General features: G+C 59.3%; 52 protein-coding genes, 4 tRNA genes and 1 pseudogene (2 of these 57 running past the window's edge). 37 read left to right on the plus strand and 20 right to left on the minus strand.

Annotated elements, in window-relative coordinates:
• From KW849_RS27170 to KW849_RS27180, 3 genes are all read right to left on the minus strand, one after another.
• Nucleotides 1–560 carry the 5' portion of a C4-dicarboxylate transporter DctA gene (locus tag KW849_RS27170; RefSeq protein ID WP_108216408.1) on the minus strand. Its footprint begins 754 nt before the window's first position, so the window shows 560 of its 1,314 coding nt (coding positions 1–560); it begins with the start codon at nucleotides 558–560; the stop codon falls past the left edge of the window.
• Nucleotides 561–898: 338 nt separating this feature from the next.
• Nucleotides 899–2,152 (minus strand): serine hydroxymethyltransferase, encoded by a 1,254-nt coding sequence (glyA, locus tag KW849_RS27175; protein WP_218432469.1) that lies wholly within the window; start codon nucleotides 2,150–2,152, stop codon nucleotides 899–901.
• A 253-nt stretch (nucleotides 2,153–2,405) separates the two neighbouring features.
• Nucleotides 2,406–6,254 (minus strand): bifunctional diguanylate cyclase/phosphodiesterase, encoded by a 3,849-nt coding sequence (locus KW849_RS27180; RefSeq protein ID WP_218432471.1) that lies wholly within the window; start codon nucleotides 6,252–6,254, stop codon nucleotides 2,406–2,408.
• A gap of 289 nt (nucleotides 6,255–6,543) precedes the next feature.
• Between KW849_RS27180 and ettA the strand changes: the two genes are divergently transcribed.
• Together ettA and gdhA are read left to right on the plus strand one after the other, a co-directional pair.
• On the plus strand, nucleotides 6,544–8,208 hold the full coding sequence (gene ettA, locus KW849_RS27185; RefSeq protein ID WP_108216411.1) for an energy-dependent translational throttle protein EttA: 1,665 nt from the start codon (nucleotides 6,544–6,546) through the stop codon (nucleotides 8,206–8,208).
• A gap of 350 nt (nucleotides 8,209–8,558) precedes the next feature.
• A complete protein-coding gene (gene gdhA / locus KW849_RS27190; RefSeq protein ID WP_218432472.1) occupies nucleotides 8,559–9,896 on the plus strand; it encodes an NADP-specific glutamate dehydrogenase in 1,338 nt (445 codons plus the stop codon).
• Here gdhA and KW849_RS27195 read toward each other — a convergent pair.
• The 3 genes from KW849_RS27195 to KW849_RS27205 all read right to left on the minus strand — a co-directional run bounded on the left by KW849_RS27195 (nucleotide 9,893) and on the right by KW849_RS27205 (nucleotide 13,162).
• Complete coding sequence (locus KW849_RS27195; RefSeq protein WP_218432474.1) at nucleotides 9,893–10,387, minus strand: GreA/GreB family elongation factor; 495 nt, start codon at nucleotides 10,385–10,387, stop codon at nucleotides 9,893–9,895. The two genes, gdhA and KW849_RS27195, sit on opposite strands and share 4 nt — an antisense overlap.
• Nucleotides 10,388–10,678: 291 nt before the next feature.
• The gene (locus KW849_RS27200) at nucleotides 10,679–12,532 is read right to left on the minus strand and encodes a DUF4105 domain-containing protein (RefSeq protein WP_218432476.1); all 1,854 of its coding nucleotides are present in this window, start codon (nucleotides 12,530–12,532) and stop codon (nucleotides 10,679–10,681) included.
• 141 nt (nucleotides 12,533–12,673) lie between these two features.
• Nucleotides 12,674–13,162, minus strand: coding sequence for a DUF3015 domain-containing protein (locus KW849_RS27205; RefSeq protein ID WP_007970900.1), 489 nt, complete (start codon nucleotides 13,160–13,162; stop codon nucleotides 12,674–12,676).
• Between the two features lie 278 nt (nucleotides 13,163–13,440).
• Here KW849_RS27205 and KW849_RS27210 point away from each other — a divergent pair, with 278 nt between their 5' ends.
• Nucleotides 13,441–15,879 carry a Lon protease family protein gene (locus KW849_RS27210; protein ID WP_218432478.1) on the plus strand — a complete coding sequence of 813 codons (2,439 nt, stop codon included), beginning with the start codon at nucleotides 13,441–13,443 and terminating at the stop codon, nucleotides 15,877–15,879.
• 385 nt (nucleotides 15,880–16,264) lie between these two features.
• On the plus strand, nucleotides 16,265–16,606 hold the full coding sequence (locus tag KW849_RS27215) for a hypothetical protein (protein WP_218432480.1): 342 nt from the start codon (nucleotides 16,265–16,267) through the stop codon (nucleotides 16,604–16,606).
• 6 nt (nucleotides 16,607–16,612) lie between these two features.
• Here KW849_RS27215 and KW849_RS27220 read toward each other — a convergent pair whose 3' ends face one another.
• Complete coding sequence (locus KW849_RS27220) at nucleotides 16,613–18,442, minus strand: hypothetical protein (protein WP_218432482.1); 1,830 nt, start codon at nucleotides 18,440–18,442, stop codon at nucleotides 16,613–16,615.
• A 170-nt stretch (nucleotides 18,443–18,612) separates the two neighbouring features.
• Between KW849_RS27220 and KW849_RS27225 the strand changes: the two genes are divergently transcribed.
• The 3 genes from KW849_RS27225 (at nucleotide 18,613) to KW849_RS27235 (ending at nucleotide 20,347) form a co-directional block, all read left to right on the plus strand.
• Nucleotides 18,613–19,101 (plus strand): TIGR00645 family protein, encoded by a 489-nt coding sequence (locus tag KW849_RS27225; RefSeq protein WP_108216418.1) that lies wholly within the window; start codon nucleotides 18,613–18,615, stop codon nucleotides 19,099–19,101.
• Between the two features lie 216 nt (nucleotides 19,102–19,317).
• Entirely contained in the window at nucleotides 19,318–19,608 is a 291-nt protein-coding gene (locus KW849_RS27230) for a DUF6482 family protein (protein ID WP_108216419.1), read from the plus strand.
• Between the two features lie 121 nt (nucleotides 19,609–19,729).
• On the plus strand, nucleotides 19,730–20,347 hold the full coding sequence (locus tag KW849_RS27235) for an FKBP-type peptidyl-prolyl cis-trans isomerase (protein WP_108216420.1): 618 nt from the start codon (nucleotides 19,730–19,732) through the stop codon (nucleotides 20,345–20,347).
• Between the two features lie 138 nt (nucleotides 20,348–20,485).
• Here KW849_RS27235 and KW849_RS27240 read toward each other — a convergent pair whose 3' ends face one another.
• The 3 genes from KW849_RS27240 to KW849_RS27250 all read right to left on the minus strand — a co-directional run bounded on the left by KW849_RS27240 (nucleotide 20,486) and on the right by KW849_RS27250 (nucleotide 22,444).
• On the minus strand, nucleotides 20,486–20,743 hold the full coding sequence (locus tag KW849_RS27240; RefSeq protein ID WP_217836406.1) for a hypothetical protein: 258 nt from the start codon (nucleotides 20,741–20,743) through the stop codon (nucleotides 20,486–20,488).
• Nucleotides 20,744–20,948: 205 nt separating this feature from the next.
• Nucleotides 20,949–21,290, minus strand: a complete 342-nt coding sequence (locus tag KW849_RS27245; protein ID WP_108216423.1) for a zinc ribbon domain-containing protein YjdM — start codon at nucleotides 21,288–21,290, stop codon at nucleotides 20,949–20,951.
• Nucleotides 21,291–21,475: 185 nt separating this feature from the next.
• The gene (locus tag KW849_RS27250; protein ID WP_108216424.1) at nucleotides 21,476–22,444 is read right to left on the minus strand and encodes a polyprenyl synthetase family protein; all 969 of its coding nucleotides are present in this window, start codon (nucleotides 22,442–22,444) and stop codon (nucleotides 21,476–21,478) included.
• Nucleotides 22,445–22,683: 239 nt separating this feature from the next.
• Between KW849_RS27250 and rplU the strand changes: the two genes are divergently transcribed.
• From rplU to KW849_RS27275, 5 genes are all read left to right on the plus strand, one after another.
• Nucleotides 22,684–22,998, plus strand: coding sequence for a 50S ribosomal protein L21 (gene rplU / locus KW849_RS27255; RefSeq protein ID WP_003176051.1), 315 nt, complete (start codon nucleotides 22,684–22,686; stop codon nucleotides 22,996–22,998).
• Between the two features lie 35 nt (nucleotides 22,999–23,033).
• Nucleotides 23,034–23,291 carry a 50S ribosomal protein L27 gene (rpmA, locus tag KW849_RS27260; protein WP_003281574.1) on the plus strand — a complete coding sequence of 86 codons (258 nt, stop codon included), beginning with the start codon at nucleotides 23,034–23,036 and terminating at the stop codon, nucleotides 23,289–23,291.
• A 195-nt stretch (nucleotides 23,292–23,486) separates the two neighbouring features.
• Complete coding sequence (gene cgtA, locus KW849_RS27265) at nucleotides 23,487–24,710, plus strand: Obg family GTPase CgtA (RefSeq protein WP_008052064.1); 1,224 nt, start codon at nucleotides 23,487–23,489, stop codon at nucleotides 24,708–24,710.
• Between the two features lie 137 nt (nucleotides 24,711–24,847).
• A complete protein-coding gene (gene proB / locus KW849_RS27270; RefSeq protein WP_108216425.1) occupies nucleotides 24,848–25,966 on the plus strand; it encodes a glutamate 5-kinase in 1,119 nt (372 codons plus the stop codon).
• A gap of 12 nt (nucleotides 25,967–25,978) precedes the next feature.
• Nucleotides 25,979–26,443 (plus strand): CreA family protein, encoded by a 465-nt coding sequence (locus KW849_RS27275; RefSeq protein WP_218432484.1) that lies wholly within the window; start codon nucleotides 25,979–25,981, stop codon nucleotides 26,441–26,443.
• Nucleotides 26,444–26,630: 187 nt separating this feature from the next.
• On the opposite strand, the gene rpsT is transcribed toward KW849_RS27275, so the two are convergent.
• Nucleotides 26,631–26,909, minus strand: a complete 279-nt coding sequence (gene rpsT / locus KW849_RS27280) for a 30S ribosomal protein S20 (protein WP_007970922.1) — start codon at nucleotides 26,907–26,909, stop codon at nucleotides 26,631–26,633.
• Between the two features lie 252 nt (nucleotides 26,910–27,161).
• Here rpsT and murJ point away from each other — a divergent pair, with 252 nt between their 5' ends.
• From murJ to ispH, 6 genes are all read left to right on the plus strand, one after another.
• Entirely contained in the window at nucleotides 27,162–28,700 is a 1,539-nt protein-coding gene (murJ, locus tag KW849_RS27285; RefSeq protein WP_218432494.1) for a murein biosynthesis integral membrane protein MurJ, read from the plus strand.
• Between the two features lie 130 nt (nucleotides 28,701–28,830).
• Entirely contained in the window at nucleotides 28,831–29,769 is a 939-nt protein-coding gene (gene ribF / locus KW849_RS27290) for a bifunctional riboflavin kinase/FAD synthetase (RefSeq protein WP_218432496.1), read from the plus strand.
• Between the two features lie 13 nt (nucleotides 29,770–29,782).
• Nucleotides 29,783–32,614: an isoleucine--tRNA ligase gene (gene ileS / locus KW849_RS27295; protein WP_218432502.1), complete on the plus strand. Its 2,832-nt coding sequence runs from the start codon at nucleotides 29,783–29,785 to the stop codon at nucleotides 32,612–32,614.
• The gene (lspA, locus tag KW849_RS27300) at nucleotides 32,607–33,119 is read left to right on the plus strand and encodes a signal peptidase II (RefSeq protein WP_218432503.1); all 513 of its coding nucleotides are present in this window, start codon (nucleotides 32,607–32,609) and stop codon (nucleotides 33,117–33,119) included. Before ileS ends, lspA begins: the two co-directional genes overlap by 8 nt.
• A gap of 7 nt (nucleotides 33,120–33,126) precedes the next feature.
• Nucleotides 33,127–33,564 (plus strand): FKBP-type peptidyl-prolyl cis-trans isomerase, encoded by a 438-nt coding sequence (gene fkpB / locus KW849_RS27305; protein ID WP_172435403.1) that lies wholly within the window; start codon nucleotides 33,127–33,129, stop codon nucleotides 33,562–33,564.
• A 211-nt stretch (nucleotides 33,565–33,775) separates the two neighbouring features.
• Nucleotides 33,776–34,723, plus strand: coding sequence for a 4-hydroxy-3-methylbut-2-enyl diphosphate reductase (gene ispH / locus KW849_RS27310; RefSeq protein WP_218432504.1), 948 nt, complete (start codon nucleotides 33,776–33,778; stop codon nucleotides 34,721–34,723).
• Here ispH and KW849_RS27315 read toward each other — a convergent pair.
• The gene (locus tag KW849_RS27315) at nucleotides 34,692–35,231 is read right to left on the minus strand and encodes a GspH/FimT family pseudopilin (protein WP_218432505.1); all 540 of its coding nucleotides are present in this window, start codon (nucleotides 35,229–35,231) and stop codon (nucleotides 34,692–34,694) included. The genes ispH and KW849_RS27315 overlap by 32 nt on opposite strands.
• A 130-nt stretch (nucleotides 35,232–35,361) precedes the next feature.
• On the opposite strand from KW849_RS27315, the gene KW849_RS27320 reads away from it, so the two are divergent.
• From KW849_RS27320 to thiO, 7 genes are read left to right on the plus strand one after another with little or no spacing between them, the layout of a single operon-like run.
• Nucleotides 35,362–35,835, plus strand: a complete 474-nt coding sequence (locus tag KW849_RS27320; protein ID WP_218432506.1) for a GspH/FimT family protein — start codon at nucleotides 35,362–35,364, stop codon at nucleotides 35,833–35,835.
• The gene (gene pilV / locus KW849_RS27325; protein ID WP_218432507.1) at nucleotides 35,832–36,281 is read left to right on the plus strand and encodes a type IV pilus modification protein PilV; all 450 of its coding nucleotides are present in this window, start codon (nucleotides 35,832–35,834) and stop codon (nucleotides 36,279–36,281) included. Before KW849_RS27320 ends, pilV begins: the two co-directional genes overlap by 4 nt.
• Nucleotides 36,278–36,985: a prepilin-type N-terminal cleavage/methylation domain-containing protein gene (locus KW849_RS27330; protein ID WP_218432509.1), complete on the plus strand. Its 708-nt coding sequence runs from the start codon at nucleotides 36,278–36,280 to the stop codon at nucleotides 36,983–36,985. The genes pilV and KW849_RS27330 overlap by 4 nt, the downstream gene beginning before the upstream one ends.
• A 10-nt stretch (nucleotides 36,986–36,995) precedes the next feature.
• Nucleotides 36,996–37,475, plus strand: coding sequence for a PilX N-terminal domain-containing pilus assembly protein (locus KW849_RS27335; RefSeq protein ID WP_218432511.1), 480 nt, complete (start codon nucleotides 36,996–36,998; stop codon nucleotides 37,473–37,475).
• 58 nt (nucleotides 37,476–37,533) lie between these two features.
• A complete protein-coding gene (locus KW849_RS27340) occupies nucleotides 37,534–37,875 on the plus strand; it encodes a hypothetical protein (protein WP_256357398.1) in 342 nt (113 codons plus the stop codon).
• Nucleotides 37,876–37,889: 14 nt separating this feature from the next.
• The gene (locus KW849_RS27345) at nucleotides 37,890–38,291 is read left to right on the plus strand and encodes a type IV pilin protein (RefSeq protein WP_218432515.1); all 402 of its coding nucleotides are present in this window, start codon (nucleotides 37,890–37,892) and stop codon (nucleotides 38,289–38,291) included.
• Nucleotides 38,292–38,345: 54 nt separating this feature from the next.
• The gene (gene thiO, locus KW849_RS27350) at nucleotides 38,346–39,446 is read left to right on the plus strand and encodes a glycine oxidase ThiO (protein WP_218432516.1); all 1,101 of its coding nucleotides are present in this window, start codon (nucleotides 38,346–38,348) and stop codon (nucleotides 39,444–39,446) included.
• Nucleotides 39,447–39,527: 81 nt separating this feature from the next.
• Here thiO and KW849_RS27355 read toward each other — a convergent pair whose 3' ends face one another.
• From KW849_RS27355 to KW849_RS27365, 4 genes and pseudogenes are all read right to left on the minus strand, one after another.
• Nucleotides 39,528–40,865, minus strand: coding sequence for a sigma-54 dependent transcriptional regulator (locus KW849_RS27355; protein ID WP_218432517.1), 1,338 nt, complete (start codon nucleotides 40,863–40,865; stop codon nucleotides 39,528–39,530).
• Nucleotides 40,862–41,140 (minus strand): annotated as a pseudogene (locus tag KW849_RS31550) (hypothetical protein); the annotation flags it as partial. The pseudogene KW849_RS31550 and the gene KW849_RS27355, both read right to left, overlap by 4 nt.
• A gap of 70 nt (nucleotides 41,141–41,210) precedes the next feature.
• Nucleotides 41,211–41,444, minus strand: coding sequence for a PP0621 family protein (locus tag KW849_RS27360; protein WP_218432519.1), 234 nt, complete (start codon nucleotides 41,442–41,444; stop codon nucleotides 41,211–41,213).
• A gap of 127 nt (nucleotides 41,445–41,571) precedes the next feature.
• Nucleotides 41,572–42,594, minus strand: a complete 1,023-nt coding sequence (locus KW849_RS27365) for an outer membrane protein assembly factor BamD (RefSeq protein ID WP_218432523.1) — start codon at nucleotides 42,592–42,594, stop codon at nucleotides 41,572–41,574.
• 151 nt (nucleotides 42,595–42,745) lie between these two features.
• Between KW849_RS27365 and rluD the strand changes: the two genes are divergently transcribed.
• The 7 genes from rluD to KW849_RS27400 all read left to right on the plus strand — a co-directional run bounded on the left by rluD (nucleotide 42,746) and on the right by KW849_RS27400 (nucleotide 47,839).
• A complete protein-coding gene (gene rluD / locus KW849_RS27370) occupies nucleotides 42,746–43,708 on the plus strand; it encodes a 23S rRNA pseudouridine(1911/1915/1917) synthase RluD (RefSeq protein ID WP_108216443.1) in 963 nt (320 codons plus the stop codon).
• Nucleotides 43,705–44,430, plus strand: coding sequence for a peptidoglycan editing factor PgeF (pgeF, locus tag KW849_RS27375; protein ID WP_218432524.1), 726 nt, complete (start codon nucleotides 43,705–43,707; stop codon nucleotides 44,428–44,430). The genes rluD and pgeF overlap by 4 nt, the downstream gene beginning before the upstream one ends.
• A gap of 129 nt (nucleotides 44,431–44,559) precedes the next feature.
• Entirely contained in the window at nucleotides 44,560–47,124 is a 2,565-nt protein-coding gene (gene clpB / locus KW849_RS27380) for an ATP-dependent chaperone ClpB (protein ID WP_218432526.1), read from the plus strand.
• 300 nt (nucleotides 47,125–47,424) lie between these two features.
• Nucleotides 47,425–47,500: transfer RNA gene (locus KW849_RS27385), tRNA-Asn, on the plus strand.
• A 9-nt stretch (nucleotides 47,501–47,509) separates the two neighbouring features.
• A tRNA-Pro gene (locus tag KW849_RS27390) sits at nucleotides 47,510–47,586 on the plus strand.
• Nucleotides 47,587–47,591: 5 nt separating this feature from the next.
• Nucleotides 47,592–47,667 (plus strand) — tRNA-Lys (locus tag KW849_RS27395).
• Between the two features lie 95 nt (nucleotides 47,668–47,762).
• Nucleotides 47,763–47,839 (plus strand) — tRNA-Pro (locus tag KW849_RS27400).
• A gap of 186 nt (nucleotides 47,840–48,025) precedes the next feature.
• On the opposite strand, the gene KW849_RS27405 is transcribed toward KW849_RS27400, so the two are convergent.
• The 3 genes from KW849_RS27405 to KW849_RS27415 form a co-directional block, all read right to left on the minus strand.
• Nucleotides 48,026–49,324, minus strand: a complete 1,299-nt coding sequence (locus tag KW849_RS27405; RefSeq protein ID WP_218432528.1) for an NAD(P)/FAD-dependent oxidoreductase — start codon at nucleotides 49,322–49,324, stop codon at nucleotides 48,026–48,028.
• A gap of 60 nt (nucleotides 49,325–49,384) precedes the next feature.
• On the minus strand, nucleotides 49,385–49,558 hold the full coding sequence (locus KW849_RS27410) for a DUF3094 domain-containing protein (protein ID WP_007970531.1): 174 nt from the start codon (nucleotides 49,556–49,558) through the stop codon (nucleotides 49,385–49,387).
• 104 nt (nucleotides 49,559–49,662) lie between these two features.
• The gene (locus KW849_RS27415; RefSeq protein WP_007970534.1) at nucleotides 49,663–50,289 is read right to left on the minus strand and encodes a DUF1780 domain-containing protein; all 627 of its coding nucleotides are present in this window, start codon (nucleotides 50,287–50,289) and stop codon (nucleotides 49,663–49,665) included.
• A gap of 220 nt (nucleotides 50,290–50,509) precedes the next feature.
• Here KW849_RS27415 and KW849_RS27420 point away from each other — a divergent pair, with 220 nt between their 5' ends.
• The 3 genes from KW849_RS27420 to KW849_RS27430 are packed head-to-tail and all read left to right on the plus strand — an operon-like array spanning nucleotide 50,510 to nucleotide 54,362.
• A complete protein-coding gene (locus KW849_RS27420; RefSeq protein WP_218432534.1) occupies nucleotides 50,510–51,853 on the plus strand; it encodes an aromatic acid/H+ symport family MFS transporter in 1,344 nt (447 codons plus the stop codon).
• Between the two features lie 3 nt (nucleotides 51,854–51,856).
• A complete protein-coding gene (locus tag KW849_RS27425) occupies nucleotides 51,857–53,077 on the plus strand; it encodes a benzoate/H(+) symporter BenE family transporter (RefSeq protein ID WP_218432535.1) in 1,221 nt (406 codons plus the stop codon).
• Nucleotides 53,078–53,093: 16 nt separating this feature from the next.
• Nucleotides 53,094–54,362, plus strand: a complete 1,269-nt coding sequence (locus KW849_RS27430; protein WP_218432536.1) for an OprD family porin — start codon at nucleotides 53,094–53,096, stop codon at nucleotides 54,360–54,362.
• An 8-nt stretch (nucleotides 54,363–54,370) separates the two neighbouring features.
• Here the strand turns inward: KW849_RS27430 and KW849_RS27435 are convergent, their stop codons facing one another.
• Nucleotides 54,371–54,613: a DUF2790 domain-containing protein gene (locus tag KW849_RS27435; protein WP_218432537.1), complete on the minus strand. Its 243-nt coding sequence runs from the start codon at nucleotides 54,611–54,613 to the stop codon at nucleotides 54,371–54,373.
• Nucleotides 54,614–54,734: 121 nt separating this feature from the next.
• On the opposite strand from KW849_RS27435, the gene KW849_RS27440 reads away from it, so the two are divergent.
• Complete coding sequence (locus KW849_RS27440) at nucleotides 54,735–55,667, plus strand: LysR family transcriptional regulator (protein WP_218432539.1); 933 nt, start codon at nucleotides 54,735–54,737, stop codon at nucleotides 55,665–55,667.
• Nucleotides 55,668–55,738: 71 nt separating this feature from the next.
• On the plus strand, nucleotides 55,739–55,969 hold the 5' end (the start) of the coding sequence (locus KW849_RS27445) for an energy-coupling factor ABC transporter permease (protein WP_218432582.1). 459 nt of this gene lie beyond the right edge of the window; only the first 231 of its 690 coding nucleotides appear in the window; its start codon is at nucleotides 55,739–55,741; its stop codon lies off the right edge, out of view.

Here is a 55,969-nt window from a genome sequence, read left to right on the forward strand (position 1 = left end):
AAAATTACATGGCTGAGTTCATTGATCAGCCGCGAAATACCCGATGCCGCTTCTCCCACCAGATTCAGTGCACTGCCGAACAACACTGAAAACAGCAGGACCTGCAGGATATTGTTATCTGCAAAGGCACCGATCACCGATGTCGGAATCAGGTCCATCAGGAACTGTGTGGTTGTGTGCATGTGCTGACCGCGCTGGGCAATGTCGCCCATGTCGGCTGCGGAAAGCTGCTCCAGGTGAATGTTCGCACCGCTACCGATGCCGGTGCTGAAGGCGAACACCAGGCCGATCACCAGGGCGATGGTGGTCAGCACTTCAAAGTAGATCACCGATTTGAGGCCGATACGGCCTACCTTCTTCAGGTCGCCGGCGCCGCTGATGCCGCTGACCACTACGCAAAACACAATCAGGCCAATGAGCATTTTGATCAGCTTGATAAAACCGTCACCGAGCGGTTTGAGCTGAGCGGAGTATTCGGGAAGGGTCAGCCCGCAGACGATGCCGAGCACCAGTCCGAGAACCACTTGGAGGAAGATTGAACGCGAGCACCATCTGAGCATGGGAGGAATCCTGGTCGGTGTCCTGGCTGCCGTGTGCGGGGCACATCAGATTCAGGACTTAATTATTGTGGTCTTACCGGTATGTCCAGTGCAGGCGCAGTGTAGGCGCTGTTTTTGGGTGTTCGCAAGCAAAAATTAGAAAATTGGCATTACCGGTCTGACCAGTGGCCAAAGCCACGTAGGAGCTGCCGAAGGCTGCGATCTTTTGATTTTGCTTTTTTGAGGATCAAAAGATCGCAGCCTTCGGCAGCTCCTACAGGTAAGCGGTGTCAATTTGCGGGCGAAAAAAAACCGGCCATCTCTGGCCGGTTTTTTATTGCTGCGGTTTAGCGGGCTGATTAAGCGCCGTACACCGGCAGCTTCTTGCAGATGGCCTTGACCTTCTCACGAACGGCGTCGATCACCGCTTCGTTGTTCAGGTCGGCCAGGATGTCGCAGATCCAGCCGGCCAGTTCCTTGCACTCTGCTTCCTTGAAGCCGCGAGTAGTCACAGCCGGAGTGCCGAAGCGCAGGCCGGAGGTGACGAACGGGGAGCGTGGGTCGTTTGGCACGGAGTTCTTGTTCACGGTGATGAACGCTTTGCCCAGAGCGGCGTCGGCGTCTTTACCGGAGATTTCCTGCTTGATCAGCGACAGCAGGAACAGGTGGTTCTGAGTACCGCCCGACACCACGTCGAAACCGCGCTCGATGAACACGCCGGCCATGGCCTGGGCGTTTTTCACCACTTGTTGCTGGTAGGCCTTGAACACAGGCTGCAGCGCTTCCTTGAAGCAGATCGCCTTGGCAGCGATCACGTGCTCCAGCGGGCCACCCTGGGCGCCCGGGAATACCGCGGAGTTCAGCTTCTTCTCGATGTCGGCGTTGGCGCGAGCCAGAATCAGGCCGCCACGTGGACCGCGCAGGGTCTTGTGGGTGGTGGTGGTCACGACGTCAGCGAACGGAACCGGGTTCGGGTAGACGCCAGCAGCGACCAGACCAGCCACGTGAGCCATGTCGACGAACAGGTAGGCACCGACTTTGTCAGCGATTGCACGGAAACGCGGGAAGTCGAGGATCTGCGAGTAGGCAGAGAAACCGGCCACGATCATTTTTGGCTTGTGCTCGACAGCCAGGCGCTCGACTTCGTCGTAGTCGATCAGGCCGTTGGCATCGATGCCGTACTGGATGGCGTTGTACAGCTTGCCGGAAGACGAAACGCTGGCACCGTGGGTCAGGTGACCACCGTGGGCCAGGCTCATGCCCAGGATGGTGTCGCCAGCCGACAGCAGGGCCAGGTAAACGGCGCTGTTGGCTTGCGAACCGGCGTGCGGCTGAACGTTGGCGTAGTCGGCGCCGAACAGCTCTTTTGCTCGATCAATTGCAAGCTGCTCGACGATGTCGACGTACTCGCAACCGCCGTAGTAGCGCTTGCCCGGGTAGCCTTCGGCGTACTTGTTGGTCAGTACCGAGCCTTGAGCTTCCATCACCGCTGGGCTGGTGTAGTTTTCCGAAGCGATCAGCTCGATGTGTTCTTCCTGGCGCTGAGCTTCTTGCTCCATGGCGGCAAAAAGGTCGGCGTCGTACTTGGCAATAGTCAAATCACGGCTGAACATGGCGGTCCTCAAGGATCGGGGGCGGAAAAGGGGGGCATTCTAACCCAATGGGTTTTAGATGGCATATGAAACGGCATCATGTCGCAGACAAGTGGTGTTCATGCATGGATAGATGGTGTTTGTGCCGTCCTCAAAAGATCGCAGCCTGCGGCAGCTCCTACAGGGATTGATGTCGGTCACAGAATCTGGCGGCTACCCCGATCAGGGTAGGAGCTGCCGCAGGCTGCGATCTTTTCGGCAACACCACAAAACTTCAGTCGAACATGAAGAGGGTGTCGTTGCTGAACTGCGCCTCAAACCGGCTCGCCGGCATCGGCCGTCCGAACAGATAGCCCTGCACTTCATCGCAACCATGCTCACGCAGGAAGTCCAACTGCTCATGGGTCTCCACACCTTCGGCGATCACCGCCAGGTTCAGGCTGTGGGCCATGGCGATGATCGCCCGGGCGATCTGCGCATCCTGTTCACCCGACGGCAAGCCGTCGACGAAGGTGCGGTCGATCTTCAGTACGTCGATCGGGAACTGTTTGAGGTAGTTGAGCGATGAGTAACCGGTGCCAAAGTCATCCACCGCGATGCTCAGCCCAAGGTTTTTCAGCCCGGCGAGGATCTGCATCGCTTCACTGACTTCGCGCATCAGGATACTTTCGGTCAGTTCCAGCTCCAGGCACGCCGGCGGCAGGCCGGTTTCCTTGAGGATGGTGGCGATTCGCGTGCCGAGCTGGCCATCGGAAAACTGTCGCGCCGAGATGTTCACCGACACCTTCGGCACCCGTACCCTGGCCTGATGCCAGGCCTTGAGTTGGCGGCAGGCTTCGCTGATCACCCAGTCGCCGACATCCACCACCAGCCCGAGCTCTTCGAGCACCGGAATGAAATCCCCCGGCGGCACCAGCCCGCGGCGTGGATGGCGCCAGCGCAGTAGCGCCTCGGCACCGGTCAGGCGCTTGCCGTCACCGCTGAATTGCGGCTGGTAATACAGCACGAATTCGTTCTGTTCCAGGGCATGGCGCAAGTCGCTTTCCAGTTCCAGTCGCTCCAGGGCGCTGGCATTCATGTCCGCCTGATAGAACTGGAAGTTGTTCTTGCCGCGCTCCTTGGCGTGGTACATCGCCGTGTCGGCATTCTTCATCAGCTGGCTGAGTTCGTTGCCATCCTGCGGGCTCAGGGCGATGCCGATACTGGCCGTGACGAAGAATTCGCGGCCTTCGAGCACGAACGGTTTCACCAGGCTGGCGAGAATCTGCTCGGCCACATGAATCGCCCGGTTCAGGGCGATTTCACGGTTGGCTCGCGGTTGCAGGAGCAGGGTGAATTCGTCGCCGCCCATGCGTGCCACGGTGTCATCATCGTCGACGCAACCGAGCAGGCGCGTGGCCATTTCCTTGAGCATGCGGTCGCCGGCGGCGTGGCCCAGGGAGTCGTTGATCGGCTTGAAACGGTCGAGATCGAGGAACATCAGCACCACCCACGACTTCTGCCGATCGGCCGATTGCAGCGCCGTGTGCAGGCGATCCTGGAACAGCGATCGGTTGGGCAGATGGGTCAGGGCGTCGTAGTAGGCAAGGCGGTGAATCCGCTGTTCGCTGGCCTTGCGCTCGCTGATGTCGCTGAAGAAACACACATAGCTGGCCAGGTCGCCTTCGTCGTCAAGTACGGCGGTGATTCCGACCCAGGCCGGGTAGTGCTCGCCGTTGCGACGCTTGAGCCAGACTTCGCCTTCCCAGGTGCTGTGCTGGCCCAATTGCTTGAGGACGTAACGCAGATGGGATTCCTGTTGCTCGTCGACGGTCAGCATGTTCGGCAGCTGGTCGAGGACCTGCTCCACGGCATAACCGCTGACACGGCTGAAGGCCTCGTTGGCCTGGACGATGTAGCCGGCCGGGTCGGTGATCAGGATCGCCGAGGTCGAGTGCTCGAATACCGTGGCGGCCATGCGCAAGTCTTTTTCGGCCCGGCGTTGCTGGCTGATGTCGCGGCCGACGCCGAGCACGCCTTCGAACGTACCGTGTTCGTCCCAGACCAATACCAGGCGCAGTTCGATCGGGATCTTGCGCCCGTCGGCCCGCAGGCAATCGAACAGGAACAGTTGGGTTTGCACCTGGCTGCGCAGCAGCGCCAGTTGGTCCGGCTGATCCAGCGCTTTGCTGACCCGGTCCATCAGCTGGTAGATGCCGGTCAGTTGTTGCGGGTTGGCGATAGTCGATTGCCAGCCGTTCTGGAAAATCCACTCGGTGTCGTAACCCAGCACCGCTTGCACCGAAGGGCTGACGTAATTGAGGTTGAGGCGGCTGTCGGTGGAGAAAATCACGTCGCTGATGCTTTCGGCGAGCATCCGGTAGCGCTGTTCGCTGTCGCGCAGGGATTCACTGGCTTCAAGCTGGTCGGTGATGTCCTTGGCCACGCCGATGATCCGCGTGACCTGATCGTCCTTGTCCCGCGCCAGTGCCTGCTCGCGAATCTCGAAGCGTCGCCACTGGCCGTCCCGATGACGGAAGCGTAACTGGCACTGCATCAATTGGCGATAACCGGCCTGGCGCTGGACCTGGCGGGATCGATGGTAATAGTCGGCGTCTTCGGGGTGCAGGAGGATTTCCCAGAAGTATTCGCCCATCTGGTGCAGTTCGGTGCGGTTGTAACCCAGTGTCTGGCCCAGATGATGGTTGCTGTAGATCATGCGCTGGCTGAAAACATGCTGCACATACAGGTGATCCGGTACGGTGCGCACCACGTCCGACCAAAACCCTTCGCGCTCCTGCAGTGACAATTCGATGAGCTTGCGGCTGGTGATGTCGGTGATGCTCAGGATCACCGCGTTATAGTCGTCCTGGGTTTGCGGCAGGCGCAGCACCAGCCATAGATGCTGGTCACGACCGCTGGCATCCTGCAGTTTGATTTCCAGCTCAAGCAGTTGCTGCTGGTTGAGCATCGCGTCGAGCACCTGATTGCCGATGGCGGTGCCGTCCTGCGGATGGCCGTCGATCAGCAGTTTCCAGGCTTTGTCGGCGCTATCGACATTAAGCAGTTGCAGCGCGACCTGGTTGACCTCGGTGATCTGCAGTTCCTTGAGCAGTTGCCGGCGTTGTTCCGGGATCGCCAGCCACGCTTGCAGTTGCTCGCGGCCCTGCAGTTGTGCCTTGTCGAAAAAGACCTTGAGCCCGGACATGTCGAGGACACACAAAGCCACGCCGGTGCCTTCGAAAATATCCTGATAACGCCGGCGGCCTTCACTCAATTGGCGCTGACGTCGACGCATGTTCAGCAAGGCGATGAACGGCAGCATGGAAAACGCCAGGCCCAGCAGACATTTGCCGATGAACGCCGGTAGCAGCTCTTCCAGCGCGCGCTGACGGTCGAACAAGCCGCGCAGTTGCCAATCGCTGCTGCTCAGTGCAACGGTCAGCACGCTATTGGCGACATCGTCCTCGGTCAGCGTGCCCGGATTGGCCGAGGGCAGCGCATCGTCGCGGCTGATGATCTGCTGATTGATGCGGTTCTCCACCAGCCACAATGGGCGGCTGCCGGCCTCGCTTTGCTTGGTCAAGGACGAAAAGAAGGTGGGGGGCAGGCGCAAGACCCAATAGCCTCGGGAACTGCCGCTGGCCTGATGCAACAATAAATGCACTACGGAGCCGTCGGTGGCGTTGCTGAAGAAGTGCGCCTGGGCGTGGCTGCGGCGTACCAGTTCACCCAGGTAGTCGCTGTCATCGCTGTCGGGAGCGCTGTCACTGATAACTCTTCCCGAGGGGCTGAGCAATGCCAGGCTGCGCAGATCAGGCAGCGACTTTTGCAGCTTGCGCAGCAGCGCCTGCAGCTCATCGGCGTCCTGCGGCTGCTCGACGATCGGCAGCAGGTTGAGGGCGATCTGCGCGTTGAGCGCCATGTTCAGGCTGACCTGCGCGGCCAGATCGGCGGTGTAATCGATGGTGTATTGACGCTGGTTTTTCTGGGTTTCGCGCAACTGATCGAGCAATTGCCAGAACAACAGGGCCAGCAGCAATAGTGCAAGTGTCGCCAAGGTGCCCTTCAAGGTCCCGCGCAGGGGGGAGCCGGGCGCTGTGGCCGGCTCAGTGGAAGTCAGACGCGGAGGGTCATTGGACAAGCTGTAATCCTGCGGTTTGGCTGGACTGGCGCGACGTGCACTATAAGCCGGACGCCCGAAGGGCGGCTAGCATGCCTTGAGTTGTGGCGAAGTGCCAGCCCCTGCCCGTCGGCTGGACTGCCATCTGTCATTAAGGTAGCTTTGTCGGTTACGCGGGAGCGTTCCAGCTCCTAAAATCAGGCTTTTTCAGCGCGCATATATTGAAAGCTCTCAATCGGGCGACGCGCACAGCCTGACCAGGCATCGCCTGAGCCCTAATCATTCATCAGTCACTGACCCTAGGTTCTCCATGGCTCAATACGTATTCACCATGCATCGGCTGGGTAAAGTTGTTCCGCCGAAGCGGGAAATCCTGAAAAACATTTCTCTGTCTTTCTTCCCTGGCGCCAAGATCGGCGTGCTCGGTCTCAACGGTTCGGGTAAGTCCACGCTGCTGAAAATCATGGCCGGCGTCGACACCGAGTTCGAGGGCGAAGCCCGTCCGATGCCGGAGCTGAACATCGGTTATCTGCCGCAAGAACCGATCCTGGACCCGACCAAAACCGTGCGTGAAGTGGTCGAGGAAGCGGTCAGCGTGATCAAGAATGCCCAGGCTCGCCTGGATGAGGTCTACGCGGCTTACGCTGAAGAAGACGCCGACTTCGACAAACTGGCTGCCGAACAGGCCAAGCTCGAAGCGATCCTGCAAGCCAGCGACGGTCACAACCTGGAGCGCCAGCTGGAAGTCGCTGCCGACGCGTTGCGTCTGCCGGCCTGGGATGCCAAGGTCGAAGTGCTGTCCGGTGGTGAAAAGCGTCGTGTAGCCCTGTGCCGCCTGCTGCTGTCCGCACCGGACATGCTGCTGCTCGACGAACCGACCAACCACCTGGACGCCGATTCCGTCGCCTGGCTTGAGCACTTCCTGCACGACTTCCCGGGCACCGTGGTAGCGATCACGCACGACCGTTACTTCCTGGACAACGTTGCCGGCTGGATTCTGGAACTGGACCGCGGCGCGGGCATTCCTTACGAGGGCAACTATTCGGGTTGGCTGGAAGCCAAGTCCGATCGTCTGGCTGCAGAATCCAAGCAGCAGTCGGCCCACGAAAAAGCCATGAAGGAAGAACTGGAGTGGGTGCGCAAAGGCGCCAAGGCCCGCCAGTCGAAATCCAAGGCACGTCTGCAACGCTTCGAAGAAATGCAATCCCAGGAATTCCAGAAGCGCAGCGAAACCAACGAGATCTACATCCCGGCCGGTCCGCGCCTGGGCGACAAGGTCATCGAATTCAAGAATGTCACCAAGGGCTACGGCGATCGCGTGCTGATCGACAACCTGTCGTTCTCCATGCCTAAAGGCGCCATCGTCGGCGTGATTGGCGGTAACGGTGCCGGTAAGTCGACCCTGTTCCGCATGTTGATGGGCAAGGAAACGCCGGATTCGGGCAGCATCGAAGTCGGTGAAACCGTGCAGCTTGCTTGTGTGGATCAGAGCCGTGAGGATCTGGACGGCAGCAAGACCGTGTTCCAGCAGATCTCCGACGGTTCCGACCAGATCCGCATCGGCAACTACGAGATCCCGTCGCGTACCTACGTCGGTCGCTTCAACTTCAAGGGCGGCGACCAGCAGAAGTTCGTCAAGGACCTGTCCGGTGGTGAGCGCGGTCGCTTGCACCTGGCCCTGACCCTGAAAGAGGGCGGCAACGTCCTGCTGCTCGACGAACCGTCCAACGACCTCGACGTCGAAACCCTGCGTTCCCTGGAAGAAGCCCTGCTGGACTTCCCCGGCGCCGCCATTGTGATCTCTCACGATCGGTGGTTCCTTGACCGCGTCGCGACGCACATCCTGGCGTACGAAGACGACTCGCAAGCGGTGTTCTTCGAAGGCAACTACAGCGAATACGAAGCCGATCGTAAAAAGCGTCTCGGCGAAGCAGCTGCCCAGCCGCATCGTGTACGGCACAAGAAACTGGCCTGATTTGGGGTTGGTTGCATAAGAGAGCGGAGCCTTCGGGCTCCGTTTTTTTTGACTGTGCTTTTTCAATGATTCCGCGGCGCGGCCATCGCGAGCAGGCTCGCTCCTACAGGGGAATGCATTTCAAATTGTAGGAGTGAGCCTGCTCGCGATAGCTGTGTACCTGATGGTGCAAAACTTGAATTGTGAATCCCTCTTCTGGTGCAGAAATAGACTAAAAGGCGGACTAATTTATATCCTGTGCACCATTTAATTTCATAAATGCGACATTTTGTTCTATTCCTGTGCGCAAGTCGTTTGTTACAGTCCGGCTCAATCTTCTCCAACGACAATCAATTTGCCGAGACTTTTCCATGATCGAATCTGTCGAATCCTTCCTTGCTCGCCTGAAAAATCGTGATCCGGACCAGCCTGAATTCCATCAGGCTGTGGAAGAAGTACTGCGCAGTCTGTGGCCGTTTCTTGAAGCCAATCCGCATTACCTGACCTCGGGCATCCTGGAGCGCATCTGCGAGCCGGAGCGGGCGCTGGTGTTTCGCGTGTCGTGGGTCGACGATCGGGGCAAAGTCCAGGTCAATCGCGGGTTCCGCATCCAGATGAACAGCGCGATCGGCCCGTACAAGGGCGGTCTGCGTTTCCACCCGTCGGTGAACATGGGTGTCCTGAAATTCCTCGCCTTCGAACAGACCTTCAAAAACTCCCTGACCTCGCTGCCCATGGGCGGCGGTAAGGGCGGGTCGGACTTCGACCCCAAAGGCAAAAGTGATGCGGAAGTCATGCGCTTCTGCCAGGCCTTCATGAGCGAGTTGTACCGCCACATCGGTGCCGACGTCGACGTACCGGCCGGTGATATCGGTGTCGGCGCGCGGGAAATCGGTTTCCTGTTCGGCCAGTACAAGCGCCTGAGCAACCAGTTCACCAGCGTGCTGACTGGCAAAGGCCCAAGTTACGGCGGCAGCCTGATTCGCCCGGAAGCCACCGGTTTCGGCTGCGTGTATTTCGCCGAAGAAATGCTCAAGCGTCGCGGTCTGGCAGTCGAGGGCAAGCGCGTAGCGATTTCCGGCTCCGGCAACGTCGCGCAATACGCGGCGCGCAAGGTCATGGACCTGGGCGGCAAAGTGATATCGCTGTCCGACTCCGAAGGCACGCTGTATTGCGAAAGCGGTTTGACCGAGGAGCAATGGCTGGCGGTGCTGGAACTGAAAAACGTACAACGCGGGCGCATCCGTGAACTGGCTGGCCGATTTGACCTGGAGTTCCGCACCGGTCAGCGGCCATGGAGCCTGAGCTGCGATATCGCGCTGCCGTGCGCGACGCAAAACGAACTGGATGTCGAAGCCGCTCGCACCTTACTGCGCAACGGCTGCATCTGTGTGGCCGAAGGCGCGAACATGCCGACCACCCTCGAGGCGGTGGACCTGTTTATCGAGGCCGACATTCTGTTCGCACCGGGCAAGGCGTCTAACGCCGGCGGCGTGGCGGTGAGCGGGCTGGAAATGTCGCAAAACGCCATGCGCCTGGCGTGGACCGGTGGCGAAGTGGACAGCAAACTGCACACGATCATGCAGTCGATTCACCACGCTTGCGTGCATTACGGCGAAGAGGACGGTCGGGTCAATTACGTCAAGGGTGCGAACATCGCCGGCTTCGTGAAGGTCGCCGATGCCATGCTGGCCCAAGGCGTCGTTTAAGTCGGTTCGATCCGAATCACTTCAATCATTTGATCCCCGGCGGGGCGCTGCCACAGTACTTCGTCGTTGAGTTGTGCGCCGAGCAGCGCCCGGCCCAGCGGTGAGCCCCAATTGATCAGGCCGTGGGCGGCATCGGCCTGATCTTCGCCCACCAGTTGTACCCGGCGCTCGGTGGCGTGTTCATCGGCGTAGGTCACCCAACTGCCGATTTGCACTTTCTGGGTCGAGGTCGCGACGGGTACCACCTGAGCGCTGCCCAGGCGCTGTTTGAAATAACGCAGATCGCGTTCGAGATCGGCCAGGCGCTGATTGTCCGCCTGCTCACCTTTTGCCGATTGCTCGGCATGCAGGGTTTGCAGTTCGGCGACTTTGCCCTGCAACAGCTTCAGGCCTTGCGGCGTGACGTAATTGGGCTGCGCGCTGACTTGCCGTTCGACGGGCTGATCGGCTTGCGCGGTGGCGTTATCTTCATTGACGAAGGCACGGCTCATGGAGTTCTCCCGGTATAGGGTTTGGGTCATGGTCGCAGGCATCTGGTTTCACTGGATGTCTGAATGCGACTTACGGCGAGCGATAGGCCCGGGTGGCATCCTGATTTTTCTGCTGTTGCCAGGTTTTACACCCAGCCTTCCCGCATACCAGCACATCTCACTCTCCCAAGCCGAAATGCGACCCATAGAGAAAGTCTAGAAGTGGATTCGTCGGGTGGTTGTGAAAGATGTGCAGGCATTTCGTCGAGCACCACACAGCCCGCTCTCACAGGGAATTGCGCTGCGTTCGGGTCAGTAGTGATACCACTTCAGCTCAAGCATCACTTCGTTCTCGGCCGTCGCCAAATGGCTGAACTCACGCTGGGCGCTCAAGCGCAGACCAAAATTGCGGGATATTTCCCATTGCTGGTTCAGGCTCAGGCTACGACGCACTTCGCCATTGGTGAAGAAATCGCCCTTGGCTTCCAGGCTCAAGTTGCCCAGCGGGTTTTTCCACAGCACACCACTGTTGAAGCCAGCGGCCGGGGCAATGAACGCGGCGAAGTCGTTGTTGTGCTCGATACGCACGGTGCCAAGGGCAAAGCCGAGCAGGTCATCGCCCAGTTGCCAGGTGCCACCGCCACCGCCGTTGACGTGGCTGACCAGGGTTTGGTCATCATGCTTGCCCGGCACCCGCTCCAGACCACCAGTGACTTGCCATGACAGCGGTTGCAGCAACTCGTTACGCGGGGTCAGGGAACGAATGGTCGCCAGGTCCAGTCGCTGCACTTGCCAGTCATTGCCTTCGTACTGGCGCAGTTTCAGTTGCAGGATTTCGATCTGCGCGCCAAGGGGGAAGCTTTCGTTGTTGTCATTGAGGTCGTGATAAGCCATGCGCAAGCCGTATTCGCCAAAGGCTTTATCGCCACGGGTGCCAAGACCGAGTTGCCAGGTACGGGACTCGTGACCGTCTTCAGGCAGGCCGGGTTGCGGGATATCCAGCTCCGGCGCCGGGTTCTGGTTGATTGCCCGCAGCAATTCGAAGCTGCGCTGGGCGCGCGCCGGGTCGCGCTCCCGGCCATTGGCGCGGTAACGTTCCAGACGATAGGCCGCATCGATGATCAGCGCCTGGCGGTCGCGGGGTTGAGCCTTGAATGCCGGGTCCAGCAATTGTTTCTGGTCGGCGCTGACTTTCAGCACCCATTGCTGCTCTTCAGGGTTCAAGGGCTCGGCGCGACTGAGCAACTCGCGTTCCCGGGACGGACGATACTGGATGGATTCCACCAGCCCGGCATTTTTCACGGCTTTGACAGTGTCGGTGGGGATGGCCGTGAGCGGGAATTGTTCGGTCAGGCGCAAGCTCGGGCGGGCCACTTGCAGCAGCTCCAGCAAACGGTATGAGCAGTTTTCGTCGAAGAAGAAATAGTCGAACTTGATCTGCTTCAGCTCCCAGACGTGCTCGACCATGCGCGCGGTTTCCTGTTGGGTCAGGTTCAGGCGGTATTCCCACAGGTCGCGGTTTTCCAGGCTGCGGTATTCCGAGAGTTTTTCCTGGTAGGGCACCAGCGCGAACAGGCCGGGATAGCCGCCCATCAGGCCTTTCCAGGCATAGAGGATGCTGTTGTCCGAGCCCTCGATGTAGGCGCCGAAGTTGATCGCGTAACTGAGCAGCGAAGTCTTGTCGCTCTTCACTTCGGCCTGGTCGATGCGCAGCAGGGTGTGGCCGAACATCGAGGATGGACTGTTCAGGTATGCCGCCGGAAAGATCATCACCGTGCTGTCGGGCGAGACGTCCTTGAACCATTGCTTGAATTCGGCGCAATCCGGTGTCGGCAGGCCGGTCAGGCCGAGCTGTTCTTTGAGCCAGCGGGTGCGGGCCGGGTAGACACATTGTGCGTGCTGTTCTCCGGTACTGGCCGGGGCGTACAAGGCTTGTACGGTAGCCGCCAATTCATGGTCCGGGTGTTCATTGCCATCGGCGGCGAGGAAGAATTTCGGGTCGCTGACATAGCTGCGCCAACCACCGAGCTTGGCGGTTTCGTAATGGCCCAGGGATATCCAGAAAGGGTCGTTGGCCAGTTGCTGCAAACGTTGAGGATCGATATGCGGCGCGGCGGACAGCGGGGTGCAGGCACACAGCGCCAGCCAGGTAAGGCGTTTGAGCATAGATGGCAACTTAAGTCGAAAAAAACAAAGGCTGTTTGCCCGTAGGACCCGACAAGCCAGCTCCTACAGTCAGCGACATCCAAAGGTGGTAGCGTCCAAAAAACAAAACCCGCTTCCCGAAAGAAGCGGGGCGGGTCGAGCTTAAGCTTGAGTCGCGTACTTGGCCAGACGAGGGTCGGCTTTGAGCACGGCCAGGGTATTGGTATGCACGTCTTCGGCAGTCACGTCGGCCTTGCTGAAGATCTGCTGGAAGTGCTCGTGAGTGACGGCGGCGAAGTGCGCACGGTCTTCCGGCGCTACGCCCAGTACCACGGCATAGGTGGTCAGCGCTTCGCCCTGACCTTTGGCCATGTCTTCGGACAGCTCGTTCATCATGCCATTCATGGCAAACCAGGATTTGCCGCCATAGGTCAGCGACGCGTTGGTTGCGCAACCGTTGGTACCGGAGGTCATGCCGAAGGTTGCGTTGCCGGAGGTGCCGTTGGTGGTGGATGCCAGGAAGTGAGCCGGAGTACCACGCTGGCCTTCGAACAGCATGTTGCCCCAGCCGCAATCCGGGCCGCCTGGCGCCTGAGCCATGGCGTTGATGGATACAGCGGTGAAGAGAGTACCAAGAAGAATCCGTTTCATAGCTTTGTTCTCTTTATGTGCCTACCAATTGACAAGGAGTTCTGGCCCTTCTGGTGCCAGTGGGCCGGTCATTCGTCCAGCCGCGCAGTCTGGAGTCTAGGCACGATCACGGGGTTCCGTGATTTTTTGCAAAACATTCATGAGAACCGGCGGCGCAAGCCCGGTCCGCCTGGGGTTGGCGGATTGACGATGTTCAAGCCTGCGGTGCTCCTTGCCAGTCGGGCATGGGCGGCGCCAGAATGCTGCCATCTGCCCCGCCTGATTGTTAAGGATGCCCGATGCCTGATCCTGTTGCTGCCAGCTTGCGTCTAGCGCCCGAAGCGCTGACCCGTCCGTTTTCCGCTGAACAGTTCAGCTTCTCTACCACCAATGATCTGGAGCCCTTTCGCGGAGTGCTTGGCCAGGAACGTGCGGTCGAAGCCTTGCAGTTCGGTGTGGCCATGCCACGCCCCGGTTACAACGTATTCGTCATGGGCGAACCCGGCACTGGCCGGTTCTCGTTCGTCAAACGCTATCTCAAGGCCGAAGGCAAGCGCCTGCAGACCCCAGCGGACTGGGTCTACGTCAACAATTTCGATGAGCCGCGCGAGCCGCGCGCACTGGAGCTGCCGTCGGGCAGCGCCGGTGCCTTCATCGGTGACATCAACGGCTTGATCGACAACCTGCTGGCGACGTTTCCGGCAGTCTTCGAGCATCCGTCCTACCAGCAGAAAAAAAGCAGCATCGACCGCGCCTTCAACCAGCGCTATGACAAGGCCCTGGACATCATCGAGCGTCTGGCGCTGGAAAAGGACGTCGCGCTGTACCGCGACGCCAGCAACATTGCATTTACCCCGATGGGCGACGGCAAGGCATTGGACGAAGCTGAATTCGCCCAGTTGCCGGAAGCCGAGCGCGAGCGCTTCCACGAGGATATTTCGGTACTGGAGGAGCGCCTGAACGAAGAACTCGCCAGCCTGCCGCAATGGAAGCGCGAGTCGAGTAATCAACTGCGTCACCTCAACGAAGAAACCATCACCCTGGCCTTGCAGCCGTTGTTGTCGCCGTTGTCGGAGAAGTACGCCGAGAACGCCGCGGTGTGCGGTTATCTGCAAGCGATGCAGGTGTATTTGCTCAAGACTGTGGTCGAACAGCTGGTAGACGACAGCAAAATCGATGCTGTCGCCCGCAAGTTGCTGGAAGAGCAATACGCGCCGAGCCTGGTGGTCGGTCATGCGGCCAGCGGCGGTGCGCCGGTGGTGTTCGAGCCGCACCCGACCTATGAAAACCTCTTCGGTCGCATTGAATACAGCACCGATCAGGGCGCGCTGTACACCACCTACCGCCAACTGCGGCCGGGTGCCTTGCACCGGGCCAATGGCGGTTTCCTGATCCTTGAAGCGGACAAGATGCTCAGCGAACCGTTCGTGTGGGATGCGCTCAAACGCGCCCTGCAATCGCGCAAGCTGAAAATGGAATCGCCGCTGGGTGAGCTGGGCCGTCTGGCCACCGTGACCCTGACACCGCAACACATTCCGTTGCAGGTCAAAGTCGTCATCATCGGTGCCCGTCAGCTGTATTACACGCTGCAAGACCTCGATCCGGACTTCCAGGAGATGTTCCGCGTCCTGGTGGATTTCGACGAAGATATCCCGATGGTCGACGAGAGCCTGGAGCAGTTCGCCCAGTTGCTCAAAACCCGTACTTCCGAAGAAGGCATGGCGCCGCTGACCGCCGATGCGGTGGCGCGCCTGGCGACTTACAGTGCGCGTCTGGCCGAGCATCAGGGGCGCTTGTCGGCGCGTATCGGTGATTTGTTCCAACTGGTCAGCGAGGCAGACTTCATCCGCCATCTGGCCGGCGATGAAATGACCGACGCCGGACACATTGAACGGGCACTCAAAGCCAAGGCCACGCGGACCGGGCGGGTTTCGGCGCGGATTCTCGACGACATGCTGGCCGGGATCATCCTGATCGACACCGCGGGCGCGGCGGTCGGCAAGTGCAACGGCCTGACCGTGCTGGAAGTCGGCGATTCGGCCTTTGGTATACCGGCGCGGATTTCCGCCACGGTGTACCCGGGCGGCAGCGGCATTGTCGACATCGAGCGCGAGGTCAACCTCGGCCAGCCGATCCACTCCAAAGGCGTGATGATCCTTACCGGTTATCTGGGCAGTCGTTACGCCCAGGAGTTTCCGCTGGCGATTTCCGCGAGTATCGCCCTGGAGCAATCCTACGGTTATGTCGATGGCGACAGTGCTTCCCTGGGCGAGGCCTGCACCCTGATCTCGGCCTTGTCGAAAACCCCGCTCAAGCAGTGCTTTGCCATCACCGGTTCGATCAACCAGTTCGGCGAAGTGCAGGCGGTCGGCGGAGTCAACGAGAAGATCGAGGGCTTCTTCCGTCTGTGCGAGGCCCGCGGGTTGACCGGCGAGCAGGGGGCAATCATTCCTCACGCCAACGTCGCCACGCTGATGCTCGACGAGAAGGTGCTGGCGGCGGTACGTGCGGGGCAATTTCATGTCTACGCGGTCCGTCAGGCCGACGAAGCCTTGAGTTTGCTGGTTGGCGAGCCAGCCGGCGAGCCGGACGAGAATGGCGAATTCCCTGAAGGCAGCGTGAACGCGCGGGTCGTTGAGCGTCTGCGGGTTATCGCGGAAATGATCAGTGACGATGATCTGAAAGAGGCCGAGAAGGAGTTGGCGCAAGAAGCTTTGGCGCAAACCAAACCGGCTTGATATCTGTTTGAGTCTGGCTCGCCTCGGTACTGTGGGAGCGAGCTGTGGCGAGGGGGCTTGCCCCCGTTTGAGTGCGCAGCACTCACAAGATCTTCGATACATCGGAAATTTTTGGGCTGCTTCGCAGCCCAACGGGGCGGTGCGGCGTTCCGACAAGCCCCCTCGCCACAGCTCGCTCCCACATTTTGTTTGGGGTGAATGGTAAAAAAGCGTTGTCAAAATGACGTCAATATTCGTGCTGTGACCATTCGGCGCCTTTCAGTATCCCACTGCCTGCAAGCCAGACTTTTCTTCTATTCTCAGCTCAGGGATGTCGACAGTAATCACAGGATCGAAACAGCCTTCACATGGGGGCTGAATACCGGATCTACCGAGGGTCGCCGCCATGTCGCGCAACCTCTGCCTCACCCGTCAATGCCTGGGCCTTGAGACCCGTATCGAGTGTGCCATCCGTCCGTTGGCGGGAGATACGGGCATGTGGACTCTGCTGTTCGCCGCCGGAATGGCCGGTGAACAACCTTCGGCCATCAAGGCCCAAGGCCCGTTTCACGGTCCGTTCGTCGCTGAATCAATCCTCGACACCATCGTTGAAAGCCTGACCTTGCACGGCTACGAGTTGGCCAACGATCCGCAAATCTGGTGCCTGCACCTGCAAGCCCAACTGCGGGAAATCAACGGTGGTCGCTGCCGAAACATGGGCGGCTTCGAGTTTCACCCTGAGCACTGATTCGCACTATTGATCAAGGCGCGTCATGTCGGCCTTGTCGAGTTTGACCTCGAAACCATACTGCACGGTGGCGAGGTCAGTGCGCTGATAGGTTTCCAGGCGCGTAGGCTGTCCGTAGAAGTAATGCACGGCAAACTGTGCCGGCCCTTGTGCGCCCGTGCCATGGCTGACCGATAGAATCTCCTTCAAGTAATTGCCGGTGTCGTCCTTGGCGAAAAAGCGCCAGTCCTGGGCGGGAAACGCCTTCAAATCAACCACCAGAGCATTGGCTTTAAGCTCGAGGCCTTTGGGCAGTTGGCGGGCATCGACGGTTTTTTGCTCGACGGTGGCCAGGAACAGCGGCATCGAGCCCACCGCATAGGCCGGCGTTTGCGCAAACAGATTCAGATCGTAGGTAATGGTGCCGCGCAGGGGATCGATCTGGTAGGCCTCGGGCGGCAACTCGATCGGCTCGTCGCGTTTGCCACTCGCGTCTTCGGTAAAGAAGCTCACCGGACTTTCACCGGGGTTGAACGATGTACCGAGCAGTTCATCGTTGAAGCTGCGCAGATGAGTGAATTCGATTCGCGCAGCACTGGGGTCGTCGACCGACTGACTGATGCTGACGTTCTTTTTCAGTTGATCCTTGCTCAGCGTTGCTCCTTTGAGCCAACCGGGCGCCTGGTCGTCATAGACCACTACGGGCAGGTTCAAGGGCTGGATGGACTTGTCCGTGGTCTCGGCATCGAAGTGCCGGACCGGCAGGTCGAGGCTCTTGCGGGTGACCGTGACGGCGGAAAAATCCAGCATGCCGACTTCGAGGGTTTCGATCGTCCCGTTGAAGTACACCTTCGAATAATGTCGAGCCTGCTGTTTCTCAAAGTTGCGCTGTTCTTCGTCGAGCTGTTTTTCCAGGGCCTCGCTCCAGCTCTTTTGTTGCTGCATCTTGGCCAGCTGCTGCTGATAGAACGCAATCTGTACCGCGGTTTCGTTGATTGAGCCGGCGCGCGAGATGAATTGCCCGGTGTTGTCCGTGGCCTGGACGATCAGCGGGTTCAGCGGTGTTTCTCTGACTTCGGGGGCTAACGGCGCGCTGTTTTTGTATTCGATTTCCGCGTAGTTGTTCGTCAATGCGAGCAGGGTGACGCTCAGGTTGTCATTGGTGCGGGTCTGGCCTACGTCCTTTTTCGTCAGGTCGAAGCTGTAGAGGCGGCGTGGCGCGATGACCTCGACTTTGCCTAGCAGGCTCACCGGTTGCGGTTGCTGCGTTCTGTCGACGTCAAGGCCTTCGATGAAGGGGTAGGCCACAGTCAGGTCATCGGGGTTGGTCAGGTTGGAACTCGATGGGCTGAGTTGAATGCCGGGGTCGGTTTCTGACCATTCCGGCTGGAATGGGATCACTCGTTTATTGCTCAGTGTGACTGACTGCCATTCCAGGCCATGGGGAAACAGAAACGCGGCAGGAACGCTGAAAGTGAAGGGAAACACCGGTTGCAGATCGGTCAGGTAGTCGGAGCTGGAGTCCTTTTGCAGCACGAACAACCCGTTGAGGTAGGTGTCGACCAGGGCCTGCGGGGTCGGGTAGTGCTTGAGCATGGCGAGGGCGTCTTCGCCGTATTCGGTTTCCACCGGTTTACTGTCGAGCTTGAGTTGCGCGCGCTCGAGCAACAGCAGTGAGCCGCCCAGCTCCGACACGGCATCCTTGAGCTTCGGATCCTGGATGGCGTCCAGCGACTTTTCGAATTGCGCGGTTTTTTCTTCGAGGCTGACCTGGCGTTTTTCATCGCTGGGCGAGCAGCCGCTTAGAAGCAGCGCCACGCAAAATCCGGCACTCGTCAAAGGCAATCGCACATCCATTTCCAGTCTTCCTGTCCGATATCACTGAGCGGTCAATGATTTGGACACTAGCAGAAAAACTTTGATACACAGGCGCAGGTGGCGGATTTTTCGACGGTTTCTGGCTACTTCTGGGTATAGACGGGCGGCTGGTATACTCGCGGCCATTTTCAGCCCACATGTGAGATTCAATGGAACGCTTTATCGAAAATACAATGTACGCCTCGCGCTGGCTGCTGGCGCCGATCTATTTCGGCCTGTCCCTCGGGTTGCTGGCGCTGGCGCTGAAATTCTTCCAGGAAGTCTCCCACGTCATCCCGAACGTGTTTTCGATGGCCGAATCGGACTTGATCCTGGTGCTGTTGTCGCTGATCGACATGGCGCTGGTGGGCGGTTTGCTGGTGATGGTGATGATTTCCGGCTACGAGAACTTCGTCTCACAGCTGGACATCGACGACTCCAAGGAAAAGCTCAACTGGCTGGGCACCATGGACTCTTCCTCGTTGAAAATGAAGGTGGCCGCGTCGATCGTGGCGATTTCGTCGATTCACCTGCTGCGCATCTTCATGGACGCCAAGAACGTCGATCCTGAACATCTGCAGTGGTACGTGATCATCCACATGACCTTCGTGGTTTCGGCATTTGCCATGGGTTACCTGGATAAGCTCACCAAGCACTGATCCACACCGGCTCCCTTTGTGGCGAGCGAGCTTGCTCGCGCTGGGCTGCGAAGCGGCCCCAAAAAAAAGGGATCGCTTCGCAATCCAGCGGGAGCAAGCTCCCTCGCCACATCCTCCTGCGATAACAGACAAACGGTCTGGTCAGTGGCTTGTGCTTTGATGCGCCGAGGCCTATCCCTGTAACTATGTTGGCTCGCCACTGCGTGAGGTGCGTTCATGACCCTGAATGAGTTGAATGCGTATGCCATCGCCGGAAAGGTCGATGAGCTGAACCTGATCTCCATGGAGGGGGGCATTTACCTGCTGGAAGCACGGATGCATGGCGCGGCGTACCCCCTGAGCGATACGCACGGCCATATGATGAGCCTGCGTTCGGTGGAGCATGCCCGTGATGTGCTGCGCTCCTTTCCCAAGTTGCACTTCAACCTTGTGCACACGGTCGTGCATGACGAAATGTGCGGGCTGGTTGCCGACGTGGAAGAAAACCTGAAGGTGCCGATCGCCTGACGCCCCTCATCAATGGCATGACATCTGTGCTAGTCTGCTGGCCCTTTTGGTTCCGGGCGCTCCGGGACGCGCTGTGCACGCATGGCAAGTTCCCGAGCCGTCCGCACAGCGGAGCAGTGTCATGTCCGAAGTAAATCTGTCCACCGACGAAACCCGCGTCAGCTACGGTATTGGCCGTCAGCTGGGCGACCAACTGCGCGACAACCCGCCACCGGGCGTCAGCCTGGACGCGATCCTGGCAGGCCTGACCGACGCATTCGCCGGCAAGCCAAGCCGTGTGGGTCAGGAAGAAATGTCCGCCAGCTTCAAAGTCATCCGCGAAATCATGCAGGCCGAAGCTGCTGCCAAAGCTGAAGCGGCTGCTGGCGAAGGCCTGGCCTTCCTGGCTGAAAACGCCAAGCGTGAAGGCATCACCACTCTGGCTTCCGGCTTGCAGTTCGAAGTGTTGACTGCCGGTGAAGGCGCCAAGCCATCCCGTGAAGACACCGTGCGTACTCACTACCACGGCACTTTGATCAACGGCACCGTGTTCGACAGCTCCTACGATCGTGGAGAGCCTGCAGAATTCCCGGTTGGCGGCGTGATCGCCGGCTGGACCGAAGCCCTGCAACTGATGAACGCCGGCAGCAAATGGCGCCTGTACGTGCCGAGCGAACTGGCATACGGCGCTCAAGGCGTTGGCAGCATCCCGCCGCACAGCGTACTGGTATTCGACGTCGAACTGCTCGACGTTCTGTAATACCCGCTGATTACCTGTACCTGTAGGAGCGAGTTTGCTCGCGATGGGCGTCAACGATAACGCGGCCATCCTGAATGAACGCGGTGTGTTTGAGTTCTTCGCGAGCAAGCTCGCTCCTACAGAGTCTTGCGGTGATCTTCATATTTCGATCTTGTGGTGCAGTTCACTGTGCGGGCGCAACGCCCGGGCATAGCAGAACAGAAACAGATTACGCACCAGTTCCTTGAGCACCACCGGCTCGCTGGAGCTCAGGCCGCTGACGTCCAGGTCACCCTGGTCTTGCAGTTCGTTCAAGGCTTCTTCTTCAAGTACCGCACAGACTTCCCCGGTTTCCCGATGCAGGATTCTCAGGTAAGGGTGTGGGCGGTCCAGCCAGGCATCGATCAGATAAGTCATGATTCTCATCTCCATTGAAGGTCTTATGAGAATAATTCTTATTCACTAAATAGCAAGAGCCTATTGGTGGTTTGCGCTTTTTCCAGGCAAAGATTGCATCAGGTCAAAAACGACTGGCGTCTGGCTATGGCGAGGATTGACTGGGCGAAGCGGGGGGAGGGTGAGGCGCCATCCCGCGGCGGGCGCGGGATGGAAGACAGCAGGTTCAGACTTTCCTGACGAACTCGGACTTGAGTTTCATCGGGCCGATGCCGTCGATCTTGCAATCGATGTCGTGATCGCCGTCGCACAGGCGGATGTTCTTGACCTTGGTGCCGACCTTGACCACCAAAGACGTACCCTTGACCTTGAGGTCCTTGATCACGGTGATGGTGTCGCCGTCCTGCAGGACATTGCCGACCGAGTCCTTTTTCACGGCGTCATCGGACGCCGCTTCGGTTTCACCGCTGGCGGACCATTCGTGGGCGCACTCGGGGCAGATCAGCTGTGCGCCGTCTTCATAGGTGTATTCGGAATTGCATTTTGGGCAGGGTGGCAGCGTGCTCACTAAGGCTCCTTGGATTCAGGATCGCTAAAAAACGCACATTGTATAGGGTTTTAGGCGGGAGAGGGCGATGCAACACCTGTAGGAGCGAGCTTGCTCGCGAAGAACTCAATGACACCGCATTCATTCAGGATGCACGCGTTATCGTTGACGACCTTCGCGAGCAAGCTCGCTCCTACAGATACCCCTTAGTGCGTGCGGGCGACCGCGAACTCACTCAGTTCAACCAGTGCATCGCGGTACTCGCTGGCAGGCAGCGTTTCGAGGCACTTGATCGCGCGGGCCACATAATCGCGGGCCAGTTGCGCGGTGTACTCCAGCGAGCCCGAAGCTTCCACGGCTTCGCGGATGCTTTCCAGGTCCTCGATTCCGCCTTTCTGGATCGCCTTGCGCACCAGGGCGGCCTGCTCTGGTGTGCCTTCACGCATGGTGTAGATCAGCGGCAGGGTCGGCTTGCCTTCGGCCAGATCGTCACCGACGTTCTTGCCCAGGGTTTCGGCGTCGCCTTTGTAGTCCAGCAGGTCGTCGACCAGCTGGAAGGCCACCCCCAGGTGATCCCCGAATGTACGCAGGGCTTCGGCCTGTTCCGGCGTGGCTTCGCACAGGGCGGCAGCACTGTGGGTCGAGGCTTCGAAGAGCATCGCGGTCTTGCCGCGGATGACTTCCATGTAGGTTTCTTCGGTGGTGCTGGCGTCACGAACCTTCGAAAGCTGCAACACTTCGCCTTCAGCGATGATGCGCGTGGCCTGCGAAAGGATCTTCATCACCGGCATCGAGCCCAGCTCGACCATCATTTCGAACGAGCGCGAATACAGGAAGTCACCGACCAGCACGCTTGGCGCGTTGCCCCACATGGCGTTGGCGGTCGAACGGCCACGGCGCATGCCGGACATGTCGACAACATCGTCATGCAGCAGGGTGGCGGTGTGCAGAAACTCGATGGTCGCGGCCAGCAGGCGCAGGTCATCGCCTTCGCGACCCAGGGCCTTGCCACACAGCAGCACCAATAAAGGACGCAGGCGTTTGCCGCCAGCCGAGGTGATGTAATCGCCGATTTTCGATACAAGCGGCACGCGCGAAGTCAGCTGCTTCTTGATGATGCCGTCGACGGCGCTAAAATCGTCCGCCACCGCGCGGTAGAAAGCTTGGGGTTGCATCAGCGACAGTCGCTCCAGAAGGGTTGCGCGGCATGCTAGGACCCACGTCCGGGCCTGTCAAGGCGCGATGGACGGCCCCTTGCAAGGGACTCGTGGCTTGCGTACAATCGCGCACCCTGAACTTCCTGGGCAGCACCTGCCTTACGCAATTGCAAACGGGCCTCCAGCCCCATGCAGCCATGCCAGCCAATACCTCTTCTTATAAAGAGCTGGGTGAGCAGGATTATCGGAGAAATACCATGTCTTATGCAGTAATCGTTACTGGCGGCAAGCAGTACAAAGTCGCTCCGGGTGAATACCTGAAGATCGAAAAACTGGAAATCGCTACCGGCGAATCCGTTACCTTTGATCGCGTTCTGTTGGTTGCCAACGGTGACGACGTGAATATCGGTGCTCCAGTTGTTGCTGGCGCTACCGTTGTGGCTGAAGTGATCTCCCAAGGTCGTCACGATAAAGTCCGCATCATCAAGTTCCGTCGTCGTAAGCACCACATGAAGCGTATGGGCCACCGCCAGTGGTACACCGAGATCAAAATCACCGGTATTCAGGCTTAATTTCAGCCTAATTCCTCACTAGGAGAATTGAACTCATGGCACACAAAAAAGCTGGTGGTAGTACCCGTAACGGTCGCGACTCAGAAGCCAAACGCCTTGGCGTGAAGATGTATGGCGGCCAGGCTATCAAAGCAGGCAACATCATCGTGCGTCAGCGCGGCACCCAATTCCACGCTGGCTACGGCGTTGGCATGGGTAAAGATCACACCCTCTTCGCTAAAGTCGAAGGCGTGATCAAGTTCGAAGTAAAGGGCGCCTTCGGTCGTCGTTACGTGAGCGTAGTCGCGGCTTAATTGCGCGATCGCTGGAAAAGCCCTGTCTCGCGACGGGGCTTTTTCGTTTGTGGGGTGAGTCTCTTGCAAAGCTGTTTGTATGGGCTGTTGGCGTACGATGTAGGTGTCGTGGTTTAGGGTCGCTGCGCTCATTTTTGCAAGAGTCTTATGTCTTGATTGTTTTTCGGCTCGTCCGTATGGCGAGAGGCGTTTGTTATGAAGTTTGTTGATGAAGTATCGATTCGCGTAAAGGCTGGTGATGGCGGCAATGGCGCCATGAGTTTCCGTCGGGAAAAATTTATCGAGAACGGTGGCCCGAACGGCGGTGATGGCGGTGACGGCGGTTCCATCTACATGATGGCCGACGAAAACCTCAATACCCTGGTGGACTACCGTTACACCCGGCACTTCGATGCCGAGCGTGGCTCCAACGGCGGCAGCACCGACTGCACCGGCAAGAAGGGTGAAGACCTGATCCTGCGCGTTCCGGTCGGCACCACGGTGATCGACTCCGCGACTCAGGAAGTCATCGGCGACCTGACCAAGGCCGGTCAGAAATTGATGGTAGTGCAGGGCGGCTGGCACGGTCTGGGCAACACCCGTTTCAAATCCAGTACCAATCGTGCGCCGCGCCAGACCACTCCGGGCAAGCCGGGTGAGCAGCGCGACCTGAAGCTGGAAATGAAAGTACTGGCTGACGTCGGTCTGCTGGGTTTGCCGAATGCCGGTAAAAGTACCTTTATCCGTTCGGTATCGGCCGCCAAGCCGAAAGTTGCCGACTACCCGTTCACCACGCTGGTGCCGAACCTGGGTGTGGTCAGCGTCGATCGCTGGAAGAGCTTCGTCATTGCCGATATTCCGGGTTTGATCGAAGGCGCTTCCGAAGGTGCTGGTCTGGGCATTCGCTTCCTCAAGCACTTGGCGCGTACGCGTCTGCTGCTGCACCTCGTGGACATGGCGCCGCTGGATGACGCCAGTGCACCGGATGCCGCTGAAGTGATCGTCAACGAGCTGATCAAGTTCAGTCCGTCCCTGGCGGAGCGTGATCGCTGGCTGGTCCTGAACAAGTGCGACCAGATCCTTGATGAAGAGCACGATGCTCGCGTCAAGGAAATCGTTGATCGCCTGGAGTGGACGGGTCCGGTCTACGTGATCTCGGCCATCTCCAAGCTCGGTACCGAGCGCCTGTGCCACGACATCATGCGTTACATGGAAGATCGTGCTGATCGCCTGGCCAATGACCCGGCTTACAAGGAAGAGCTGGCTGATCTCGATCAGCGCATCGAAGACGAAGCTCGCGCGCAACTGCAGGCGCTGGATGACAAGCGTGCCCTGCGTCGCAGCGGCGTGAAGTCGGTCCACGACATCGGCGACGATGATTGGGATGAAGAAGATGTGGATGATGAAGACGGTCCGGAAATCATTTACGTGCGTGACTGATTCGTTGCGATAAACTTAAGCGCCGCTCAATCGAGCGGCGTTTTGGTATCTGGAAATCGATTGTTGGTCACGAATAACCACGAATAACGTCACGGGCAGTGCTAGGTCGCGCTGTCCTCAAGCTAAGGTTGAAGATGATGCGGAGCAAGGTGACAGGTGCGCAGCGTTGGGTCGTGAAGATCGGCAGCGCTTTGCTGACGGCGGACGGCAAAGGCCTGGATCGCGCGGCAATGGGTGTCTGGGTTGAACAGATGGTGGCCTTGCATGAGGCGGGTGTCGAGCTGGTGCTGGTGTCCTCCGGGGCGGTGGCGGCCGGTATGAGTCGTCTGGGCTGGACTTCGCGACCCAGTGCGATGCACGAGCTCCAGGCTGCTGCTGCAATCGGCCAGATGGGGTTGGTGCAGGCCTGGGAGTCGAGCTTTGCCAAGCATGGCCGGCATACCGCGCAGATTCTCCTGACCCATGACGACCTGTCCGATCGCAAACGCTACCTGAACGCCCGAAGCACCTTGCGTGCGCTGGTCGAACTGAAAGTCATTCCGGTGATCAACGAGAACGACACCGTGGTCACTGACGAAATTCGTTTTGGCGACAACGACACCCTGGCGGCGCTGGTGGCGAACCTGGTCGAGGCGGATTTGCTGGTAATCCTGACGGATCGCGACGGCATGTTCGACGCTGATCCGCGCAACAATCCGGATGCCCAATTGATCTATGAAGCGCGCGCCGATGATCCGGCGCTCGATGCGGTGGCGGGCGGTACTGGTGGGGCGCTGGGGCGTGGCGGCATGCAGACCAAGCTGCGTGCTGCGCGTCTGGCGGCACGTTCTGGTGCGCATACGATCATCGTGGGTGGGCGCATCGAGCGTGTGCTGGATCGCCTCAAGGCGGGCGAGCGCATCGGCACCTTGCTGTCGCCGGAGCGCGGCATGCTGGCTGCGCGCAAGCAGTGGTTGGCCGGTCATCTGCAAACCCGTGGCACTCTGGTGCTGGATGCGGGTGCGGTGATCGCGTTGTCCCAGGGCAACAAGAGCTTGCTGCCGGTCGGGGTCAAATTGGTGCAGGGCAGCTTCCGTCGGGGTGAGATGGTGGTCTGCGTGGCGCCGGACGGTCGTGAGATCGCCCGTGGCCTGGCCAACTACAGTGCGCTGGAAGCACAAAAAATCATTGGTCAGTCGTCTGAGGCGATTGTCGGTCTGTTGGGTTACATGGCGGAGCCGGAACTGGTTCACCGCGATAACCTGATTCTGGTCTGAAGGAATACCTGAATGCGCGTGGCAAAAGGATTGTTGGGGTTGCTATTGACGATGCCCCTGCTGGCTTCGGCCGAAGAGATCGGTCAGGTGTCGACGGTGTTCAAGTTTGTCGGGCCGAATGACCGGATCGTGGTCGAGGCCTTTGATGACCCCAAGGTCGATGGTGTGACCTGCTACCTGTCGCGGGCCAAGACTGGCGGCGTGAAGGGTGGCCTGGGGTTGGCCGAGGATCGTGCCGAGGCGTCTATCGCTTGCCGGCAAGTTGGGCCAATCAGCTTCAAGGGCGAACTCAAGGATGGTGATGAGGTGTTCAAGGAGCGCACGTCCCTGGTGTTCAAGACCATGCAGGTGGTGCGCTTCCTCGACAAGAAGCGCAATACGCTGGTGTATCTGGTGTACAGCGATCGCTTGATCGAGGGCAGTCCGCAGAATGCGGTGACGGCGATTCCGATTTTGCCGTGGGCCCACGCCCAATAATCTGACGCAAATCGCCAATGTAGGAGCGAGCTTGCTCGCGAAGATCTCCGTGACGCCGCGTTTCTTCAGGAGGCGCGCTTTATCGTTGACGACCTTCGTCGGAGCGCCGCCCGGAGCAAGCTCGCTCCTACAAATCGCAGGCAATAAAAAACCGACCCTGAGGTCGGTTTTTTAATGAACGAGTCGCTTAGGCGGCAGCGGCAACGTTCAGGGCCTTGACGTGGCCATTCAGGCGGCTCTTATGACGAGCGGCCTTGTTCTTGTGGATGATGCCTTTATCGGCCATACGGTCGATAACTGGCACAGCCAGAACGTAAGCGGCTTGAGCTTTGGCAGCGTCTTTTGCGTCGATGGCCTTAACTACATTCTTGATGTAGGTACGAACCATGGAACGCAGGCTGGCGTTGTGGCTGCGACGCTTCTCAGCCTGTTTTGCACGTTTTTTGGCGGAAGGTGAGTTGGCCACCGTCGAGCTCCTCGAAAGACTTTTTAGGAAATAGCAAACAAAATAGGCCGCGAATCATGCCGATGAGTTGAGTTCTTGTCAAGGGCGGTTGAGACGTTCCGCTAAGTGGTAGGTGAAGCAAGCTTGGAGATTTCTTTCCAGCGTGCGACCTGTAAACTCGCGAGCTTTGGCTCTGTGCTGTTGCGGCGCGGAGTATCGCATAAGTAGGCGCGTAGTTCGCCTGCTGTTTATCGACAGGCACAAACTCTTTCCATGAATCTGCTCAAATCGTTGGCCGCCGTCAGCTCTATCACGATGCTTTCCCGGATTTTGGGATTTGTTCGAGACACCCTCATAGCGCGCGCATTTGGCGCGGGAATGGCGACCGACGCCTTCTTTATCGCCTTCAAGTTGCCCAATCTGCTGCGGCGAATCTTTGCCGAAGGGGCGTTTTCCCAGGCGTTCGTGCCGATTCTTGCCGAATACAAAAGCCAGAAGGGCGAGGAAGCGACCCGAACCTTCATTGCTTATGTCTCGGGCCTGCTGACGCTGGTGCTGGCGCTGGTCACCGTGCTGGGCATGATTGCCGCGCCGTGGGTCATCTGGGTGACCGCGCCGGGCTTCACCAACACGCCGGAAAAATTCGAACTGACATCAAGCCTTTTGCGGGTGACCTTTCCCTACATCCTGCTGATTTCCCTGTCGTCGTTGGCTGGTGCGATCCTCAATACCTGGAATCGCTTTTCGGTGCCAGCCTTCGTGCCGACCCTGCTGAACGTCAGCATGATCATCTTTTCGGTGTTTTTGACGCCGTACTTCGATCCACCCGTAATGGCGCTCGGCTGGGCGGTGCTGGTCGGCGGCCTGGCGCAGTTGCTCTATCAGCTGCCGCACCTGAAAAAGATCGGCATGCTGGTGCTGCCGCGTCTGAACCTGCGCGACACTGGCGTCTGGCGTGTCATGAAGCAAATGTTGCCGGCCATTCTCGGGGTATCGGTGAGTCAGATTTCGCTGATCATCAACACTATTTTTGCCTCGTTCCTGGTCGCCGGTTCAGTGTCCTGGATGTATTACGCCGACCGTTTGATGGAGCTGCCGTCCGGCGTGTTGGGCGTCGCACTGGGGACGATTCTGCTGCCGACCCTGGCCAAGACCTATGCCAACAAGGATCGTCACGAGTATTCGCGCATCCTCGACTGGGGGCTGCGCCTGTGCTTCGTATTGGTGCTGCCTTGCTCGCTGGCATTGGGGATTCTTGCGGAGCCGTTGACGGTTTCCTTGTTCCAGTACGGCCAGTTCAGTGCGTTTGATGCGTCGATGACCCAGCGTGCCCTGATCGCTTATTCGGTCGGTTTGCTCGGGATTATCGTGATCAAAGTGCTGGCCCCCGGCTTTTATGCGCAGCAAAACATCCGTACACCGGTAAAAATTGCGATTTTTACCCTAGCGGTCACCCAATTGTTCAACTTGATGCTGATCGGGCCGTTGGCTCACGCAGGCCTGGCCTTGGCGATCAGTGCCGGCGCCTGCCTCAATGCCGGCTTGCTGTTCTATCAACTGCGCAAACAGCAGATGTACCAACCGCAGCCGGGCTGGGCGAAGTTCGCGTTCAAACTGCTGGTCGCGGTGGCGGTGATGTCCGCGGTACTGTTGGGTGTGATGCACTTTATGCCAGTCTGGGATCAAGGGCATATGCTCGAACGCTTCTTGCGTCTGGGGGTGTTGGTGGCAGCGGGTGTGGTGGCTTATTTCGGCATGTTAGTGTTGATGGGTTTCCGTTTGCGCGACTTCAATCGCAAGGCGCTGGAATAGAGGTTCTGGCTTCGATAAACACGGGCGAGCCGACAGTTTTGTCGGCTCGATCACTTTGGGTTACGGTGTTGCCTGTCGTCGGCCGCCGGGTGTGGTTATAATCGACCACTTTATGAGCAAGAAGCGCGTTATGCAGCTGGTTCGAGGCCTCCACAATCTGCGCCCCCAGCATCGGGGCTGTGTCGCCACTATTGGCAACTTTGACGGTGTTCACCGTGGTCACCAGGCTATCCTGGCGCGGCTGCGTGAACGTGCGCTCGAGTTGGGCGTGCCCAGCTGCGTGGTGATTTTCGAGCCGCAGCCGCGAGAGTTTTTCGCCCCGGACACGGCCCCGGCCCGTCTGGCCCGGCTGCGCGACAAACTGCAGCTGCTGGCCGACGAAGGTGTCGACCGCGTTCTGTGCCTGGCCTTCAACCAGCGGCTGAGCAAGCTCAGCGCCAGCGAATTCGTTGATACCATCCTGGTGGACGGCCTTGGCGTACAGCACCTTGAAGTTGGTGACGACTTCCGGTTCGGCTGCGACCGCGTAGGGGATTTCGATTTCCTGCAACAAGCCGGCATCGTTCAGGGCTTTTCCGTCGAGGCGGCGCAAACCGTTGAGCTGGACGGTATTCGCGTCAGCAGCACTCAGGTCCGCAACGCCCTGGCCGCAGCTGATTTTGCCTTGGCCGAGCGACTGCTAGGTCGGCCGTTCCAGATTACCGGGCGGGTGCTGCACGGCCAGAAGCTGGCGCGCCAGTTGGGTACGCCCACGGCCAACATACAACTCAAGCGCCGTCGCGTTCCGCTTTCCGGGGTTTATCTGGTCAACGTCGACATCGACGGCAAGACCTGGCCAGGCGTCGCCAATATCGGCGTGCGGCCAACGGTACAAGGTGATGGCAAGGCCCACCTCGAAATACATCTTTTAGATTTTGCCGGCGATCTATATGACCGGCGTTTAACGGTGGTTTTCCACCACAAGCTGCGTGAAGAGCAGCGTTTCGCCTCTCTGGAGGCGTTGAAAACGGCGATCAACGCGGATGTCGCCGCCGCCCGTGCACTAGCCGCACCTAGCGCCCATCGCTAATGAAGAGCCTTAAATGACCGACTATAAAGCCACGCTAAACCTTCCGGACACCGCCTTCCCAATGAAGGCCGGCCTGCCTCAGCGCGAACCGCAGATTCTGCAGCGCTGGGACAGCATTGGCCTGTACGGAAAGTTGCGCGAGATTGGCAAGGATCGTCCGAAGTTCGTATTGCACGACGGCCCTCCGTACGCCAACGGCTCGATTCACATCGGTCATGCGCTGAACAAGATTCTCAAGGACATGATCATCCGCTCGAAGACCCTGTCGGGCTTCGACGCGCCTTATGTTCCGGGCTGGGACTGCCACGGCCTGCCGATCGAGCACAAGGTCGAAGTGACCCACGGCAAGAACCTGGGCGCGGACAAGACCCGCGAACTGTGCCGGGCCTATGCCACCGAGCAGATCGAAGGGCAGAAGTCCGAGTTCATTCGCCTCGGTGTGCTGGGCGACTTCGCCAACCCGTACAAGACCATGGACTTCAAGAACGAGGCCGGGGAAATCCGTGCCCTCGCCGAAATCGTCAAGGGCGGTTTCGTGTTCAAGGGCCTCAAGCCTGTGAACTGGTGCTTCGACTGCGGTTCGGCCCTGGCCGAAGCGGAAGTCGAGTACGAGAACAAGAAGTCCTCGACCATCGACGTGGCTTTCCCGATTGCCGATGAAGCCAAACTGGCTGCCGCCTTCGGTTTGCCATCGCTGGCCAAGCCTGCCTCGATCGTGATCTGGACCACCACCCCGTGGACCATCCCGGCCAACCAGGCGCTGAACGTTCACCCGGAATTCAACTACGCCCTGGTCGACGTCGGCGACAAGCTGCTGGTACTGGCCGAGGAGCTGGTCGAGTCGTGCCTGGCGCGCTACTCGCTGGAAGGTTCGGTCATTGCGACCACCACCGGTAAAGCGCTGGAGCTGATCAACTTCCGTCACCCGTTCTACGACCGTCTGTCGCCGGTTTACCTGGCCGACTACGTTGAACTGGGCGCCGGCACCGGTGTGGTTCACTCCGCTCCGGCCTACGGCGTGGACGACTTCGTGACCTGCAAGAAGTACGGCATGGTCAACGATGACATCCTCAATCCGGTTCAAAGCAACGGCGTGTACGCGACCTCGCTGGAGTTCTTCGGCGGCCAGTTCATCTGGAAGGCCAACCCGGCCATCGTCGACAAGCTGACCGAAGTCGGTGCGCTGCTGCACACCACCATCATCGAACACAGCTACATGCACTGCTGGCGCCACAAGACCCCGCTGATCTACCGCGCCACCGCGCAGTGGTTCATCGGCATGGACAAGCAGCCGACCACCGGCGACACCCTGCGTCAGCGCTCGCTCAAGGCCATCGAAGAGACCCGGTTCGTTCCGGCCTGGGGTCAGGCGCGCCTGCACTCGATGATCGCCAACCGTCCGGACTGGTGCATCTCCCGCCAGCGCAACTGGGGCGTGCCGATCCCGTTCTTTCTGAACAAGGAAAGCGGCGAGCTGCACCCACGTACCGTCGAGCTGATGGAAGAGGTCGCCAAACGCGTTGAGGTCGAAGGCATCGAGGCCTGGTTCAAACTGGACGCCGCCGAGCTGCTGGGCGCTGAAGCGCCGCAGTATGACAAGATCAGCGACACCCTGGACGTCTGGTTCGACTCGGGCACCACGCACTGGCACGTCCTGCGCGGTTCGCACCCGATGGGCCACGAAACCGGCCCGCGTGCCGACCTGTACCTGGAAGGCTCGGACCAGCACCGTGGCTGGTTCCACTCGTCGCTGCTGACCGGTTGCGCCATCGACAACCACGCACCGTATCGCGAACTGCTGACTCACGGCTTCACTGTCGACGAGTCCGGCCGCAAGATGTCCAAGTCCCTGGGCAACGTGATTGCGCCACAGAAAGTCAACGACACCCTGGGCGCCGACATCATGCGTCTGTGGGTTGCTTCGACCGATTACTCGGGTGAAATGGCGGTTTCCGAGCAGATCCTGCAACGCAGTGCGGACGCCTACCGGCGTATCCGCAACACCGCGCGCTTCCTGCTTTCGAACCTGACCGGCTTCAACCCGGCCACCGACCTGCTGCCGGCCGAAGAAATGCTGGCTCTGGACCGTTGGGCCGTGGACCGTACCCTGCTGCTGCAACGCGAGTTGCAAGAGCACTACGGCGAATACCGTTTCTGGAACGTCTACTCGAAGATCCACAACTTCTGTGTGCAGGAGCTGGGCGGCTTCTATCTCGACATCATCAAGGACCGTCAGTACACCACTGGCGCCGACAGCAAGGCCCGTCGTTCGTGCCAGACCGCGCTGTTCCACATCAGCGAGGCGTTGGTGCGCTGGATCGCGCCGATCCTGGCGTTCACCGCCGACGAACTGTGGCAGTACCTGCCGGGCGAGCGTAACGAGTCCGTCATGCTCAACACCTGGTACGAAGGCCTGAGCGAACTGCCGGAAGGCTTCGAGCTGGACCGCGCGTATTGGGACCGGATCATGGCGGTCAAGGTCGCGGTCAACAAGGAAATGGAAATCCAGCGTGCAGCCAAGGCTGTCGGTGGCAACCTGCAAGCCGAAGTGATGCTGTTCGCCGAAGACGCGCTGACCGCCGACCTGGCCAAGCTGAGCAACGAACTGCGCTTCGTGCTGATCACTTCGACCGCCAGTGTTGCGCCATTGGTGCAGGCACCGGCCGATGCCGTGGTCACCGAAGTCAGCGGCCTGAAGCTGAAGATCGTCAAGTCGAGCCACGCCAAGTGCGCCCGTTGCTGGCACTGCCGTGAAGACGTCGGTGTGAACCCGGAGCATCCGGAAATCTGCGGCCGTTGCGTCGACAACATCAGCGGCGCTGGCGAGGTCCGTCACTATGCCTAATGCCGTTGGCCGTTTCGGACGGCTGAGCTGGCTCTGGTTGAGTTTGCTGGTCCTGGTCATCGACCAGGCCAGCAAGTTCTACTTCGAAGGCTCGTTGAAAATGTACCAGCAAATCGTGGTGATCCCCGATTACTTCAGCTGGACCCTGGCCTATAACACCGGTGCGGCGTTCAGCTTTCTGGCCGACAGCTCCGGCTGGCAGCGCTGGCTGTTCGCGTTGATCGCTGTCGTGGTCAGTGCGGTGCTGGTGGTGTGGCTCAAGCGTCTGGGGCGCAACGAGACCTGGCTGGCGATTGCGCTGGCACTGGTGCTTGGCGGCGCGCTGGGCAATCTGTATGACCGCATTGCGCTGGGTCATGTGATCGATTTCATTCTGGTGCATTGGCAGAACCGCTGGTATTTCCCGGCGTTCAACTTTGCCGACAGTGCAATCACGGTTGGTGCTGTCATGCTGGCACTGGATATGTTCAAAAGTAAAAAGACCGGAGAAACCGTTCATGACTGAACAGGTATTGGCTGAGCAACGTATCGGCCAGAACACGGAAGTCACCTTGCATTTCGCATTGCGCCTGGAGAACGGCGACACCGTGGACAGCACGTTCGACAAAGCCCCGGCGACCTTCAAGGTTGGTGACGGCAACCTGTTGCCAGGTTTCGAGGCGGCCCTGTTCGGTTTCAAGGCTGGTGACAAGCGTACGCTGAGCATCGAGCCGGAAAACGCTTTCGGCCAGCCCAACCCGCAAAACGTGCAGATCATCCCGCGCTCACAGTTCCAGGACATGGAACTGTCACCTGGCTTGCTGGTGATCTTCAACGATGCGGCCAATACTGAATTGCCGGGCGTGGTGAAAGAGTTCGATGACGCGCAAGTGACCATCGACTTCAACCACCCGCTGGCGGGCAAAACGTTGACCTTTGACGTGGAAATCATTTCCGTCAAAGCGCTGTAGATACTGTGGATGCGAGCTTGTGTGGCGAGGGGGCTTGCCCCCGTTGGGGTGCGAAGCGCCCCTGAAACCGGCCTCCGCGATTCTGAATGAGTCAGCGGTGACTGTTTTACGATTGCTGCGCAATCGAACGGGGGCAAGCCCCCTCGCCACAACAAGCTCGCTCCCACAGTTTGTTTTTCATTGTTTTCGCGCGCAAGACACGAGGCACAGCATGCAAATCAAACTCGCCAACCCCCGTGGCTTCTGCGCCGGTGTGGACCGGGCGATCGAAATCGTCAACCGCGCCCTGGAAGTCTTCGGGCCACCGATCTACGTGCGCCATGAAGTGGTTCACAACAAGTTTGTCGTCGAAGACCTGCGCTCCCGTGGTGCGATCTTCGTCGAAGAGCTGGACCAGGTGCCGGACGATGTCATCGTGATCTTCAGTGCCCACGGCGTTTCCCAGGCCGTGCGCAGCGAAGCGGCTGGCCGTGGGCTGAAAGTGTTCGACGCTACGTGCCCGCTGGTGACCAAAGTCCACATCGAAGTGGCGCGTTACAGCCGCGACGGTCGTGAATGCATTCTCATCGGCCACGCCGGTCACCCGGAAGTCGAAGGCACCATGGGCCAGTACGATGCCGGCAGTGGTGGCGCGATCTATCTGGTCGAAGACGAGAAAGACGTTGCGGCGTTGCAGGTGAACAACCCAGAACAGCTCGCCTTCGTGACCCAGACCACCTTGTCGATGGACGACACCAGCCGCGTTATCGACGCGCTGCGTTCGCGCTTCCCGGCCATCGGTGGGCCGCGCAAGGACGACATTTGCTACGCCACGCAAAACCGTCAGGACGCGGTCAAGCAACTGGCCGACGAGTGCGACGTGGTGCTGGTAGTCGGTAGCCCGAACAGCTCCAACTCCAATCGCTTGCGCGAATTGGCTGAACGCATGTCCACTCCGGCCTATTTGATCGACGGTGCCGAAGACCTGCAAAAAAGCTGGTTCGACGGCGTCGAGCGTATTGGCATCACCGCCGGCGCATCTGCCCCGGAAGTCCTGGTGCGCGGCGTGATCCAGCAGTTGCAGGCCTGGGGGGCTACCGGTGCCGATGAACTGGCCGGTCGCGAGGAGAACATCACGTTCTCGATGCCTAAAGAACTGCGCGTTCGCTCGTTGCTCTGAGTTTTTTCCTTTCTTTGCATGACGGCTGCTCAGCCTTGTCGCTGCGCAGGCTGACGCGACCGGTCCGAGCCAACACCACTTGATGTTGGCTCACCGGCTCGCGAACTGCGCAAATGTGTAACGTTCCACCAATCAGTGACTCGCCCTGACCCCTGAATCGTATAGATTTTTCGACCGGGCCGTTCCCCACGATCGACACGCGTGCGCCGCTCCGGCGCTCGGCCAACAGTGGATTGTCACTGTCCATATCCCCCTTGCCGCTGATATCCAGAATGATCCGCCAGCCCTGGCTCCAGTCGCCATTGATGCCATGAATCACCACGGCCTGGTTGCGGACGATGGCTTCAGTCCGGGCGGTGCGAATACCGCTGAAAAGAGCCTGTGCCGCTTGCTCTCTTTGGTTCGACTCGATGAGTGCTCCGTATGTCGGACTGATCAAATGCAGAACAATTCCTGTAATTGCCAGTCCCATGAGCAGTTCGATCAGGCTGAAGCCTTGTTGCCGCATGACAATTCCCTCCGTGGCGTGCTGTGGCTCACGCTATCCCTGCGCGAGAAATGGCAACGCAAACGCACCGCATCGCTCGAATGTTGTGCTGCGTAAGAGCAGGTATAGCCGAAGGAAACAGAAGGCCACGATGGATCATCCTACAAAAGGTTTCACGCTGATCGAGATGCTGGTCGCGATCGCGATCCTTCTGATTCTGCTGACGCTGTCTGTCCCGGCGTTTACCCGCTCGACGCAAACAACCAGGGCTGATACTGAAATCGCTGACCTGCGACGAGCCCTGAGTTTTGCCCGGCTCGAAGCCATCGATCGGGGCATTACCACACGGGTGCGCCCGACGGCTGGTAGGGATGCCTGGAGTGGGGAGCTGGCGGTTTACGACGGTACGGGCGCTTTGGCCAATGTATTGCGGGTTGTTCCGGCGATGAGCAGCGGCGCAACTCTGGCGCTAACCTCAGGCCTGACTTTCATCGATTTCAACAGTATGGGCGGATTGTCATCACCGTCCTCAGAGGTGGTGATCAGCTATGGGCGGGGAGCACAAAGCAGGACGCTGACGGTGTGTTTGAACGGACGAATTCTATTGGGTGGAAATTGCGGATGAAAGCAGGGAGCAAGCGCACGCAGGAGGGCATGACGCTGATCGAAGTCCTGGTGGCGTTAGTCATTCTGGGCGTGGGATTGCTGGGGGCAGCGGCGTTTCAGCTCAATGCGTTGAAGTACACGGACAGCGCGCGCATGACCAGTCAGGCCAGTTTTATCGCCTACGACCTGATGGACCGCATTCGCGCCAACGCCGCTGCGGACTACACCATCGCGCCGCCGGCTTCGGGCAATCCGGACGTTACCCGGGATCAGGACCTGTTTGACTTCAACGCCAATATTGTCGGTTCGCTCGGTGCTACCGCGACGGGCAGCGTCACCGTCAATCAGCAGGTGTACACCATCACGATTACCTGGGACGACTCACGGGCTGCGAAGGCCGCCGACTCGCGGCGCAGCTTCGTCCTGACCAGTCGCACGGCCATTGATCCGGTGGGGGCCCCGTGAGTCGCTGCAGCAAGGGGTTTGGCCTGGTCGAGCTGCTGATCGCCATGGCTTTGAGCCTGGTTGTTGTGCTGGGCGTGGTACAGGTTTTTATCGCAGCCAAGAACACCTATCTCAGCCAGAACGCGGCCGCGAACATGCAGGAGGACGCACGTTTCGTGTTGAGCAAAATGATTCAGGAAGTCCGCATGGTCGGGATGTTCGGTTGTCTGGAATCGATCACCGATTCAAGTGAGAAAAGGGATTTCCATGCCAGTCAGCTAGCACCGATCCGTTGGGACAACGGCGGCCGCAAGTTGACGCTGGTTACGGCGGATGTCGGCGGCAATGGCGGCAAGCCGGACTGGACCGTGCTTTCCGATTGTCGAAACAATTCGACGGCCTACAGTGAAGGTCGGACTCCAGTGGCAGGGCAGCTGGCAATTCCGATCCGGCGGCTGATTTACAGCTTCAGCAACAACCAGTTGCTTATGAGGAGCGGGGCTGCAGCAGACCAGGTATTGGTGGATAACGTCAGCGCTTTCGACGTGAGTTTCGGCCTGGCCAGCACGGCCACTGACCTGGCTGCTTCGCGCTACAGCAGCAACCCGCCGGACCCCGCGCTGATTCGTAGCGTTCGCCTGAGCCTGACCTTCACCGATCCGAACCGCCGAGTGAGCGATCAAACCTTCAGCGTGGTTGCGGCTCTGCGCAACCGCTTGCCATGAGAGGGTGCCAATGATTCGGTCTCCCATGACGTGTGACCCCCAGCGCGGCATGGCACTGTTGGTCAGTCTGGTGTTCTTGCTCTTGCTGACGTTGATTGGTCTTTCATCGATGCAGAGCGCCACCCTGCAGGAAAAAATGGCCGGTAGCGTCGTCTTGCGCAATCAGTCGTTCCAGAGTGCCGAAGCCGCATTGCGGGTGGGCGAGAGTGCCGTGCGGCGGGACAGTTATGCGTTACCTGTTTGTAGCGGCATCGTTCAATGCGCACCACCGTCCGAGTCCTCGACTATTACCGCTGCCGGTTTCAACGCCTCTTCAGGCGTGACCTGGGTTGCATCGGGCAAGGGCTTTTATGGCGTGCAAAATATCGGTGTCAGTAAAAATGCGGTGAATGTGCCCATCAATACCCCGGCGACCTTGTATCGGGTAACGGCGGTCGGCATCGCGGGGCATTCGCGCAGTGTGGTGGAGAGCATCTATGCGAAGTACTGAGCGACCTGTCAGGTTATGGTCACAACTGATCGGTTTCGTAGTCGCGATTGACCTGTCGATGTCGGCGCACGCTGCCACGTCAGCGGATTCGCCAGCGCTGAACCGGCCAACCTGTCTGGCGAATGGCAATTGGTACGGTTTTTACCACAGTAATCAGGGGTTGAAAGCCGTCTGCCTGAAGCTGCCCGAGGCGATCGGCGTTAAGATGCTCGACAGCAACGGCGATGGAATAGTCGACAACAGCGACACGCTCTCCGACGGCGTGATCTTTGTTGGAGAGCATTCGACCCAGGACGCCGGTGATAATGGCGGCGCCGTGAACGATTCCACTGGCGACGATACACCGGGGATGGAAAAATCCGGCGGCAGCCGTCGCATCATGTGGCGACAAATACAGTAAGTGAGAGTTGAGGCATGCGTAGTTCCAACCGCGGTTTTACCCTGATCGAAATCATGATCGTGATTGCGATCATCGGGATTGTCATGACCATTGCTGCCCCGAGTTTCACCGAATACCTGAACAAGGGCCGTCGCGCAGAAGTGGCCGGTCTGCTCTCGGAGCAGGCGCAGGTTCTGGAGCGCTTCTACTCGCAAAAAAATGCCTACACCGATGCGACGGGTCTCAGCGCCGGCAATGATTACTATGCCATCACACCGACCCTGACCGACCAGACTTTCCTGTTGACGGCGGTGCGCAAGGCTGACTCGAGCATGGCCACTGACAAGTGTGGTGATCTGACCATCACCAATACCGGAGTCCTCGGCATGGTCAACGCAAAATCCGGCCTGACCAGCAAAGACTGCTGGGGGCGCTGAGTTTTTTTCGGGTGCCTTTTGCACTCTCTGTCTATTTAACGATTGGATCAGAACATGACCAGGCAACAGCAAGTGGTGATTGTCGGCGGTGGAGTGATTGGTTTGCTGACGGCCTACAATCTCGCCTCCGAAGTGCAAAGCGTTGTGCTGCTGGATCGCTCGAACGTAGGCCAGGAATCGTCCTGGGCGGGTGGTGGCATCGTTTCGCCGCTTTACCCGTGGCGCTACAGCCCGGCGGTCACCGCGTTGGCTCACTGGTCCCAGGACTTCTATCCACAACTGGGCGAGCGCTTGTTTGCCGCCACCGGCGTTGATCCTGAAGTGCACACCACCGGTCTGTACTGGCTGGATCTGGATGACGAGGCTGAAGCGCTGGCATGGGCCGCCCGGGAAAATCGTCCGTTGAGTGCGGTGGATATTTCGGCAGCCCACGACGCCGTGCCGGTGCTGGGCAACGGTTTTTCCCGGGCGATCTACATGGCCGACGTCGCCAACGTGCGCAATCCGCGATTGGTGAAGTCACTCAAGGCCGCGTTGCTGGCGCTGCCGAACGTGACGATTCATGAGCAGTGCGAAGTCAGCGGGTTTGTTCGTGACGGCAATAAAGTGGTCGGCGTGCAGACCGCCACAGGTGCTGTCCTGGGCGATCAAGTCGTCCTGACGGCGGGGGCCTGGAGTGGTGATTTGCTCAAGCGTCTGGATCTGACGCTGCCGGTCGAGCCGGTGAAAGGGCAGATGATTCTCTACAAGTGTGCGGCGGATTTCCTGCCGAGCATGGTCCTGGCCAAGGGCCGTTATGCGATTCCCCGGCGCGACGGGCACATTCTGATCGGCAGTACGCTGGAGCATGAGGGCTTTGACAAGACGCCGACCGGGTCGGCACTGGAAAGCCTGAAGGCGTCCGCGGTGGAATTGATCCCGGCACTGGCCGAGGCCGAAGTAGTGGGGCATTGGGCCGGATTGCGTCCGGGGTCACCCGAGGGCATTCCTTATATCGGCCCGGTACCGGGGTTTGACGGGCTCTGGCTCAACTGCGGGCATTACCGTAACGGGCTGGTGTTGGCGCCAGCGTCATGCCAGTTGTTTGCCGATGTGATGCTGGGCCGGGCGCCGATTATCGATCCGGCGCCTTATGCGCCTGCCGGAAGACTTTGACAAGATCGCAGCCTGTGGCAGCTCCTACAGAATGTACGCTCCCAGGTAGGAGCTGCCGCAGGCTGCGATCTTTTTAAAGCATCAATCCAGTCCAAACTTCTTGAGCCTGTAGCGCATCGACCTGAATGACAGATTCAATCGCTGAGCCGCCGCCGTGCGGTTCCAGCGGGTTTCCTCCAAGGCCTGGAGCAGCAGTTGGCGTTCGACGTTTTCCAGGTAGGTTTCCAGATTGTCGATCCGGGTCAGGTCCGGCACGCCGCCTTCAGCCCCACAGTTGCCTTCAGCCAGACGCAGGTCGCCGGCTTCGATCTGTTTGTTCTCACACAGTGTGTGTGCCCGTTCGAGCATGTTTTCCAGTTCCCGCACATTGCCTGGGAAGCGATAGCTTTTCAGCGCATCAAGGGCCTGGGGGTGGAGTCTCGCTGCAGGTTGACCGGTATCGGCGGCCAGGCGCTTGAGTATGTGGCTGGCCAGTATTTCGATGTCATCGCGGCGCTCGCGCAAGGGTGGTACCCGGAGTTCGATCACGTTCAAGCGGTAGTAAAGATCATGGCGAAATCGCCCGGCGGCGACTTCGACGCCAAGGTCCTTGTGTGTGGCGCAGAGAATGCGCACATCCACCGCCACTTCCTGCTGCCCGCCGACACTGCGTACGGCTTTCTCCTGAATCGCGCGCAGCAGTTTGACTTGCATGGCCAATGGCAGGTCAGCCACTTCGTCGAGGAGCAGGGTGCCGCCGTGAGCTGTCTGGAACAGACCGGGTTTGTCTTCGATGGCGCCGCTGAAACTGCCTTTGCGATGGCCGAAAAACTCACTCTCCAACAGTTCCGAAGGAATCGCCGCGCAGTTGATCGCAATGAACGGCTGATTGGTGCGGGGGCTTTGATCATGAATCAGGTGCGCGACCAACTCCTTGCCGCTGCCGGATTCTCCGCTGATGTATACAGTCGCATGGCTGCTGGCCAGTCTGGTGATCTGTTTGCGCAGGTTGCGCATGGGCAATGAGTCACCCAGCAAGCGACGATCGATGCGGACCCCGCGGGCAGGAACCAGCAGGGCGCTGGTGACCAGTTCACGCAGGCGCGTAAGGTCCACCGGTTTGGTCAGGAAGTCGAATGCTCCGGCCTTGAGCACATTGATCGCGGTTTCGAGGCTGGCATAGGCGGTGATCATCGCCACCTGGACCTGAGGGTGGCGTTGCTGGATGTGCTGCACCAGCTCCAGGCCAGTACCATCCGACAACTGCATGTCGGTCAGGCATAGATCGAAGGTTTCGCGTTTTAGCAGGGATTGCGCTTCGCCAACGTTGCGGGCGTTGAACGTCTCCAGTCTCATCCTTCCCAGGGTGATTTCCAGGAGTTCGCGAATGTCCGGCTCGTCATCGACGATCAAGACTTTTTGTCGTGGTCTCGTGTTCAACGTGGGCTCCGTCCGTGAGCAAAGGTAGTGCAAAAGCAGCCACTTTCCTGGCGTGCCTCGAAGTCTAGGCGGGACAGAATGCTTTCGTCCGGCTGGCCGGACAGATAAAGCCCCAGGCCCTTGATATAGGGGGCTGGGGCTTCATTATCGAGTATTTCCAGTGATTTCAGGTCGAGCCGTAGCGGCGACATTCGCTCGCGGCACAACAAGTGGAGGACGTTTTCGATTACCCGGTTCATTCGCAGAGAGTGATCTTGAATAATCTGCGTCAGACGTCAATCGACGCCTTTCAGTTCCTTGAGTGCGTGCGATAGTCCTCAATCGGCCGTCATTTCGGGTGGCGTATCAGCGGCCTCTGGAACCCTTGTCTTGCTCGAGATGAGCCTGGCTGCAATACCATTGTTGGTCGTGGCTCAGCGCGCGGTCACGGGGCAGGTGAACGCCGCAATGGGCACAACGGACCATGGGCGCCGCTTCCCGTTCGGCAGGGGGCCTGGGGGTGGATGCCTGCCCCTTGAGCTTGCGCCAGAACCATACTGCAGCGGCAATCAGGGCAATCCAGAACAATAAACGAAGCATGGTGTGCTGCTTTTTGATAGATGAAGCGGCAGTTTAGCCAAGGACCTGACAGCCGCACAGTGTAATAAAGCGCTGAAATAAAAAAGGGAGACTCGAAAAGTCTCCCTTTTTTGCACAACCCGAGGTGTCAGTCGAACACGCCGAAAGTCATGCGGCTGAACCACGAGCGGTCGTTGTCGTTGCCTTGCGCTTCGTGATTTTCTTCTTCGACCGCTTCGCCATTGTCGTCTTTAGGCTTGAGCTCGGCCGGGATTGCGTCCTTGGCGTCCTGGAATTGCCTCTGGACGTCCTGGTTGGCGCGGGTTTCACCCGGTGGCAGCGGCGGACGCGACTCGATCAGGCCCAGGGTCGCCTTGCTCAGCCACGAACGGTTGTCGGCTTCGGCTACGGTCGGCACGAACTGACCGTCGACCAGGGTCGGGTGGTTCGGGTAGTTGAGCTTCAGGGCTTCCAGGCTGGTGGCAGCCAGTTCGTCCAGGTGCATGCGCTGGTAGGCCTCGGTCATCACCGCCAGGCCGTCGCCGACCGAAGGGGTTTCCTGGAAGTTTTCCACCACGTAACGACCGCGGTTCGCGGCGGCGACATAAGCCTGACGGGTCAGGTAGTAGTCGGCCACGTGAATTTCGTAGGCCGCCAGCAGGTTGCGCAGATAAATCATGCGCTGCTTGGCGTCTGGTGCGTAGCGGCTGTTCGGGAAGCGGCTGGTCAGCTGGGCGAATTCGTTATAGGAGTCGCGGGCGGCGCCCGGGTCACGCTTGGTCATGTCCAGCGGCAGGAAGCGCGCCAGCAGGCCGACGTCCTGGTCGAAAGAAGTCAGGCCCTTGAGGTAGTAGGCGTAATCGACGTTCGGATGCTGTGGGTGCAGACGAATGAAGCGTTCCGCAGCGGACTTGGCCGCTTCTGGCTCGGTGTTCTTGTAGTTGGCGTAGATGAGTTCGAGTTGCGCCTGATCGGCATAGCGACCGAACGGATAACGCGATTCCAGAGCCTTGAGCTTGGCGATGGCACTGGTGTAGCTACTGTTGTCCAGGTCGTTTTGAGCCTGTTGGTATAGCTCGACTTCACTGAGGTTTTCGTCTACGACTTCCTTCGATGAGCAAGCAGCGGTCAATGCGAGGATGGCGATCAGCAGCAGGTGTTTCACTTGCATGGCGGCTTGCGTCCCTATGACGGCCGCTGTCTTGGGCGTGGCCGTCCTGTTATGATGAACGCCCCGTTGAATAGCCTCGGGGCAAAAGACGCCGTATTTAACCACAAGCGCGCAGCCGAAACCAAAGGCTGTGCCGACGCCTAGTCTGAGCATGTCCGATAAAATTGAACTTCGCGCAGAGGTGCCGTCCGAATTGGGCGGCCAACGCCTCGATCAAGTCGCCGCACAATTATTCGCTGAGCACTCGCGCTCGCGCCTTTCCGCCTGGATCAAAGACGGCCGCCTGACTGTGGATGGGGCGGTTATCCGCCCGCGAGACATCGTCCATGGCGGCGCCATCCTTGAGTTGACTGCCGAGCAGGAAGCTCAGGGCGAATGGGTCGCTCAAGACATTGCCCTGGACATCGTCTACGAAGACGACGACATCCTGGTGATCAACAAGCCTGCGGGCCTGGTGGTGCACCCGGCTGCCGGTCATGCCGATGGCACCCTGCTCAACGCCTTGCTGCACCACGTGCCGGACATCATCAATGTGCCCCGCGCCGGTATCGTGCATCGCCTGGACAAGGACACCACCGGTCTGATGGTGGTGGCCAAGACCATTCAAGCGCAGACGCAGTTGGTGACACAGTTGCAGAGCCGCAGCGTCAGCCGGATCTACGAGTGCATCGTGATCGGTGTGGTGACCGCCGGAGGCAAGATCAATGCGCCGATTGGTCGTCACGGCCAGCAGCGCCAGCGCATGGCCGTGATGGAAGGTGGCAAGCAAGCCGTCAGCCATTATCGCGTGCTCGAGCGTTTCCGCTCCCACACCCACGTGCGGGTGAAGCTGGAAACCGGTCGTACGCACCAGATTCGCGTACACATGGCGCACATCAACTACCCGTTGGTCGGAGATCCCGCCTACGGTGGTCGTTTCCGTATTCCGCCGGCCGCGAACCCAACCATGGTCGAATCCCTGAAAAACTTCCCGCGTCAGGCGCTGCATGCGCGTTTCCTGGAACTGGATCATCCGACCACTGGTAAGCGCATGAGCTGGGAATCGCCATTGCCGGAAGATTTCGTCTGGCTGCTGACCCTGCTCAAGCAAGACCGCGAGGCGTTCGTCGGATGAGTGACTGGCTGATTCCTGACTGGCCCGCGCCGGCCAGGGTCAAGGCCTGTGTGACCACCCGTGCGGGCGGCGTCAGTGTGGCGCCGTTCGACAGCCTCAACCTCGGCGATCACGTCGACGACAGCCCTGAAGCTGTTGCCGAGAATCGCCGTCGTCTTACCGATCATTTCTCCATTCAACCGGCCTGGCTGCAGCAGGTCCACGGCATTGTCGTGGCCCATGCCGATCCAGGCCGGGTGGTCACCGCCGATGCCAGTTGGACGTCGACACCCGGTATCGCCTGTGCGGCGATGACGGCCGATTGCCTGCCAGCGTTGTTTTGTGACCGTGCCGGTACCCGCGTCGCAGCGGCCCATGCCGGTTGGCGCGGGCTGGCGGCTGGTGTACTGGAGGCCACGCTCGACAGTCTGGCGGTACCGCCTGCCGAAGTATTGGTCTGGCTTGGCCCGGCCATCGGTCCGCAAGCCTTTGAAGTTGGTCCGGAGGTGCGTGAAACCTTCGTTCAGCAGTTGTCGCAAGCGGCAGAGGCCTTTGTACCGAGCCAAACCCCCGGCAAGTTCATGGCCGACATCTATATGCTGGCCCGCCTGCGTCTGGCGGCTCGTGGTGTAACGGCTGTTTATGGTGGCGGTTTCTGCACCGTGACCGATCCGCGCTTCTTTTCCTACCGGCGCAGTCCTCGCACCGGTCGATTTGCTTCCTTGATCTGGCTCGAACGCTAGACTTGCCTGACCTGCATCAACGTCACGAAGCTTGAAACTCCCAGAATCGACCACATCTATTGTGCTATCTGGCAGGTTTCTTCATTCAGGATGTTTATAGGTCCGGCCTGCTCAAAAGGAAGGTGACCCATGCGTATAGACCGTTTAACCAGCAAGTTGCAGTTAGCGTTGTCCGATGCCCAATCCCTGGCTGTCGGCCACGATCATCCGGCCATTGAACCGGCGCACTTGATGCAAGCCTTGCTCGAACAGCAGGGCGGCTCGATCAAGCCTCTGCTGATGCAGGTGGGCTTCGACGTCAACAGCCTGCGTAAAGAGTTGACCAAAGAGCTCGACCAACTACCGAAAATCCAGAACCCGACCGGCGATGTGAACATGTCGCAGGATCTGGCGCGCCTGCTCAACCAGGCCGACCGTCTGGCCCAGCAGAAGGGCGACCAGTTCATCTCCAGCGAGCTGGTGCTGCTCGCCGCCATGGACGAGAGCAGCAAGCTCGGAAAACTGTTGCTCGGTCAGGGCGTGAGCAAGAAAGCCCTGGAGAACGCAATCAACAACCTGCGCGGTGGCGAGGCGGTTAACGACCCGAACCACGAAGAGGCGCGCCAGGCCCTGGATAAATACACCGTCGACCTGACCAAACGCGCCGAAGACGGCAAGCTCGATCCGGTGATCGGCCGTGACGATGAAATTCGCCGGACCATCCAGGTGCTGCAACGCCGTACCAAGAACAACCCGGTGCTGATCGGTGAGCCTGGCGTGGGTAAAACCGCCATCGCCGAAGGCCTGGCCCAGCGCATCATCAATGGTGAAGTGCCGGACGGCCTCAAGGGCAAGCGTCTGTTGTCCCTGGACATGGGGGCGCTGATTGCCGGTGCCAAGTATCGCGGTGAGTTTGAAGAACGGCTCAAGGCGTTGCTCAATGAGTTGTCGAAGCAGGAAGGGCAGATCATTCTGTTCATCGACGAACTGCACACCATGGTCGGTGCCGGTAAAGGCGAAGGCTCGATGGATGCGGGCAACATGCTCAAGCCGGCCCTGGCCCGTGGTGAGCTGCATTGCGTGGGCGCCACCACGCTCAACGAGTACCGCCAATACATAGAGAAGGACGCCGCTCTCGAGCGACGTTTCCAGAAAGTGCTGGTGGACGAGCCGAGCGAAGAAGACACCATCGCCATCCTGCGTGGCCTCAAGGAGCGGTATGAGGTTCACCACAAGGTGGCGATTACCGACGGCGCTATCATTGCCGCAGCCAAACTCAGCCATCGCTACATCACTGACCGGCAGTTGCCGGACAAGGCCATCGACCTGATCGACGAGGCCGCCAGCCGCATCCGCATGGAAATCGACTCCAAGCCGGAAGTGCTGGACCGTCTGGAGCGCCGCCTGATTCAGCTGAAGGTGGAATCCCAGGCGCTGAAGAAAGAAAGCGACGACGCGGCGAAGAAGCGTCTGGAAAAATTGCAGGAAGAAATCGCTCGTCTTGAGCGTGAGTACTCGGATCTTGAAGAAATCTGGAACTCGGAAAAAGCCGAGGTTCAGGGTTCTGCGCAGATCCAGCAGAAGATCGAACAGTCCCGTCAGGAACTGGAAACCGCTCGCCGCAAGGGCGACCTGAACCGTATGGCGGAGTTGCAGTACGGGGTGATCCCGGACCTGGAACGCAGCCTGCAAATGGTCGACCAGCATGGCAAACCCGAAAACCAGTTGCTGCGCAGCAAGGTGACTGAAGAAGAAATCGCCGAAGTCGTGTCGAAATGGACCGGTATTCCGGTGTCGAAAATGCTCGAAGGCGAGCGCGAAAAACTGATGAAGATGGAAAGCCTGTTGCACCAGCGTGTGATCGGCCAGGACGAAGCGGTTGTGGCGGTTTCCAACGCGGTGCGGCGTTCCCGCGCCGGGTTGTCCGACCCGAACCGGCCAAGCGGCTCCTTCATGTTCCTCGGCCCGACCGGTGTCGGTAAAACCGAGCTGTGCAAGGCGCTGGCTGAATTCCTCTTCGATACCGAAGAGGCGATGGTGCGGATCGACATGTCCGAGTTCATGGAGAAACATTCCGTGGCTCGCTTGATCGGTGCGCCACCAGGCTATGTGGGCTACGAAGAGGGCGGTTACCTGACCGAGGCCGTGCGTCGCAAGCCATATTCGGTGATCCTGCTGGACGAGGTCGAGAAGGCGCACCCGGATGTGTTCAACATCTTGCTGCAAGTGCTCGAAGACGGTCGTCTGACCGACAGCCATGGCCGCACGGTGGATTTCAAGAACACCGTGATTGTCATGACGTCCAACCTGGGATCGGTGCAAATCCAGGAACTGATCGGCGATCGTGAGGCGCAGCGTGCAGCGGTGATGGATGCGATCTCCAGGCACTTCCGGCCGGAGTTCATCAACCGGGTCGATGAAGTGGTGATCTTCGAGCCATTGGCGCGGGATCAGATCGCCGGCATTACCGAGATCCAGTTGGGTCGTCTGCGCAGCCGCCTGACCGAACGCGAGCTGAAGCTTGAGCTCAGCCCTGAAGCCATGGACAAGCTGATCGCGGTCGGTTACGACCCGGTGTATGGCGCACGGCCGCTCAAACGCGCTATCCAGCGCTGGATCGAGAACCCGCTGGCGCAGTTGATTCTGTCCGGTCGATTCATGCCGGGCGATACCGCTCACGGCGTGGTGGAGAACGACGAAATCGTATTCGTCTGATCCATAACCGCGGCAAAATCGAAAAGGCCTCGCATAACGAGGCCTTTTTTTCGTTAGGCTGTTGAACTCAAAGGAAAAGGCTTGTAAAGTGCGCCCCGCAGTCAGTCACCCACCAGGGTTTCCGCTCCCCAAGCAGGAATCCAAAATAAGTTGCAAATCATTAACTTGAAAGCAATTTAGGGGGTTGACAGAGGTGCTGAAGATTGTAGAATAGCGCGCCTCAGACACACGAACGCAGCGATGCGAACGAGTCGAAGAGAACGCAGTAAAGCTTCAAAGTTGTAAATTGAAATATGTAGTTCCGTGATAGCTCAGTCGGTAGAGCAAATGACTGTTAATCATTGGGTCCCAGGTTCGAGTCCTGGTCACGGAGCCAATTTCAAACCGGGGTATAGCGCAGTCCGGTAGCGCGCCTGCTTTGGGAGCAGGATGTCAGGAGTTCGAATCCCCTTACCCCGACCATTTTTGGGTCGTTAGCTCAGTTGGTAGAGCAGTTGGCTTTTAACCAATTGGTCGTAGGTTCGAATCCCACACGACCCACCATTTTTGAAACCAGTTAGCGCTGGAATCGAATCTTAAGATCAGAGGCCAAAAGCGCTGATCGAGGAAGGCGCCTTTCAAAGGTGCCTTTTTTTTACCGGGGTATAGCGCAGTCCGGTAGCGCGCCTGCTTTGGGAGCAGGATGTCAGGAGTTCGAATCCCCTTACCCCGACCATATTGAAAATCCTCGTATCGAAAGATACGGGGATTTTTTTTGCCTGTTAATTGCTTGCCGCGGATCAATTGTAGGAGCAGCCGGTCGACGCTCGATTGCTCGCGAAGATCGTTAACGAAAACGCAGCGTTTCTGGTTTAACGCGGCGCTCTCAGGTTCTTCGCGAGCAAGCTCGCTCCTACAGGTGTTAGTGCAACTTGAGGCGTGGCTCGGTACCGCGGCCGATCTTGCTGCCCAGCATCAGCATCGCCGTGCGGAACGGCCCGTACAGCGCCATCTGGTGCATGCGGTACAGCGACACATAGAACATCCGCGCCAGCCAGCCTTCGAGCATCACGCTGCCGGTGAGATTGCCCATCAAGTTACCCACAGCCGAAAAACGCGACAGCGAGATCAGCGAGCCGTAGTCGGTGTACTTGTACTCCGGCAGTGCCTTGCCTTCGATGCGCAGTTTCAACGATTTGGCCAGCAACGAAGCCTGTTGGTGCGCGGCCTGGGCACGTGGCGGCACATTGCGGTCGCTACCCGGTTGCGGGCAGGCGGCGCAGTCACCGAAGGCGAAGATGTTCTCGTCGCGAGTGGTTTGCAGGGTCGGCAGCACGTGCAGCTGATTGATGCGGTTGGTTTCCAGGCCATCGATGTCCTTGAGGAAGCCCGGTGCGCGAATCCCCGCAGCCCAGACCTTCAGGCTAGCGTTGATCACTTTGCCGTCGGCGGTAATCAAGGCGTCTGCCGTCACTTCGCTGACAGCGGCATTGGTCATGACGTTGACCCCGAGTTTCTCCAGGGTTTTATGCACAGGTCCGCCAATCCGCTCTGGCAGCGCCGGCAGGACTCGTGGTCCGGCTTCGATCAGGGTGATGTGCATGTTTTCCGGTTTGATCCGGTCCAGGCCATAGGCCGCCAATTCATGGGCGGCGTTGTGCAGTTCGGCGGCCAGCTCGACCCCGGTGGCACCGGCGCCGACGATCGCTACGCTGATTTGCTCGACTTTGTCGGTCTGCCCGGCATGGGCGCGCAGGTAGTGATTGAGCAGTTGCTGGTGGAAACGCTCGGCCTGTTTACGAGTGTCGAGGAACAGGCAGTGTTGCGCCGCGCCCTGGGTGCCGAAATCGTTGGTGGTACTGCCGACGGAGATCACCAGCGAGTCGTAAGGCACTTCGCGGGCCGGCACCAGTTCCAGGCCGGCTTCGTCATAGGTGGCGGCCAGCTGGATTTTCTTCTTCGCGCGATCGATCCCGCTCATGCGCCCCAGCTGGAACTCGAAGTGGTTCCATTTGGCCTGGGCGACATAGTTGAGTTCGTCTTCGGAAGAGTTCAGGGAGCCGGCCGCCACTTCGTGCAACAACGGTTTCCAGATGTGGGTCAGGTTCGTGTCGACCAGCATCACACTGGCCGTGCCGCGCTTGCCCAGAGTCTTACCCAGACGGGTAGCCAACTCCAGACCGCCGGCGCCGCCGCCGACAATGACAATACGATGGGACATGGGGATAACTCGCAAGGCTAAAAGAAATCGGTACGGTTACCCACGCGAGCGCAAGGCAGCTCATAGCGTCAGGTAACTGATAAGTCGGCTCAACAGGCCCAGACCAATGGTCACTGCCAATACCAGTACAAGGAGCATCCACGGCCGGAAAGGCCGGCGCTCGACTTGGTGCTGGGACAACTGCAGGTACTCTTCGACATGCTTTTGGTCGTCGGGGTTCAGGCGGCTGGTCATATCGGGCCTCGTCAGGGGTAGACGTTGCTGAATGTGTGGAAGCTACAGGGAAATTATTCAGCTGTGAACGAAGCTTAGCTGCTGACCGGGGAAAGGCTCGAGTCTCACAGACTGATCCCGACATCAAAAACAATGCTGCGCCCCAGGTTGCTGCGCAGGAAATCCGGCGCATCCGGGTGAGCGAACAGCACACGGGCGAAGGTCGGCCCGACTAGCGACAGCGAACGCCAGCCCTGGCGCAGGTATTCGGTCGGTGGCGGGAAATGGCTGTTGAGGTCCAGCACTTCGCGTTTGAGGCTGGCGAAGGCAATGATGTCCAGCTCACCCAGATCCATGCCGCGCTCTTTGTAGTTGTGCGCTTTTTTGCGCAAAGTCGGCGCCAATCGCAGCAAGAACTCGTTGGCAGGGATACGTCGTGGCTTGGCCTCGCGGCGCACCAGTTGGCTCAGGGAAAACGCGCTGCGCCGGCGTTGCAGTTCGTCGCGCCATTCATCGTTGAGGCGGCGGCCCTCGTCGAGCACGAAGAATACCTCGAAACTGGCATCGCGAAACAACACATCCGGCGGCTCCCCGGCGGGGGCGAACTCATCGGCGCGATAGGGAATGTTCAAGCCTTGCAGCAGGCGCTGGCACACCCAACGCTCACGCTCCCATTTGCGGGCATTGGACAGGAACGCGTTGGCTTGCTCGGCCGCGATGGTCAGCAGGCGTAAGTAATCTGAGTCATCCATAGGCCCAAGCTTAGCGTTCAAATGTGATCGCAAAGAAGACAATTTTGTCGCAGAGGCTCATAGCCTTCCGTTCCCATGCCCGTTCCAGGGGCCTGCACAAAACGGATAGTGATCTGCGCGCACTGGCTATTGCCACGTATCGGGCGCCTCTACCCTCGGCTGTACGGACGTAAGCCGCGTTACCGACGCTCTAAAAAAACAACAACAAGAGATATATGCCATGCGCAAGATCGACGTACATGAGGTTATCGACAACGCTCGTTTCAACCGCTTTCACTGGATGGTGCTGTTCTGGTGTGCCCTGATCATCATCTTCGACGGTTACGATCTGGTGATCTACGGCGTGGTCTTGCCGATGCTGATGAAAGAGTGGGGGCTCAGTCCTCTGCAAGCCGGTGCACTGGGCAGCTATGCACTGTTCGGCATGATGTTCGGCGCGCTGTTCTTCGGACCGCTGTCGGACAGGATCGGCCGCAAAAAAGCCATCACGATCTGCGTGATGCTCTTCAGTGGCTTCACCGTGCTCAATGGTTTCGCCCGAAACTCCACCGAGTTTGGCCTCTGTCGCTTCATTGCCGGGCTCGGCATAGGTGGCGTGATGCCTAACGTCGTGGCACTGATGAACGAGTACGCGCCGAAAAAAATCCGCAGCACGCTGGTTGCGATCATGTTCAGCGGTTACTCGGTGGGCGGCATGCTGTCCGCCGGACTGGGCATTGTGCTGATCCCGAGTTTCGGCTGGCAGTCGGTGTTTTACGTGGCGGTCCTGCCGTTGATGTTGTTGCCGCTGATCATGTATTTCCTGCCCGAATCGGTGGGCTTCATGTTGCGTCAGGGGCGCAATGAAGAGGCGCGCAATATTCTCCAGCGCATCGATCCGGCCTACATCGCGCAAACGTCCGATCAAATGCACATGGCCGAAGTGAAAGGCACGGGCACTCCGGTGTTGCAGCTGTTCCGTGAAGGCCGTGCGCTGCGCACGCTGATGCTGTGGCTGGCGTTTTTCTGCTGCCTGTTGATGGTGTACGCGTTGAGTTCCTGGCTGCCGAAACTGATGGCCAACGCCGGTTACAGCCTGGGTTCGAGCCTGTCGTTCCTGCTGGTGTTGAACTTCGGGGCGATCTTCGGCGCGGTCGGTGGCGGGGTGCTGGGCGACAAACTCAATCTGCCGAAAGTGCTGGCGGTGTTTTTCGCCATGGCGGCGGTGTCGATCACGCTGTTGGGCTTTAACAGCCCGATGCCGGTGTTGTACCTGCTGATCGCCATTGCGGGTGCCACCACCATTGGCTCGCAGATTCTTTTGTACGCCTGCGCCGCGCAGTTTTATTCCATGACGATTCGTTCAACCGGTCTGGGCTGGGCGTCGGGCATTGGGCGCAACGGGGCCATCGTCGGTCCTCTGCTGGGCGGCGCCTTGCTCGGGATCAGCCTGCCGCTGCAACTGAACTTCATGGCGTTTGCCTTGCCCGGTGCGGTGGCGACCCTCGCCATGACTGTGTTCGCCATCAGCAACCGGCGTAGCGTCTCTGCAGTCAACCCTGCGCTGTCAGCGACCGGTGCCTGAATCATGAAAGCGTTTTTCCAGGACTTCTCGGTGTCAGCCGCCGTGGCCGGATTCATCGCCACGGTGATTTCCTATGCCGGCCCATTGGTGATCATCTTTCAGGCAGCAGAAGCGGCACATCTTTCGCGAGAGGTGTTGTCGTCCTGGATCTGGGCGATCTCCATTGGCAGCGCCGTGCTCGGTATCGGTTTGAGCCTGCGCTACCGCGTTCCGGTGATCATCGCCTGGTCGGCGCCGGGCTCGGCGTTGCTGGTGACGCTGTTGCCGGACATCTCCATGGCAGAGGCGGTGGGGGCTTATCTGGTCAGCAGCCTGATCATTTTCGCGGTTGGCATCTCGGGGGCTTTCGACCGGATCATCAGCAAGCTGCCCGCCGCCATCGCGGCGGCGATGCTGGCGGGGATCCTGTTCAGTTTCGGCACCGGATTGTTCGTGTCGATGCAGCACAAGCCGTTGCTGGTCCTGGCGATGTTTGCCTGCTACCTGATCTGCAAGCGTGTGATGCCGCGTTATGCGGTGATGATGGTGCTGCTGGTGGGCTGTTCGATTGCCGCGTTCACCGGTGATTTGCATCGTGAAGCAGTGGTGATCGGCCTGGCCACTCCGGTGTGGATCTCGCCCGAGTTCAGCCTGGGCGCGATCCTGAACATCGCCTTGCCGCTGGTGATGGTGGCGCTGACCGGTCAGTTCGTACCCGGCATGACGGTGCTGCGCGCCAGTGGATACCCAACGCCGGCTAGCCCGATTATCGCCAGTAGCGCGCTGGGCACGGCATTGCTGGCGCCGTTTGGTTGCCATGGACTGAATCTGGCGGCGATCACCGCGGCGATCTGCACGGGTCGCGAATCCCACGAAGATCCTCGCAAACGCTACGTGGCCGGGGTCGTCGGCGGCCTGTGTTACCTGCTGTTGGGGATCTTCGGCGCCACGCTGGTCTCGCTGTTTTCCGCGTTCCCCAAAGAGTTGATCGCGGCACTGGCCGGGCTGGCCTTGTTCGCCGCCATTACCGGCGCGTTAACGGGCGCGATGGCGATGCCGAGCGATCGTGAAGCCGCGCTGGTGACCTTTCTGGTCACGGCTTCGGGCATGTCGTTGTTTGGATTGTCCGCCGCATTTTGGGGGCTGATATTCGGCATGGTCACCCATGTGCTGTTAAACGCCCGTCGTCCCGTTCCTCGCCGCGAATCCGTTGCTGCTGAAGCATTTCAACCTGTCGATCAATAACAATAAGAGAAAAACGATGAAACAGAATCTCCCAACAACCGGTTCGGTGTTGTCCATGGCTGTCGTCTCGAGTTTTTCCACGGGTGTGATGGCGGCTGAAACCGGCTTTGTCGAAGACACCACCGCCACCTTGCAAGCACGTAATTACTACTTTAGCCGCGACTATTCCGACATCGTCGGTGCCAACCAGCAATCGAAGGCTGAAGAGTGGGCCCAGGGTTTCATCCTCAACGTGAAGTCCGGATACACCCAGGGCGCCGTCGGTTTTGGGGTGGACGTCATCGGCTTGCTCGGCCTCAAGCTCGACAGCGCCCCGGACCGGGTCAATACCGGTTTGCTACCGGTGCAGGACGATGGCCGCGCGGCGAACGATTACAGCCGTCTGAAAGGCGCATTGAAGATGCGTCACTCAAAGACCGAGCTGAAAGTTGGTGAGTTGCAACCCAACTTGCCGGTGCTGGTGTTCAGCGATATTCGTCTGCTGCCGCCGAGTTATCAGGGCGCAAGCATCACCTCCAACGAGATCAGTGGCCTGACCCTGCAGGGCGGTCACTTGAGTTCGACCAGCCTGCGCAACGAGGCCGGCGACGAAAAGATGCAAGCCATGCTCGGTCATGTGCCGCAGCGCCAGGTCAGCAGTGACGGTTTCAATTTTGCCGGCGCTGATTATGTCTTCAACGACAAGCGCAGCTCGGTCAGCGCCTGGTACGGGCAACTGGAAGACATTTATAACCAGCGCTTCCTGGGCCTCAAGCACAGCGAGCCGGTGGGCGACTGGATCCTCGGCGCCAATCTCGGTTACTTCGATTCCCGCGAGGATGGCAAAAAGCTGTTGGGCAACATCGACAACCAGGCGTTCTTCTCATTGCTGTCGGCCAAGCGTGGCGGCCATACGTTTTACGTCGGCTATCAGGGCATATTCGGCGACAGCGCCTTCCCGCGGGTGTTTGCCAATATTTCGCCACTGGGCAACGAAGTGCCGACCTACGAGTTCGCCTTCACCGATGAGCGCTCCTGGCAGGCGCGCTACGACTACGACTTCGCGGCGCTCGGCGTTCCGGGGCTGACCAGCACCGTGCGTTACATCACCGGCAATAACGTCGATACCGGCAAGGGCTTTGAAGGCAAGGATCGCGAACGCGATCTGGATATTGGCTATGTGCTGCAAAGCGGCAGTCTCAAAGGCCTGGGTATCCGCGTGCGCAATGCAATGGCGCGTTCCAACTACCGCAGTGATATCGATGAAAACCGCCTGATCCTTAGCTACACGTGGACCCTGCTATGAGCACCTGATCACAGGTTGCTGGTGCAATCACCGATGACTTCGTAGGTGACGCGTCGGGTCTGGCCCTGATGATCGACATACACCATGGTCGCCGGGACAACCCCGCACGCGGTCGCGGTGTCTGACACGGAAACCACCTTGGCGATGTCCAGTGGCTGCGCCGGGTTGTACAGGACAGTGAGAGGCTCGTTGTCAGCGGCCATGGCCGAGGCGGCGATGACGGTCAGCAACAGGCCGATCAACGTTTTCATGTTGGCGTGCTCCGTGTCGGTTTCGATGTCTGAATTTTAGTCTTTGCCACCGACAGATAAAGGGGCGAACGCCGGATGCAGCCTTACATAAAACGTAACAGTCATCGCCCGAGGGGGGCTTATGGATGTGCTTAACAACTTGCGCGTGTTCATCCGGGTGGTGGACTGCGCCAGTTTCACCGGGGCTGCCGATGCGCTGGATCTGTCGACCGCACAGGTATCCCGATTGGTGGCGGATCTGGAGGAGCATGTACAGGCGCGCCTATTGCAACGCACCACGCGGCGCTTGAGCCTGACCGACGCCGGCGAGCGCTTCCTGCTGCGCAGCCGGCAAATCGTCGAAGCCATGGATGAGGCGACGGCCGAGGCCCGTGGCGCTCATATCAATCCGGCCGGACGCCTGCGGGTGCACAGCATGAACGGTCTGGGTGTGCTGCTTACGCCGTTGATCGCCCGCTACAGCGAGCTTTATCCCGATGTGGTGTTCGAGCTGACCTTGTCGCAGCGCAATCCCGATCCGCTGGAGGAAGGGCACGATGTGGTGATTTCGATCGCTCCGGAACTGGCCGACTCGCAAATGGTTGCGCAGTCCATCGGGCAGATCTACAGCGTGCCCTGTGCCTCCCCGGCTTACTTGCAACGCCGGGGCGTGCCGCAGCAGCCGCTGGCGCTGAGCGATCATCGATGCCTGCGCATGCTCGACCCGTTGTACAGTGATCAATGGCTTTTCCAGGACGAGCACGGTGAGCACGCCGTCAGTCTGGCCAAGACCTTTCAGTGCAATGTTGCCGAGTCGATGGTCAAGGCTTCGGAGGCGGGCATGGGCATCAGCCTGCTGCCGTTCTACACCGCGACGCGGCCCTTGAGCGACGGCACTTTGCTGCGCGTGTTACCGGCATGGCGCCTGCGCGAACGCAATGTGTATGCGCTGTATCCTTCGCGACACTTTCTCGACGCCAAAGTCCGCACCTGGGTGGACTTTCTCAAGTCCGAGCTACCGAAGCTGTTCGCCGAACATGACGCGGTGATGAACGATCCGCGGCATTGGGCTTGAAGTCGAAGGGCATGCGAGTGGCGGTGTAGACTGAGTGCCTGTTGTTCTTCGCCTGGGAGACGCGCGTAGCCATGATCGGTGCAGAGTTGCTGTCATCGCAAACCCTTGCGGTCGGCTGGCTGATCTATGTGCCGGTGTTGATCTGGGCGATCTGTCGTGCGCCGTGGGTTGAACTGTTCACCGACAGCCGTCGTCAGCATCTGCTGTTTGGAACGGTGTTTGCGCTGTTTCTGTTGTGGCTGGTGCGGCGCGACTTCGATACCGGCGTGTCTTATCACTTTATCGGCATGACGGCGGTGACC

Origin of the sequence: Pseudomonas sp. PDM26, from assembly GCF_019219185.1 — a bacterium.
Lineage (GTDB): Bacteria > Pseudomonadota > Gammaproteobacteria > Pseudomonadales > Pseudomonadaceae > Aquipseudomonas.

Coding starts and splice junctions, on each gene's coding strand:
- KW849_RS27425 (WP_218432535.1), top strand. CDS start 51,857: ATGAAAGCGTTTTTCCAGGACTTCTCGGTGTCAGCCGCCGTGGCCGGA.
- ispH (WP_218432504.1), top strand. CDS start 33,776: ATGCAAATCAAACTCGCCAACCCCCGTGGCTTCTGCGCCGGTGTGGAC.
- murJ (WP_218432494.1), top strand. CDS start 27,162: ATGAATCTGCTCAAATCGTTGGCCGCCGTCAGCTCTATCACGATGCTT.
- KW849_RS27430 (WP_218432536.1), top strand. CDS start 53,094: ATGAAACAGAATCTCCCAACAACCGGTTCGGTGTTGTCCATGGCTGTC.
- KW849_RS27405 (WP_218432528.1), bottom strand. CDS start 49,324: ATGTCCCATCGTATTGTCATTGTCGGCGGCGGCGCCGGCGGTCTGGAG.
- KW849_RS27345 (WP_218432515.1), top strand. CDS start 37,890: ATGCGTAGTTCCAACCGCGGTTTTACCCTGATCGAAATCATGATCGTG.
- KW849_RS27210 (WP_218432478.1), top strand. CDS start 13,441: ATGCCTGATCCTGTTGCTGCCAGCTTGCGTCTAGCGCCCGAAGCGCTG.
- thiO (WP_218432516.1), top strand. CDS start 38,346: ATGACCAGGCAACAGCAAGTGGTGATTGTCGGCGGTGGAGTGATTGGT.
- proB (WP_108216425.1), top strand. CDS start 24,848: ATGCGGAGCAAGGTGACAGGTGCGCAGCGTTGGGTCGTGAAGATCGGC.
- gdhA (WP_218432472.1), top strand. CDS start 8,559: ATGATCGAATCTGTCGAATCCTTCCTTGCTCGCCTGAAAAATCGTGAT.
- KW849_RS27250 (WP_108216424.1), bottom strand. CDS start 22,444: ATGCAACCCCAAGCTTTCTACCGCGCGGTGGCGGACGATTTTAGCGCC.
- KW849_RS27320 (WP_218432506.1), top strand. CDS start 35,362: ATGGATCATCCTACAAAAGGTTTCACGCTGATCGAGATGCTGGTCGCG.
- ettA (WP_108216411.1), top strand. CDS start 6,544: ATGGCTCAATACGTATTCACCATGCATCGGCTGGGTAAAGTTGTTCCG.
- KW849_RS27200 (WP_218432476.1), bottom strand. CDS start 12,532: ATGCTCAAACGCCTTACCTGGCTGGCGCTGTGTGCCTGCACCCCGCTG.
- clpB (WP_218432526.1), top strand. CDS start 44,560: ATGCGTATAGACCGTTTAACCAGCAAGTTGCAGTTAGCGTTGTCCGAT.
- KW849_RS27415 (WP_007970534.1), bottom strand. CDS start 50,289: ATGGATGACTCAGATTACTTACGCCTGCTGACCATCGCGGCCGAGCAA.
- pgeF (WP_218432524.1), top strand. CDS start 43,705: ATGAGTGACTGGCTGATTCCTGACTGGCCCGCGCCGGCCAGGGTCAAG.
- pilV (WP_218432507.1), top strand. CDS start 35,832: ATGAAAGCAGGGAGCAAGCGCACGCAGGAGGGCATGACGCTGATCGAA.
- KW849_RS27195 (WP_218432474.1), bottom strand. CDS start 10,387: ATGAGCCGTGCCTTCGTCAATGAAGATAACGCCACCGCGCAAGCCGAT.
- KW849_RS27230 (WP_108216419.1), top strand. CDS start 19,318: ATGACCCTGAATGAGTTGAATGCGTATGCCATCGCCGGAAAGGTCGAT.
- KW849_RS27410 (WP_007970531.1), bottom strand. CDS start 49,558: ATGACCAGCCGCCTGAACCCCGACGACCAAAAGCATGTCGAAGAGTAC.
- KW849_RS27360 (WP_218432519.1), bottom strand. CDS start 41,444: ATGCTTCGTTTATTGTTCTGGATTGCCCTGATTGCCGCTGCAGTATGG.
- KW849_RS27435 (WP_218432537.1), bottom strand. CDS start 54,613: ATGAAAACGTTGATCGGCCTGTTGCTGACCGTCATCGCCGCCTCGGCC.
- rluD (WP_108216443.1), top strand. CDS start 42,746: ATGTCCGATAAAATTGAACTTCGCGCAGAGGTGCCGTCCGAATTGGGC.
- KW849_RS27215 (WP_218432480.1), top strand. CDS start 16,265: ATGTCGCGCAACCTCTGCCTCACCCGTCAATGCCTGGGCCTTGAGACC.
- KW849_RS27225 (WP_108216418.1), top strand. CDS start 18,613: ATGGAACGCTTTATCGAAAATACAATGTACGCCTCGCGCTGGCTGCTG.
- KW849_RS27335 (WP_218432511.1), top strand. CDS start 36,996: ATGATTCGGTCTCCCATGACGTGTGACCCCCAGCGCGGCATGGCACTG.
- ribF (WP_218432496.1), top strand. CDS start 28,831: ATGCAGCTGGTTCGAGGCCTCCACAATCTGCGCCCCCAGCATCGGGGC.
- ileS (WP_218432502.1), top strand. CDS start 29,783: ATGACCGACTATAAAGCCACGCTAAACCTTCCGGACACCGCCTTCCCA.
- KW849_RS27365 (WP_218432523.1), bottom strand. CDS start 42,594: ATGCAAGTGAAACACCTGCTGCTGATCGCCATCCTCGCATTGACCGCT.
- KW849_RS27440 (WP_218432539.1), top strand. CDS start 54,735: ATGGATGTGCTTAACAACTTGCGCGTGTTCATCCGGGTGGTGGACTGC.
- rplU (WP_003176051.1), top strand. CDS start 22,684: ATGTCTTATGCAGTAATCGTTACTGGCGGCAAGCAGTACAAAGTCGCT.
- glyA (WP_218432469.1), bottom strand. CDS start 2,152: ATGTTCAGCCGTGATTTGACTATTGCCAAGTACGACGCCGACCTTTTT.
- lspA (WP_218432503.1), top strand. CDS start 32,607: ATGCCTAATGCCGTTGGCCGTTTCGGACGGCTGAGCTGGCTCTGGTTG.
- KW849_RS27205 (WP_007970900.1), bottom strand. CDS start 13,162: ATGAAACGGATTCTTCTTGGTACTCTCTTCACCGCTGTATCCATCAAC.
- KW849_RS27240 (WP_217836406.1), bottom strand. CDS start 20,743: ATGACTTATCTGATCGATGCCTGGCTGGACCGCCCACACCCTTACCTG.
- KW849_RS27275 (WP_218432484.1), top strand. CDS start 25,979: ATGCGCGTGGCAAAAGGATTGTTGGGGTTGCTATTGACGATGCCCCTG.
- KW849_RS27315 (WP_218432505.1), bottom strand. CDS start 35,231: ATGCGGCAACAAGGCTTCAGCCTGATCGAACTGCTCATGGGACTGGCA.
- cgtA (WP_008052064.1), top strand. CDS start 23,487: ATGAAGTTTGTTGATGAAGTATCGATTCGCGTAAAGGCTGGTGATGGC.
- KW849_RS27235 (WP_108216420.1), top strand. CDS start 19,730: ATGTCCGAAGTAAATCTGTCCACCGACGAAACCCGCGTCAGCTACGGT.
- KW849_RS27340 (WP_256357398.1), top strand. CDS start 37,534: ATGTCGGCGCACGCTGCCACGTCAGCGGATTCGCCAGCGCTGAACCGG.
- rpmA (WP_003281574.1), top strand. CDS start 23,034: ATGGCACACAAAAAAGCTGGTGGTAGTACCCGTAACGGTCGCGACTCA.
- KW849_RS27220 (WP_218432482.1), bottom strand. CDS start 18,442: ATGGATGTGCGATTGCCTTTGACGAGTGCCGGATTTTGCGTGGCGCTG.
- KW849_RS27420 (WP_218432534.1), top strand. CDS start 50,510: ATGCGCAAGATCGACGTACATGAGGTTATCGACAACGCTCGTTTCAAC.